Source organism: Deinococcus sp. (assembly GCF_025362455.1).
Taxonomy (GTDB): domain Bacteria; phylum Deinococcota; class Deinococci; order Deinococcales; family Deinococcaceae; genus Deinococcus.
Window position 1 is genome coordinate 1 of sequence record NZ_JANYGJ010000044.1, and the last position, 43,749, is coordinate 43,749.

At 65.3% G+C, this 43,749-nt stretch carries 41 protein-coding genes, 1 tRNA gene and 1 pseudogene; 30 read left to right on the forward strand and 13 right to left on the reverse strand.

Annotated elements, in window-relative coordinates; translation table 11 throughout:
• Positions 1-337 precede the first annotated feature (337 nt).
• A complete protein-coding gene (gene polA, locus Q0R23_RS03095) occupies positions 338-3,127 on the forward strand; it encodes a DNA polymerase I (protein WP_293910257.1) in 2,790 nt (929 codons plus the stop codon).
• A gap of 211 nt (positions 3,128-3,338) precedes the next feature.
• Here the strand turns inward: polA and Q0R23_RS03100 are convergent, their stop codons facing one another.
• Both Q0R23_RS03100 and nth read right to left on the reverse strand, forming a co-directional pair.
• Positions 3,339-4,082, reverse strand: a complete 744-nt coding sequence (locus Q0R23_RS03100) for a zinc ribbon domain-containing protein (RefSeq protein WP_293910259.1) — start codon at positions 4,080-4,082, stop codon at positions 3,339-3,341.
• Between the two features lie 130 nt (positions 4,083-4,212).
• The gene (gene nth / locus Q0R23_RS03105) at positions 4,213-4,887 is read right to left on the reverse strand and encodes an endonuclease III (protein WP_293910261.1); all 675 of its coding nucleotides are present in this window, start codon (positions 4,885-4,887) and stop codon (positions 4,213-4,215) included.
• Positions 4,888-4,984: 97 nt separating this feature from the next.
• Here nth and Q0R23_RS03110 point away from each other — a divergent pair, with 97 nt between their 5' ends.
• The 5 genes from Q0R23_RS03110 (at position 4,985) to tsaD (ending at position 8,297) form a co-directional block, all read left to right on the forward strand.
• The gene (locus tag Q0R23_RS03110; RefSeq protein ID WP_293910263.1) at positions 4,985-5,812 is read left to right on the forward strand and encodes an undecaprenyl-diphosphate phosphatase; all 828 of its coding nucleotides are present in this window, start codon (positions 4,985-4,987) and stop codon (positions 5,810-5,812) included.
• A 105-nt stretch (positions 5,813-5,917) separates the two neighbouring features.
• On the forward strand, positions 5,918-6,418 hold the full coding sequence (locus tag Q0R23_RS03115; protein WP_293910265.1) for a ribonuclease: 501 nt from the start codon (positions 5,918-5,920) through the stop codon (positions 6,416-6,418).
• Positions 6,415-6,783 (forward strand): barstar family protein, encoded by a 369-nt coding sequence (locus Q0R23_RS03120; protein WP_293910267.1) that lies wholly within the window; start codon positions 6,415-6,417, stop codon positions 6,781-6,783. The genes Q0R23_RS03115 and Q0R23_RS03120 overlap by 4 nt, the downstream gene beginning before the upstream one ends.
• Positions 6,784-6,900: 117 nt before the next feature.
• Positions 6,901-7,290 carry a VOC family protein gene (locus Q0R23_RS03125; protein ID WP_293910269.1) on the forward strand — a complete coding sequence of 130 codons (390 nt, stop codon included), beginning with the start codon at positions 6,901-6,903 and terminating at the stop codon, positions 7,288-7,290.
• On the forward strand, positions 7,287-8,297 hold the full coding sequence (gene tsaD / locus Q0R23_RS03130; RefSeq protein WP_293910271.1) for a tRNA (adenosine(37)-N6)-threonylcarbamoyltransferase complex transferase subunit TsaD: 1,011 nt from the start codon (positions 7,287-7,289) through the stop codon (positions 8,295-8,297). The genes Q0R23_RS03125 and tsaD overlap by 4 nt, the downstream gene beginning before the upstream one ends.
• A gap of 23 nt (positions 8,298-8,320) precedes the next feature.
• On the opposite strand, the gene Q0R23_RS03135 is transcribed toward tsaD, so the two are convergent.
• Both Q0R23_RS03135 and Q0R23_RS03140 read right to left on the reverse strand, forming a co-directional pair.
• Positions 8,321-8,806 (reverse strand): hypothetical protein, encoded by a 486-nt coding sequence (locus tag Q0R23_RS03135; protein ID WP_293910273.1) that lies wholly within the window; start codon positions 8,804-8,806, stop codon positions 8,321-8,323.
• Between the two features lie 7 nt (positions 8,807-8,813).
• Positions 8,814-9,050 (reverse strand): KTSC domain-containing protein, encoded by a 237-nt coding sequence (locus Q0R23_RS03140; protein WP_293910275.1) that lies wholly within the window; start codon positions 9,048-9,050, stop codon positions 8,814-8,816.
• Positions 9,051-9,157: 107 nt separating this feature from the next.
• Here Q0R23_RS03140 and secA point away from each other — a divergent pair, with 107 nt between their 5' ends.
• From secA to Q0R23_RS03165, 5 genes are all read left to right on the forward strand, one after another.
• Positions 9,158-11,761 carry a preprotein translocase subunit SecA gene (gene secA / locus Q0R23_RS03145; RefSeq protein WP_293910277.1) on the forward strand — a complete coding sequence of 868 codons (2,604 nt, stop codon included), beginning with the start codon at positions 9,158-9,160 and terminating at the stop codon, positions 11,759-11,761.
• A gap of 704 nt (positions 11,762-12,465) precedes the next feature.
• Positions 12,466-13,644 (forward strand): sn-glycerol-3-phosphate ABC transporter ATP-binding protein UgpC, encoded by a 1,179-nt coding sequence (gene ugpC, locus Q0R23_RS03150; protein ID WP_293910279.1) that lies wholly within the window; start codon positions 12,466-12,468, stop codon positions 13,642-13,644.
• A gap of 297 nt (positions 13,645-13,941) precedes the next feature.
• Positions 13,942-14,694: an ABC transporter substrate-binding protein gene (locus tag Q0R23_RS03155; RefSeq protein WP_293910337.1), complete on the forward strand. Its 753-nt coding sequence runs from the start codon at positions 13,942-13,944 to the stop codon at positions 14,692-14,694.
• Between the two features lie 52 nt (positions 14,695-14,746).
• Positions 14,747-15,571: an amino acid ABC transporter permease gene (locus Q0R23_RS03160; RefSeq protein WP_293910281.1), complete on the forward strand. Its 825-nt coding sequence runs from the start codon at positions 14,747-14,749 to the stop codon at positions 15,569-15,571.
• A gap of 292 nt (positions 15,572-15,863) precedes the next feature.
• Positions 15,864-15,938: transfer RNA gene (locus tag Q0R23_RS03165), tRNA-Gly, on the forward strand.
• Between the two features lie 89 nt (positions 15,939-16,027).
• Here the strand turns inward: Q0R23_RS03165 and Q0R23_RS03170 are convergent.
• Positions 16,028-16,564: a hypothetical protein gene (locus Q0R23_RS03170; protein ID WP_293910283.1), complete on the reverse strand. Its 537-nt coding sequence runs from the start codon at positions 16,562-16,564 to the stop codon at positions 16,028-16,030.
• Positions 16,565-16,600: 36 nt separating this feature from the next.
• Here Q0R23_RS03170 and Q0R23_RS03175 point away from each other — a divergent pair, with 36 nt between their 5' ends.
• From Q0R23_RS03175 to Q0R23_RS03205, 7 genes are all read left to right on the forward strand, one after another.
• Positions 16,601-17,353, forward strand: coding sequence for a TSUP family transporter (locus Q0R23_RS03175; protein WP_293910285.1), 753 nt, complete (start codon positions 16,601-16,603; stop codon positions 17,351-17,353).
• 123 nt (positions 17,354-17,476) lie between these two features.
• Positions 17,477-18,034, forward strand: coding sequence for a peptide-methionine (S)-S-oxide reductase MsrA (gene msrA / locus Q0R23_RS03180; RefSeq protein ID WP_293910287.1), 558 nt, complete (start codon positions 17,477-17,479; stop codon positions 18,032-18,034).
• 163 nt (positions 18,035-18,197) lie between these two features.
• Positions 18,198-18,998, forward strand: coding sequence for a hypothetical protein (locus Q0R23_RS03185; protein ID WP_293910289.1), 801 nt, complete (start codon positions 18,198-18,200; stop codon positions 18,996-18,998).
• Positions 18,995-19,156 (forward strand): hypothetical protein, encoded by a 162-nt coding sequence (locus Q0R23_RS03190; RefSeq protein WP_293910291.1) that lies wholly within the window; start codon positions 18,995-18,997, stop codon positions 19,154-19,156. The genes Q0R23_RS03185 and Q0R23_RS03190 overlap by 4 nt, the downstream gene beginning before the upstream one ends.
• Complete coding sequence (locus Q0R23_RS03195; protein ID WP_293910293.1) at positions 19,153-20,052, forward strand: TAXI family TRAP transporter solute-binding subunit; 900 nt, start codon at positions 19,153-19,155, stop codon at positions 20,050-20,052. The genes Q0R23_RS03190 and Q0R23_RS03195 overlap by 4 nt, the downstream gene beginning before the upstream one ends.
• Positions 20,053-20,084: 32 nt before the next feature.
• A complete protein-coding gene (locus Q0R23_RS03200) occupies positions 20,085-20,858 on the forward strand; it encodes a hypothetical protein (protein WP_293910295.1) in 774 nt (257 codons plus the stop codon).
• 52 nt (positions 20,859-20,910) lie between these two features.
• Complete coding sequence (locus Q0R23_RS03205) at positions 20,911-21,894, forward strand: 4Fe-4S binding protein (RefSeq protein ID WP_293910297.1); 984 nt, start codon at positions 20,911-20,913, stop codon at positions 21,892-21,894.
• Between the two features lie 692 nt (positions 21,895-22,586).
• Here Q0R23_RS03205 and Q0R23_RS03210 read toward each other — a convergent pair.
• The 5 genes from Q0R23_RS03210 to Q0R23_RS03230 form a co-directional block, all read right to left on the reverse strand.
• Positions 22,587-23,477 (reverse strand): carbohydrate ABC transporter permease, encoded by an 891-nt coding sequence (locus tag Q0R23_RS03210; RefSeq protein ID WP_293910299.1) that lies wholly within the window; start codon positions 23,475-23,477, stop codon positions 22,587-22,589.
• On the reverse strand, positions 23,467-24,399 hold the full coding sequence (locus tag Q0R23_RS03215) for a sugar ABC transporter permease (RefSeq protein ID WP_293910301.1): 933 nt from the start codon (positions 24,397-24,399) through the stop codon (positions 23,467-23,469). Before Q0R23_RS03215 ends, Q0R23_RS03210 begins: the two co-directional genes overlap by 11 nt.
• 596 nt (positions 24,400-24,995) lie before the next feature.
• Complete coding sequence (locus Q0R23_RS03220; RefSeq protein WP_293910303.1) at positions 24,996-26,285, reverse strand: ABC transporter substrate-binding protein; 1,290 nt, start codon at positions 26,283-26,285, stop codon at positions 24,996-24,998.
• A 164-nt stretch (positions 26,286-26,449) separates the two neighbouring features.
• Positions 26,450-27,142, reverse strand: a complete 693-nt coding sequence (locus Q0R23_RS03225; protein WP_293910305.1) for a glycerophosphodiester phosphodiesterase — start codon at positions 27,140-27,142, stop codon at positions 26,450-26,452.
• 30 nt (positions 27,143-27,172) lie between these two features.
• The gene (locus Q0R23_RS03230) at positions 27,173-27,364 is read right to left on the reverse strand and encodes a hypothetical protein (protein ID WP_293910307.1); all 192 of its coding nucleotides are present in this window, start codon (positions 27,362-27,364) and stop codon (positions 27,173-27,175) included.
• 40 nt (positions 27,365-27,404) lie between these two features.
• Between Q0R23_RS03230 and dxr the strand changes: the two genes are divergently transcribed.
• The 9 genes from dxr to Q0R23_RS03275 all read left to right on the forward strand — a co-directional run bounded on the left by dxr (position 27,405) and on the right by Q0R23_RS03275 (position 36,736).
• On the forward strand, positions 27,405-28,589 hold the full coding sequence (dxr, locus tag Q0R23_RS03235) for a 1-deoxy-D-xylulose-5-phosphate reductoisomerase (RefSeq protein WP_293910309.1): 1,185 nt from the start codon (positions 27,405-27,407) through the stop codon (positions 28,587-28,589).
• Positions 28,586-29,740 carry a M50 family metallopeptidase gene (locus Q0R23_RS03240; protein ID WP_293910311.1) on the forward strand — a complete coding sequence of 385 codons (1,155 nt, stop codon included), beginning with the start codon at positions 28,586-28,588 and terminating at the stop codon, positions 29,738-29,740. The genes dxr and Q0R23_RS03240 overlap by 4 nt, the downstream gene beginning before the upstream one ends.
• Positions 29,741-30,341: 601 nt before the next feature.
• Entirely contained in the window at positions 30,342-30,737 is a 396-nt protein-coding gene (locus Q0R23_RS03245) for a hypothetical protein (protein WP_293910313.1), read from the forward strand.
• A gap of 58 nt (positions 30,738-30,795) precedes the next feature.
• Positions 30,796-31,506 (forward strand): GntR family transcriptional regulator, encoded by a 711-nt coding sequence (locus Q0R23_RS03250; RefSeq protein ID WP_293910315.1) that lies wholly within the window; start codon positions 30,796-30,798, stop codon positions 31,504-31,506.
• On the forward strand, positions 31,503-32,435 hold the full coding sequence (locus Q0R23_RS03255) for a proline dehydrogenase family protein (protein ID WP_293910317.1): 933 nt from the start codon (positions 31,503-31,505) through the stop codon (positions 32,433-32,435). Before Q0R23_RS03250 ends, Q0R23_RS03255 begins: the two co-directional genes overlap by 4 nt.
• A gap of 10 nt (positions 32,436-32,445) precedes the next feature.
• Complete coding sequence (locus Q0R23_RS03260; RefSeq protein ID WP_293910319.1) at positions 32,446-32,865, forward strand: hypothetical protein; 420 nt, start codon at positions 32,446-32,448, stop codon at positions 32,863-32,865.
• 368 nt (positions 32,866-33,233) lie between these two features.
• Positions 33,234-34,805 (forward strand): L-glutamate gamma-semialdehyde dehydrogenase, encoded by a 1,572-nt coding sequence (pruA, locus tag Q0R23_RS03265; protein ID WP_293910321.1) that lies wholly within the window; start codon positions 33,234-33,236, stop codon positions 34,803-34,805.
• A gap of 37 nt (positions 34,806-34,842) precedes the next feature.
• Complete coding sequence (locus Q0R23_RS03270) at positions 34,843-35,442, forward strand: LURP-one-related family protein (protein ID WP_293910323.1); 600 nt, start codon at positions 34,843-34,845, stop codon at positions 35,440-35,442.
• A gap of 430 nt (positions 35,443-35,872) precedes the next feature.
• The gene (locus Q0R23_RS03275; RefSeq protein WP_293910325.1) at positions 35,873-36,736 is read left to right on the forward strand and encodes a methyltransferase domain-containing protein; all 864 of its coding nucleotides are present in this window, start codon (positions 35,873-35,875) and stop codon (positions 36,734-36,736) included.
• On the opposite strand, the gene Q0R23_RS03280 is transcribed toward Q0R23_RS03275, so the two are convergent.
• Together Q0R23_RS03280 and rpoD are read right to left on the reverse strand one after the other, a co-directional pair.
• On the reverse strand, positions 36,737-37,591 hold the full coding sequence (locus Q0R23_RS03280) for an MBL fold metallo-hydrolase (RefSeq protein WP_293910327.1): 855 nt from the start codon (positions 37,589-37,591) through the stop codon (positions 36,737-36,739). It abuts the gene before it with no gap.
• A gap of 82 nt (positions 37,592-37,673) precedes the next feature.
• Positions 37,674-39,581 (reverse strand): RNA polymerase sigma factor RpoD, encoded by a 1,908-nt coding sequence (gene rpoD, locus Q0R23_RS03285; RefSeq protein ID WP_293910329.1) that lies wholly within the window; start codon positions 39,579-39,581, stop codon positions 37,674-37,676.
• Between the two features lie 550 nt (positions 39,582-40,131).
• Here rpoD and miaA point away from each other — a divergent pair.
• The 3 genes from miaA (at position 40,132) to Q0R23_RS03300 (ending at position 43,287) form a co-directional block, all read left to right on the forward strand.
• Positions 40,132-41,043 carry a tRNA (adenosine(37)-N6)-dimethylallyltransferase MiaA gene (gene miaA, locus Q0R23_RS03290; protein ID WP_293910331.1) on the forward strand — a complete coding sequence of 304 codons (912 nt, stop codon included), beginning with the start codon at positions 40,132-40,134 and terminating at the stop codon, positions 41,041-41,043.
• 113 nt (positions 41,044-41,156) lie between these two features.
• Positions 41,157-42,464, forward strand: coding sequence for an MFS transporter (locus tag Q0R23_RS03295; protein ID WP_293910333.1), 1,308 nt, complete (start codon positions 41,157-41,159; stop codon positions 42,462-42,464).
• 55 nt (positions 42,465-42,519) lie between these two features.
• Positions 42,520-43,287 (forward strand): SDR family oxidoreductase, encoded by a 768-nt coding sequence (locus Q0R23_RS03300; RefSeq protein ID WP_293910335.1) that lies wholly within the window; start codon positions 42,520-42,522, stop codon positions 43,285-43,287.
• 3 nt (positions 43,288-43,290) lie between these two features.
• On the opposite strand, the pseudogene Q0R23_RS03305 reads toward Q0R23_RS03300, so the two are convergent.
• Positions 43,291-43,749, reverse strand: a pseudogene (locus Q0R23_RS03305) (hypothetical protein); the annotation flags it as partial.

Consider the following 43,749-nt stretch of genomic DNA (forward strand, 5'->3'; position numbering starts at 1 on the left):
CCCTCTACCTCTGGGAGAGGGAGGGAGCCGCGTAGCGGCGGAAGGGTGAGGGCAAGTGAGCGCCAGCTCATGCCTTTCCGCTTTCGACGAATTCAAGTTGCCGATGCACGTTTCTGAAGCGATGATTTGGCACCTAGAGCAGTACTCCGAATTACGCCACGGGGAAAACAGCCTCCCCGCGCCTCCATTCTGCGTCCTGCTCAGTCAAAACTACTCGCTCCGCTCGGTCATAAAAAGACCCTTTTTATGACATCTGCTCTAGAGGCAGCTCGCTCAAAGACGAATCATTTGACCCGGATACGCAAATACACGAGCGCATTCGCGGTAGAGTGAGCCTATGACGTCTGCTTCCGCCCCAGATTCCCAGAGTACAGAGGCACAGCTTCCAGGTACCCAGCCGGTAGCTCCCGTTGCGCCTGCTGTCAAAGCTCCAGACACCGCCGTGCTGATCGATGGGCACGCGCTGGCGTTTCGCTCGTACTTTGCGCTGCCGCCGCTGAGCAGCAAGTCCGGTGAGCCGACGCACGCCATTCTGGGGTTTCTGCGCCAGATCACGCGGCTGATGAAGCAGCGCAGCAACCAGGTGATCGTGGTGTTCGACCCGCCGGTCCGGACCTTTCGTAAGGAGCAGTACGACGATTACAAGGCGGGTCGCGCCCAGACGCCCGCCGATCTGCCTGCCCAGATCGACCGGATTCGGGCCGTGGTGGACGCCATGGGCCTGCCGCGCCTGGAAGTGCCCGGCTACGAGGCCGACGACGTGATCGGTACGCTGGCCAAAAAGGCCGAGGCGCACGGCATGAGCGCGGTGATCGTGACCTCGGACCGCGACAGCTACCAACTGCTGACCGAGCGGGTCAAGGTGCTGACCAGCGATTTCCGGCTGCTCGGCCCGGCGGACGTGCTGGAAAAGTACGGCGTGAGCGTCTCGCAGTGGGTCGATTACCGCTCGCTGACCGGCGACGCCTCCGACAATATTCCCGGCGCGCGCGGCATCGGCCCCAAGACCGCCTCGAAGCTGCTGCAAGACTACGGCAGCCTCGACGAGATTTTGCGGCGTGCCCAGGACGGCAGCCTGGAGCCGAAAAGCGCCCGCGAGAAGATCGTGGCCAGCTTAAGTGACGTCAACAAGAGCCGTGAGCTGTCGGTGATGGTCACCGATCTGCCGCTGGACATCGAGCTGGCGACCCACTGCGGCGCGGGCGATCCGCTGGCACTCGAAGCGCTGCTGGCTGAACTCGACCTGGGCAGCGTGCGGCGCGACATCGAGGCGCTGCGCGGCGGCCACCTGGGCGGCCAGGCAGTCAACGTCCCTGGGCGGGCAGCCCCGGAACCCCAACCACACAGCCAGGTGCGCGAGGTGGCCAGGGCGCCCTGGCAGACCCCCGGTGCGGGCGTGATGTGGGGCTACGTGCTCTCGCGGGAGGACGACCTGCAAGCCGAGCTGCGCCAGGCCGCCACCTATGACGGTGAGCTGACCCGCACGGCGCCGGTAGAGCTGCCGGAAGCCGCAGAGCCGCCGGAAGCCGCAGAGCCGCCAGCGCCGCCGCCCGAAGAAAACCTGTTCGGCGAAGCGCAATCCGTGTCGGGCAAACCGAAAAAAGTCAGGGCGACCAAGCCCGTGCCGGTGCATCCCGGCCTGGTCAGCGAGGCCGAATTCATAGGCCAGCGCGAGGTCAATGCCGCCGGGGCCAAGGCGCTGGCGACGCATCTCCAGGTGCGCGGCACCCAGGTCGAGCCCGGCGACGACCCGCTGCTGATCGCCTACCTGCTCGATCCGGCGAATATGGCCATGCCCGGCGTGTCTCAGCGCTACTTGCAGGCGCTGTGGCCGGACGACGCGGCGGGGCGGGCGGCGCTCAGCGGTCAACTGATGGAACTGCTGCGCCCGGAGCTGGGTGAGGGGCGCCTGAAGCTCTACGAGGACATCGAAAAGCCGCTCTCGAAGGTGCTGGCGCGGATGGAAGTGCGCGGCGTCAAAATCGACGCGGCCTACCTGCGCGGCCTGTCGGGCGCGATGGGGGCCCGCTTGCAGGTGCTGGAGGCCGAGATTCACGCCCACGCCGGGCGACCCTTCGCCGTCAGCAGCCGCGACCAGCTCGAAGCCGTGCTCTACGACGAACTCCGGCTCGAATCGGGGCGCAAAACTAAGCTGACCGGCAAACGCTCCACGGCGGTGGCGACGCTCGAACCGTTGCGTGACGAGCACCCGATCATCCCCGCGCTGCTGGAATACCGCGAGCTGAGCAAGCTGCGCGGCACCTACCTCGACCCGATGCCGGAGCTGATCGACCCGCGCACCGGGCGGCTGCACACCACCTTCGCCCAGACGGTGGCCGCCACCGGGCGCCTGAGCAGCCTGAATCCGAATCTCCAGAACATCCCCATTCGCTCCGAGACGGGCCGCGAGATTCGCAAGGGCTTTGTGGCCGAGGACGGTTACACCCTGATTTCCGCCGACTATTCACAGATCGAGTTGCGGCTGCTGGCCGATATTTCCGGCGACCTGTTGATGCAGGAGGCCTTTCAGACCGGGGCCGACATCCACCGCCGCACCGCCTCGCAGGTGCTGGGCGTCGAGGAGGGCGGGGTCAGTGCCGACCAGCGCCGGGCCGCCAAAACCGTCAACTTCGGCGTGCTCTACGGCATGAGCGCCCACCGCCTGAGCCGCGATCTGGGCATCCCGTATGCCGAGGCCAGCGGCTTTATCGAGCGCTACTTCGAGACCTATCCCGGCATTCGCGGCTACATCGACAAGACGCTCGCCGACGGGCGCGAGAAAGGCTACGTGGAAACCCTCTACGGGCGCCGCCGCTACGTGCCGGAGCTGACCAGCACCAACCGCAATGTCCGCGAGGCCGGTGAGAGATTGGCCTACAACATGCCGATTCAGGGCACCGCCGCCGACATCATCAAGATCGCCATGATCCGGCTCGACGGCCCGCTGATGGCGCTGGGCGCCCGGATGCTGCTGCAAGTCCACGACGAACTGCTCGTCGAAGCGCCGGTAGGCAAGGCCGACGAGGTGGAGGCGCTGATGCGCCGCACCATGATGGGCGCGGCCAAGCTGAGCGTGCCGCTGAACGTGGAAGTCGGGCGCGGGCCGAACTGGTACGACGCCAAATAAGCCAGCCCGGTATCAAAGTCAACATCCGCCCCTGACCGGAGAAGTGGTCGGGGGTTTTACGGTGTCGTGCTTGAGTTGTGCCGAGTCTAGAGCAGTACTCCGAAGTACGCCACGGGGAAAACAGCCTCCCCGCGCCTCCATTCTGCGCCTTGCTCAGTCAAAACTACTCGCTCCGCTCGGTCATAAAAAGACCCTTTTTATGACATCTGCTCTAGATCGCCAGTTTGATCAGGATGCGCCCGCACGAGGGGCACTTGACCGGCGGCAAACTCCCGCTGGCGGCCCGCTGCTGGATGTTGACCGGCAACATCACGCCGCAGCCCTGGCAACGGCCCGCCGTGTACGACACGATGCCGATGCCTTTTTTGCCCCTCCGGATCATCTCGTATTCCTTGACCAGTCGGGGCTCCAGGTTGCCGATCAGTCCGGCGCGTTCCTGGCGGGCACCCTCACCCTGGGCGCGCAACTCCAGCACGCGGGCCTCGTCGGCGCCCTCCAGGCTGCTCAGGGCGGGCCGCAGGGCCTTGTGCTCGCCGCGCAGCCCGCTGGCCCGCTCGCGCAGGGCGGTCTGCTGCACGTACAGCGGTGCCAGAGACTCCTCGTAGTCCGAGACGCGCTCGGAAAGCTGCAAGATGACGCTCTCGAACTGCGACTGCAATTTGGCGTTGGTGGCGTTGCGCTCCTGCTCGGCGCGGTTGCGGGCCACCTGCTCGTTGCTGCTGCTCAGATCGAGTTCGAGTCGACGAATCTGGCGGTCCACTTTTTCAAGCTCGATCTCGGTGTCTTCCAGCCGGTTGTTGATCTGGCCCTGCTCGGTGCGTGCGGCGCGAAGCTCATCGGAAATATGGCCTTCCTCGCCGTGCAGGCGGTCCAGTTCCTGGTCCAGTCCCTGCACGCGATACAGCCGTTCTAGTGGTCCACTCTCATGTGTTTCGGCATTCGTCTTGGCACTCATCACCTCTACTCTACCCCGGCGCGGCGGCGGTAAGGGCGCACACAAACTTAAGGCTTCTTGGTTCTGCCTCATCTGGGCTGGTTTTGGCGCCGGTTTTGTGGCCAGTTCTCGGTGCTGTTTCAGGGTCGGTTCAGGCGCTGTAATCGGTGCCGAGCTTTGGACAGAGGGCCGCCAGGGAGCAGGCCGGGCACAGCGGTTTTCTGGCCTCGCAGACGCGCCGCCCGTGCAAGATCAGGGCGTGGTGCAAGAAGATCCAGCGCCCCTGCGGGAAGAGGCGTTGCAGGTCCATTTCGACCTTATCGGGGTTGGTTTCAGTGCTCAGGCCCAGGCGGCGACTCAAACGGCCCACGTGGGTATCCACCGCGATGGCGGGCATACCGTAGGCGTTGCTGAGCACCACGTTGGCGGTCTTGCGCCCGGCGCCCGGCAGCGCCACCACCGCCGCGAAGTCGTTGGGCACCTTCCCGCCGTGGCGTTCTTGGAGCAGTCCGGCGAGAGAGACCAGGTTCCTCGCCTTGCTGCGAAACAGCCCGATGCGTTTGATGAGCGCCTCGACGTGCTCCAGCGGGGCGGCGGCGAGCGCGGCGGCGTCGGGGTAGGCGGCGAACAGCGCGGGCGTGGCGGCGTTGACGCTCTTGTCGGTGGCCTGCGCCGAGAGCACGGTGGCGACCAGCAGCTCGAAGGGGCTGGCGTACTCCAGTTCGGTGCGGGCGTCCGGGTAGAGTGCGGTGAGTTCAGCCAGAATATCGGCGGCGCGGCGCTTAAAGGCAGCGGGAACGCGCTTGGCGAGCAGGCGAGGCGGCATGGCGCTCAGCTTAGCGCCGCAGCGGCTGGCCTCCACCCCCGGCCTATACCTTCCGCTGACGTGACATCGCCCACGGATGCACTAAGCTGCCCCCGACATGGACTGGCTATACAGCATCATTCTCGGCATCGTGGAAGGGCTCACCGAATTCCTTCCCGTCTCTTCCACCGGCCACCTGATCGTCGCGGGCGATCTGCTGAAGGTGCCCTGGCCCAAGAGTACCCTCAGCACCTTCGAGGTGGTCATCCAGGGCGGCGCCATCCTGGCCGTCGTGGTGTACTACTGGCGTGATCTGGTGCGCCAGGCTCAGGACATCAGCTTCGACAAGGGCACCCAGCGGATGTGGCTGGGCATTCTGGTAGCCTGCATTCCGGCGGTGATTCTGGGCGCCCTGTTCGGCAGCAAGATCAAGGCGGCGCTGTTTAACCCCAGCGTGGTCGCCTGGGCGCTGATCGTCGGCGGCGTGCTGATGTACCTCATCGAGCTGCGCCCCAGGGCCGTGAGCACCCGCACGCTCGAAGAGATCAGCTTGCCCCAGGCCATCACCGTCGGCGTGGTGCAGTGCATCGCCCTGCTGTGGCCCGGCTTTTCGCGCTCGGCCAGCTCGATTCTGGGCGGGATGCTGACCGGCCTGGACCGGCCCACCGCCACCAGGTTCAGCTTTTACCTGGGCATTCCGGTGCTCGGCGGCGCCACCCTGCTCGATTTCGTCAAACACCGCAGCGAACTGGGCACGGCGGGGATCACCAACGTGGGCATCGGTTTTGTCACCAGTTTCATCGTGGCGTACTTCGTGATCGGCTGGCTGCTTCGCTTCGTCAGCACGCACGATTTCAAGGGCTTCGCCATCTACCGCGTCATTATCGGTATCGTAATTCTGGTGCTGATCTCAACCGGCGTGATTCAGAACTTCAACCGCGCCTGAGCTGGATAGGAGCTGAACCCCGTCCGGGTGGCGGGGTCTTTTGCTGCGCTGAACAGGAAATGACCATGTGAGTTTCAATCTCCGCCCGCGCCTTATGCTGGGACCATGCGCTTCTCAAGATTCAAACTCCCTGTCCGGGGCGCTCTGCTGCTGTGCGGCGCACTGGTGGCCTGTTCGTCGCCCGCCAGGTCCAGCCAGAGCCAGGCCAGTCAGACCCAGGCCAGTCAATCACAGTCCAGCCAGACTCGGACGGCGCCCGCCACCATGTCCAGCACGCGCCGTAGCCTACCAGCCGGTGCCCGTGACCCGGACAGTGGCCTGGCCTTCGTCGCCCGCGCCGCCCTGCCGCCCGAAGGCCAAAAAATATTGAGCCTGATCGAGCGCGGCGGCCCGTTCCCCTACGCCCGCGACGGCGTGAGCTTCGGCAACCGCGAGGGCGTGCTGCCCAAGCGGCCCAGGGGCGAGTACCGCGAGTACACCGTCCGCACGCCGGGGTCGTCTGACCGGGGGGCGCGGCGAATCGTGTGTGGGCCGCCTCTGAATTCGAGTGCCAACTGTTTTTACACGGGCGACCACTACGCCAGCTTCCGGAAGGTGGCGCCGTGAACCTGTTCGAGCGTGCACCGGACGGCATTCAGATCGCGCCCGCCGGGGTGCGTGAGCGGGCCGGGCACGCCGGAGTCGAGTTGCACGAAATCGAACTGACCAGTCTGCACAACAAACACGGCCTGATGAACGCCTTCGCCAGTAGTCTCGAACTCGGTGAAGACTTCGGCCATAACTGGGACGCGCTCTACGACGTGCTGGCCGACCCGGAAGTTGGACACTCGCGGCGGGCGCTGCTGCTGACCGGGCTGGAGAATTTTACTGAGCGCTGTCCCGAACTGGCCGAAGAATTGACCAGCGTGTTGCTCGATGCTCAGGTCGCACTTGCTGAGGTGCATCAGTCGCTGTGGCTGCTGCGTGACTGAGCCATGAGGCGGCGTACTTGGTGTCCCAGCCGATTTTGGCTAGACTGCGTTCACGCGTGTCGTGCCTGCTATCCGGCTGCTTGAGACAGCGGTGCCCGCACGCTGAGAGGGTTGTTTATGACCATCAAGTTCAATCACGCCATCATCGCTGCGCGGGATCGGCAGGGGTCCGCGTCGTTTTATGCTGAGCTGTTCGGGCGACCTGCACCAACGTCCTGGGGGCCGTTTACCTCGGTGAGTCTGGGCGACGACGTTCACCTTCAGTTCGCCGAACCGGGCGTGGCCGAGATCCAGATGCAGCATTACGCCTTTCTGGTGGATGATGGCTGCTTCGACGAAATATATGCCCGGCTGCTGAGCGGTGAAATCGAGCACTGGGCCGACCCGCAAGGCACCTTGTCAGGTCAGATCAACACCAACCACGGCGGGCGCGGCGTGTACTTCAGAGATCCGGCAGGGCACGGCCTGGAAGTCATCACGCGCCCCTACGGTTGGACCGGCCAGTGACCACCGCCGAGCCAATCCTGATTCTGGGTATCGACACCTCCTGCGACGATACCGGTGTGGGCCTGGTGGCGCTGCACTCTGGTGGGCGAATGGAGGTCCGCGCCAACCGCATCTGGAGCCAGACGGTCCACGCCAGCTACGGCGGCGTGATGCCCGAACTCGCCAGCCGCGAGCATGTGGAGCGCATCGACGCCGTGATGGACGACGCACTATTGGAGGCTGGAGTCAGCGTGGCCGACATCGGCGCGGTGGCGGCCACCTCCGGCCCCGGCCTGGTGGGTGCCCTGCTGGTGGGTCTGATGTACGGCAAGGGACTGGCTCAGGGGCTGGGTGTGCCGTTCTACGCCGCGCATCATCTCGAAGGCCACATCTACGCCGCCGCTAGCGAGGCCGAGTTGAGAGCGCCGTACCTGGCCCTGGTCGTCTCCGGCGGGCATACCCACCTGTTCGACGTGCTCTCGGAGGGCGAATACCGCCTGGTGGGCGCCACCCGTGACGACGCGGCGGGCGAGGCCTTCGACAAGGTGGCGAGGCTGGCCGGTCTGGGTTATCCGGGCGGCCCTGCGATCAGCGAGGCGGCCAAGCGCGGCGACCCCACAGGTGTGGCCTTCAGGGAGCCGATGCTGGGGCAAAGTGGCTACGATTTCTCGTTCAGCGGCCTGAAAACGGCGGCGCTGCTGGCGCACCGGGCCGGGGCGAGCGGGGCAGACCTGGCGGCCAGTTTTCAGGCGGTGGCCATCAAGCATCTGCTGCGCGTGACCCGCAAAGCGGCGGAGCACCTGGGCCGCGAAACGGTGGTCGTCTCCGGCGGCGTGGCGGCGAACACGGCGCTGCGGGAAGCGTTCGGGAAGTCGGAGTTGCGAGCCGTGTTTCCCGGCCAGGGCCTGAACACCGACAACGGCGCCATGATCGCCCTGGCCGGAGCGGCGGCCATCAGAAGTGGGCGGGCGGCGCATGGGCTGGGGGACGGTGCGGTGGCGTATGCGCCGCTGGCGAACGTGGAGTGAGTGAACGGTGAGGAGAGAGCTGACTACTTGCAGTCTTTTATAGTGAAAGCTTGACCAGACAACAGAGTGCTGTAACGGCGGTCATTCTTTTGCCTCTCAGCCGTGTTGAAAGTAAAGTCAATTAGCTTCATGGTCTGCGAACTCATTTTTTCTTCGGATGTAGCACTCATGAAACATCCAATTGCGTCTGACGCTTTATTTGCCAGTACCAACGCCTCTGGTCTCGTCATTTCGCCTGATTGAGCAGTGATTTGCAAAATTCTCGCCAAGTTTTGAGCAGCCTTTGTTTGAGCGGGCGTCGCTTGATACTCTTTAGCAATCAGAGCATCAACCTCATCTCGGATGCCATTCTGATCCTTGTCCACGCCAGCGGTGGTTTTGTTCTCTGGACTTTCGGCTAAAGCGCGAGCAGCATTTAAGCTCACCATCACCTTGTGAAAGGCAAATGCTCCAGCCCCAGCCAACGCAGCCAGAGCAAGTGTTCCTGCTGTCCAGCGAGAGCGTTTCAATTTTTTCTCACCGCCCCCCCCGCCTCACCTGCGACGCCGGGTAGCAGTCGATCACGTTCCCGTTCATGTACTGGCCTTTCGACCCGGAATCCATCAACCCCTGGTGAACGTCCGGCGGCACCTCGCGGTACTCGTACAGCTTGCCGCTGCCGAACTGCACGGTCATCACCTGCGCGGCGGCGTCGTAGCCCACCGCCTGAATCATGCTGGATTCGACCGGTACCAGCTCGCTCTCTGGAGTCATGCCGCTCAGTTTACCCCGGTCGGTGTTCACCCCTCGCCCCTCACTGAATCTGAGTCGAGGCCACTCAATTCCCTTGCTCAGCCTGGGCGGGCTATACTGCCCAAACTATGTTTCGTGTCCTCAACAAGATGTTCGACAACAACCAGCGCGACGTGCAACGCCTCATCAAAACCGTCGTGCAGCCCGTCAACGCGCTGGAAGAAGCCACCCAGCAGACCGAAGACCTCGCCGCCGCCTTCATGGCCCTGAGAATGCGGGTGACCGAGGGCGGCGAGAGCTTAGGCGACGTGATGGTGCCCGCCTTCGCCCTGATCCGCGAGGCCAGTCGCCGCAGCATCGGCAAGCGCCACTACGACGTGCAGCTTATCGGCGGCGCGGCGCTGCACGCGGGCCGCATCGCCGAGATGCGAACCGGCGAGGGTAAAACATTGGTGGCGACCCTGGCGCTGGCCTTCAACGCCCTGGACGGCAAAGGCGCCCACCTGGTGACCGTCAACGATTACCTGGTGCGCGTCGGCGCCGAGGAGATGAGCCTGCTCTACCGCACCCTGGGCCTGAGCGTCGGGGTGATCCAGCGCGACATGACGCCCCAGCAGCGCCAGGCCGCGTATGGCTGCGACATCACCTACATCACCAACTCGGAACTGGGCTTCGATTACCTGCGCGACAACATGTCCCAGGCCCGCGAGCAACTGGTGCTGCGCGCCGATTACCCGCTGCACTACGCCATCGTGGACGAGGTGGACAGCATTCTAGTGGACGAGGCCCGCACCCCGCTGATTATCTCCGGCGCCGCCGAGAAGGCCACCGATCAGTACTACGTGATGTCCAAACTGGTCAAGCGCCTGACCAGAGGCGAGGTCGCCGATCCGGTCAAGCGCACCGAGCCGACCGGCGACTACACCATCGACGAGAAGAGCAAGGCCGTCCACCTGACCGAAGGCGGCATCGCCAAGTTAGAGCGCCTGCTGAGCATCGACGACCTCTACAGCCCGGAGCAGATGGACAAGGCCCACATGATTACCCAGGCCCTGCGCGCCAAGGATCTGTACCACAAGGACACCGACTACATCGTCAACGCCGAGGGCGAGGTGGTCATCATCGACGAGTTCACCGGGCGCAGCATGACCGGGCGCCGTTACGGCGAGGGGCTGCACCAGGCGATTGAGGCCAAGGAAAATGTCAAGATCGAGAACGAGAATCAGACGCTGGCCACCATCACCTACCAGAACTTTTTCCGGCTCTACGACAAGTTCGCGGGCATGACCGGCACCGCCAAGACCGAGGAAAAGGAGTTTCTGGACATCTACGGCTCCGATGTGCTGGTGGTGCCGACCAACCGGCCCGTTATCCGCAGCGACGCCGAGGACCTGATCTACCGCACCCGCCACGGCAAGTTCGTGAATGTGGTCAGCGAGGTGGTGTCGCTCTACCAGACCGGGCGACCCATTCTGATCGGCACGGTCAGCATCGACACGTCCGAACTGCTCTCGACCATGCTGCATGAGGCCAACATCCCGCACAACGTCCTGAACGCCAAATACGAGGCGCAGGAGGCCAGCATCGTGGCGCAGGCCGGGCGCAGCCACCAGGTCACCATCGCCACCAACATGGCCGGGCGCGGCACCGATATCAAACTGGGCGGCAACGCCGAGTTCCTGCTGGGCGAGGCCATCGAGCAGAATTTCGGGGTCAGCCGCTTCGCGCCGGAGGCCGAGGCGTTTATCAACGCGGTGGGCCGCAAGGACCCGGCGGCGCTGGAGCTGGGCCGCGAGGTGGTGGGCATGACCGACGCCTTCGTGGCGCAGGCCCAGGCCATGCAGGAGGCCACCGAGGCCGATCATGAGAAGGTCAAGGCGGTGGGCGGACTGCACATCATCGGCACCGAACGCCACGAGTCGCGCCGCATCGACAACCAGCTCCGGGGCCGCGCCGGGCGTCAGGGCGACCCCGGTTCCAGCCGCTTTTTCGTGTCATTCGAAGACGAGCTGATGCGCCTGTTCGCCAACGACCGGGTGGTCGGCATGATGGACAAGCTCGGCATGGACGACACCCAACCCATCGAGGCCCGGATGGTCACCGGCGCCATCGAACGCGCCCAGGCCCGCGTGGAAGACCGCAACTTCAGCACCCGCAAGCAACTGCTGGAGTTCGACAACGTGATGAGCAAGCAGCGCGAAACCGTCTACAGCCAGCGCCGCGAGGTGCTGCTGGGGCCGGATACCGACGTGGAAGAAAGCGTCGAAGGCATGATCGCCGACTTCGTGGAGATGCAGCTCGCCGAGTTCGCCCCGCTCGACGCCGATCACGAGAACTGGGACACCGAGGGGCTCCAGGCTGCCATGCTCGACGCCATTCCGCAACTGGAGGGTTTCGACTTCGAGTCGCTGAAAACCCGCCCGCCGGAAGAAGCCCACCGGGCTATGCTCGAAGCCACCGCCGACGCCTTCGACGCCCGCAAGGCCGAGATGGGCGACGAGACGCTCAATCAGCTCTCTCGCTACGTGCTGCTGCAAGTCGTGGACCAGCACTGGAAGGAGCACCTGCACGGCATGGACGTGCTGCGCCAGGGTATCGGCCTGCGCGGCTACGGCCAGCGCGACCCGTTCACAGAGTACAAGTTCGAGGCCACCAACATGTTCAACGAGATGGTGGACACGCTCAAGGCCGACGTGAGCAAGTTCGTGTTCCGGATGCAACTCGGCGGCTGAGGGCTGCGCTGCGGACCGCCCATGTTGCAGGTGGGCGGTTTTGTTTTGCCTGGACGGTGATGCAGCATCTGGTTGGCGTGCGTGGCTGGATGGTGATGCGGCGTTGCATAGGCTTCAGCTTTTTGCCAATGCGTCGGCTCCCCCACCCCCCAGCGGGCAGGCCCCATACGGGTGCCGCTCTGCCCAAGACGCCCCCGCCCCGATGGGGCGAGGGAGTTGGTCGCTGCGCTGTGCATGGTACATCCCGTCCGTTTCAGACGCACTTTGTCTCACTGCGTTCTCCACATCGTGTAGGTCACGTAGGGCGCCCGTGCTCCACATAAGCCCATAACTGACTCCGCTGGAAGGTAGTGGTCTACTCTAGCGAAAAACAGCGTCTGAGTGCGCGTCGTTGACCCCTCTACCCCTGGGAGAGGGGCGCTGCGCAGCAGCGGGGTGAGGGGTAGTGAGCGCCAGCTCATGCCCTTCCTCTTTCACCGCGCACCGCCTTCCGCGCCCCATCTTTTCCCACACGCCATAAGCCACACGCCACAAGCCTCCCCACTCCCCATAAATGAAATCTGACACGCTTGTCACAGGCCCATTCCAGCGCTTACACTACCTTGTCAGCTCGGCCACAACGGACACCACCGCAGTCATTCATGCACCCCGATTCTCTGAGGACGCTCACAGGGAAGAGCAGGGGCTATAAAGGTAGGCGCAACATGGCAGACGTTATTCTGGAACATATCTACAAGCGCTACAGCAACAAGAACGTGGCGGTTTCCGACTTCAACCTGAACGTCGCCGACGGTGAGTTCATGGTCTTCGTCGGGCCGTCGGGCTGCGGCAAGTCCACCACCCTGCGCATGATCGCGGGCCTGGAAGACATCTCCGACGGCGTGCTGAAGATCGGCGACCGGGTGGTCAACGACGTGCCGCCCAAGGACCGCGACATCGCCATGGTGTTCCAGAACTACGCGCTCTACCCGCACATGAATGTCTACGAGAACATGGCCTTCGGCCTCAAGCTGCGCAAGACCCCCAAAGACGAGATCGAGAAGCGCGTGCGCGACGCCGCCAAGATCCTCCAGATCGAGCACCTGCTGGGCCGCAAGCCCAAGGAACTCTCCGGTGGTCAGCGTCAGCGCGTGGCGATGGGACGCGCCATCGTCCGCGAGCCGAAAGTCTTTTTGATGGACGAGCCGCTCTCCAACCTCGACGCCAAGTTGCGCGTGGAAGTGCGCTCTCAGATCTCGCAGATTCACCAGCGGCTCGGCACCACCATCATCTACGTGACCCACGATCAGGTCGAGGCCATGACGCTGGGCAACCGTATCGTGGTCATGAAAGACGGCGTGATGATGCAGGTCGACACGCCGCTGAACTTATATGACTACCCCAAGAACAAGTTCGTGGCGGGCTTTATCGGCAGCCCCAGCATGAACTTCCTGACCGCCCGCGTGAGCGGCGGCATGCTCCAGGTGGGCAACTCGCGCATCATGCCGCGCGGTGTGCTGGCGAACAGCCTCAAGGCCTACGAGGGCAAGGACGTCTTCATGGGCATCCGTCCGGAGCACATCGGCGTGCGCGGCGTGAGCAACATCCCCGAAGGCGACAACTTCCTTCAGGGCAAGGTGCTGGTCGTCGAGCCGCTGGGTGCCCAGACCGACTTCATGCTGGAGATCAACGGCCAGACCATGGTCGCCAAGGTCGAGGGCCACGCCCACATCAAGCCCGGCGACGTGGTGGACATCCTGGTCGACACCACCCGCCTGCACGCCTTCGACACCGGCACCGAAGACGTGATTGACCGGGGCCAGCCGCAGGGCACCCGTGGTCAGGCCGATGGGAGCGAGAGCACCAGCCGCTTTAGCAAGAGCGCCGTTTCGGCAGACGACTGAACCGATACCAGTCTGGGAACCGATACCAGTCTGGACTGAGACGAGACCGTGCCGACCATTCAGCAGGCAGCTTTCCCAGATCGGGGGAGCTGCCTTTTTGCTGTGGCGACCCGTCTGGCGACCCTGACTTTACATTTGCCAGGTCGCCGCAACGCTTGACCGGCTGACTTCAGCACAACGTCAGCTCGGCTGCGCTACATTACGCTCAAGTTTGAACCCGCTCGACCCCATCCTGGAGGCCCCATGAAGAATGCAACCACGGCGAATGTAACCACGGCGAATGGAACCACGACGAATATAAAACGTGCCCTGCTGACCCTCAGCGCTCTGAGCCTCCTCGTTTCGGTTGCCCAGGCCCGGACCTGGGAGCAGATCAAGGCGGCGGGCAGCATCAAAATCGCCACCGAGGGCGCCTTCCCGCCGTTCAACGTGCTGACCGGCAAGGTGCTCAGCGGCTTCGAGGTCGACCTGGCGCAGGAACTGGCCAGCAAGCTGGGCGTCAAGTACGAGTGGGTCACGGCGCCCTTCGACGGGCTGCTGATCGGCTTGCAGCAAGACCGCTACGATTTCGTGATCGCCTCGCACGGCATCACGCCGGAGCGCCTCAAGGCCGTGGACTTCAGTAGCCCGCACTACTGCACCGGCGGCGCCATCGTCAGCAAGGTGGGTGGTCCCAAAACGGCGGCGGACCTCAAGGGCAAGATCGTGGCCGTGCAGGTCGGCACCACCTACCTGGAGAACGTCCAGAAGCTGCCTGGGGTCAAAAGCCTGGTCTACCCCAAAGACACCGACGCCCAGATCGCCCTGACGACGGGCCGCGCCGCCGCCTGGGTGGGCGACAAGTTTACCGGCATCGATCTGGTCAAGGCCCAGAAAGGCAAGCTGGTGCAGGGTGAGCTGCTGTTTTCCGAGAAAGTCGCCATGGCGGTCAAAAAGGGCAACACCAGCCTGGTCACGCAGCTCAACGGCGCACTGGCCAAAGCCCTCGCGGACGGCAGCTACGCGGCGCTGAGCAAGAAGACCTTCGGGCAGGATATCCGCTGCAAGTGACACCGATTTATGTCGTGCGTCACCTGGAAGCAGTACCGTTCGGCATCAAGGCGTGACCGGAGCGCAGCGCCCGGCTGGCCTCTTCGGGGGTGGCAATCTGCTGCTGTGGAGCGCGGGGGCCATCGCCGCCTTTTTGCTGCTGTTCTGGCTGATTACGCTGGCGCTACACCTGCCGCTGTGGCCCGAAGCCATCGGCAAGAATGCGGATCTGTTCGTCTCCGGGGCGCGGACCACGCTGTACCTGACGCTGGTGAGCGGCGTGCTGGGCATGCTCGTGGGCGTGCTGCTGGGCCTGGGCAAGCTCTCGGCGCTCAAATTTATTGCGCTGCCGTGCAGCTTCGTGGTCTGGATCGTGCGGGGTACGCCGCTGTACGTGCAGCTTCTGTTCGCCAACTACGCGCTGCCCACGCTGGTGCCGCCGTTCGGCTCGCTGCTGGCCTGGGCCGATACCTGGCCTGCCTTCGAGGTCGGCTCGGTGTTCGTGGCGGCGGTGTTTGCGCTGTCCATGAACGTGGCCGCCTACAACGCCGAGGTCGTGCGCGGCGGCGTGCTGGGCGTGCCGCGTGGCCAGGCCGAGGCGGCGCGCTCGCTGGGCCTGAGCGGGCCGCAGACCATGACCCAGGTGGTGTTGCCCCAGGCGCTGCGTCTGAGCCTGCCCGCATTGGTCAACAACCTGGTGGCGCTGCTCAAAGATTCCTCGCTGGCCGCCACCATCGCCGTGACCGAGCTGACCCGCATCGCCGATCAGGTGCGCTCCAGCACCTTTGAGCCGATTCCGGCGCTGGCCGTCGCCGCCGCCGTGTACCTGGCCCTGACCACCGTGATGACGCTGTTTACCGATCAACTGGAGCGCCAGGTGAAGATGGCTGGGCGGTAGGGGAAGGCTTGCGGGAAGGGAAGAAGGGGGTGGGTTGCCGCTGCGGCTCGCCCTCGTTTGAGTTGCAGAGAAGCGCTGCGCTTTTTGGCCTGGCTTGGGCCTGAGCCATGCGGCGAATGTGGTTTGTGTCGCTGCGACGGTACACTTCGTTGCAGGTCAGGGCGAACGCCTCAACTCGGTTGGGCCGAAGACTGTGAGCTACTTCTGATCAAGATTTATCCATTCGCCGGGCCGTTATCCACAACGCTTCACCCTGGCGAGGCCGGTAGAGTTCCGGCTGGGGCCGCCACACGCAGATTTCGTCCAGTAGCCAGGATTTCCCGTTGCCAACGGGAGGACGATGGTGCAAGTCCATCAATCTGCTCCAGATGTTATGCAGCGGTCACTGTGGTGAAATGGAGGGCAGACCGCTCAGGGATGGACGGTCTGCCCTCCGTTTCACCATGGAATCTGGCTTCACGACGATTCGTCCGGCGCAATGTCTCCCAGCCCACTGACCTCCACGATCACCTCCACCACATCATCCAGACTCAGCGTCTCATCGAATATCCGCTCCTGCACGAACGGCAGCAAATCGGCGGGCCTGTACCACTCGCGCATGGCCTCCGGGGTGAATTCGCTCGCCTGGGGCCGGGTGGCGTGGCGGCGCACGGTTTCCTCGAAGGACAGTTGGAAGTGAAAGAAGTGAGTCTGACACACGCCGGATAGTCGCTCCAGCATCTCGCCGTAGCGCCCGGCGTCCAGAATGCCCTCCAGCACGACGATGTAGCCGTGTGCCAGCGCGTACCGGACCGTCTGTTCGATCAAGCCGATGTTGACGCCGCCCGGTGCGTCCAGCTCTTTGAGCACCACCCGGCGCAGGTAATCCTGCTCGACCCAGGCCAGCTTGCGTCCGTAACGTTCCCGCAGTGCCCGCGCCACCGAACTCTTGCCCGAACCGGAGTTGCCGCGCAGCACGATCAGTGGGCCAACTCGCGTCCCTGAGGCAGTCACGGCTCCCAGTCTAGCTCGCCGCCTATACTTCCCCGGATGCCTGACCCGACCGTGCTGCTCTACGGCTTGCCCCTCGCTTTCCTGGCCGGATTCATCGACGCAGTGGCGGGCGGCGGCGGCACCATCACATTGCCGACGCTGTTTTTCATGGGCCTGAATCCGGCGCAGGCGGTGGCGACCAACAAGCTGCTGGCCATCTTCGGCTCCGGCAGCGCCACACTCCAGTACGCCAGGGCCGGACATATCGAATGGACATTGCTGGTGCGCCTGATTCCGCTGGCCCTGCTCGGTAGCGGCCTGGGCGCCGCTTTGGTGCAGTTCGTGGACCCTGACGTGTTCAAGACGCTGGTGGCGGTGGTGATTCTCTGTGTGGGTGTGCTGGTGATCGCCAACAAGCGCTCCGGCACCGAGGACCGCTACCCCGGCCTGTTGCCCCGCGTGCTGGCCCTGACGCTGCCCGGCACCCTGCTCATCGGCGTCTACGACGGCTTCATCGGCCCCGGCACCGGCACGTTTCTGATGTTCCTGTTCACCCTGGCGGGCTTTAATCTGGTGCGGGCGTCGGGCAACGCCAAGGCCGTCAATTTCGCCACCAATGCCGGGGCGTTCGTGTTTTTCCTGTTCAGCGGCCAGATGGTCTTCTGGATCGGGCTGCCGATGGGCCTGGCCAACGCCGCCGGGGCGTATGTGGGCGCCCGGATGGCGATGCTGCGCGGCAGCGGCTTTATCAAGGTGATCTACGCGCTGATCGTGGTGCTGGTGGCGGCCCGGCTGCTGACCACCCGCTGAGGCCCCAACGCAAACCGGCTCACCCTGGATGTGATGTTGTTATACCCAGCCTCAATATAAGCCCAAGCTGCAATCGTGGGATTTCGCCGGATGACGCTGAACAAAGGGGCGCACAATGGGCGCATGACAGATACGGCGCTACAACCTCCCTTACAGACCGCCATTCTCGCCAGCGGTTGCTTCTGGTGTACCGAGGCGGTCTTTCAGAATGCGCGCGGCGTTCACAGTGTCCAGAGCGGCTACATTGGCGGCCAGGTTCCCAGTCCCACCTACGAGCAGGTCTGCACCGGAAAGACCGGCCACGCCGAGGGTGTGCGCGTCACCTTCGATCCCAGCGTGATTCCCTACGCCGACGTGCTGGGCATCTTCTTCGCCACCCACGACCCCACTCAGCTCAACCGCCAGGGCCACGACATCGGCACCCAGTACCGCTCGGCGGTGTTTTACCAGTCGGAGGCCGAGAAGGCGCAGGTGCAGGCGTTCATCGACGGTCTGCGGACCCAGGGCCTCTATGAGCGCGAGATCGTGACCACGCTGGAGGCGGCCAGCCACTTTTACGTGGCCGAGGCGTATCACCAGAACTACTTCGCCACCCACCCGACGCAGCCGTACTGCCTGGCCGTGATTACGCCCAAGGTGGTCAAGTTCCGCAAAAGCTACTCGCAGTATCTGGCCTCCTGATTGCCACTCCCAGGTTCAGCCCAGTGTTCATGTTCAGCCCAGTGTCAGCTTGCCCCCCACCAGTCATCGGTCGGGGGCGTTTTTTGGCCCCGAACGGCAACGGACCTGACCCTGGGCGCGTATTCTGAAAGCAGATACGCCCGCAGTTCAACGGAGGCACCCCATGATCGAAAAACCCGGCACCCAGACCGTTCAGACCGTCAGATCAGGCTCAGGCCGCTCGGTCATCGTGACCACCGTTCTCGGCGTGTTGGTGCTGGCCGCCATCGCAGGCGCCGCCGTGGCGGTGTTCCATGTCGCGACGACCATCGTGACGCTGGCGGCCTTCGTCATCGCCATCCTTGCCTTCATCGTGTTGTGGCCCGCCATCATGCTGGGGTTGCGGGCTGGACGGACCAAGGTGGAGGAGGTGGTCGCCCGCGCCCTGCCCATCGAAACGTTGATCGCCAAGCGGGGCGATATGGAGACGCTCATCAACAACAAGGGCCAGCAGCTCGCCAACGCACGCGGCTATCTGAGCGACTTCAAGCGCGTGATCGACGAGAGCCGGGGCCAGCTCCCCGCACCGGACATCACGACCTGGGAGCAGGAATTGGAGGCCAGCAACGCTGCCTTCGCCCAGGCCCAGACCTACTACCAGACCCTCCAGGGCGATCTGCGCGAGTTCGATCTGGTCATCAAGAAGGCCCGCATCGACATGCGGCTGGCCGAGGCGCGGGGCAACGTGGCCCAGGCCCTCCAGGTCGCCCGCCTGAGCCCTGGCGAGCAGCACACCACCGAGGCGGCCTTATCTGAAATCACCCGCCGGGCCGGGCGCACCGCCGAGCTGCTCGACGCCGCGCTCGTGACTCAACAAAATGTGACCCAGAGTAACCAGCCGCGCCGAACCGCGTCGGGCGCCCCGCTGCCGGATCTGTCGCAGGAACTCGGTGAGCGCGTCAGCGTGAAGAGGGACGCCAAATGAGGCGCCCCGGACTGCTGATCGGCGTGCTGGTGGTCATCTTGCTGCTGTGCGCTGGGCTGGTCGCGCTCGATCAGGGCGGGGCGTTTGGGGGCTCCGGCCAGACCCGCTCCAGCTCGAACGGCTCCAACACCACCGATCCGTATGGTGGGCTGAAATGAGGTGGGCTGAACTGAGGCGGGTTGAACTGAAAGGCGCCGCCCTGTTGGTGGCTCTGCTCGTGCCGGGCGCCGCTGCCCAGACCAGTTTCCTGAACGTCGCCACCGGCAGCAAGGGCGGCACCTACGCCACCATGTACAAGAATCTGGGCGACATGTGCGTCGGCGCGTCCTTCCTGCGCGAGCGCCAGACCACCGGCAGCGTCGAGAGCGTGGACCTGCTGCTGAGCAACGCGGTCTCGCTGGCCTTCGTGCAGCTCGATGTACTCAAGGCCCGCGACCAGATCGACGGCGACCCGCGTGCCAAGGAGATTCGCGCCCTGCTGCCGCTGCACCAGGAAGAGATTCACCTGCTGGCCAAGAAACCGACCAGGAATTTCTTCGGCAAGGTCCAGGGTGTCACCAAATTCAGCGAGCTGGGCGGCAAGAAGGTGGGCGCCTGGGGCGGCAGCGTGGTCACGGCCAACGTGCTGCGCGGCAAATCCGGCGTGAATCTGGAGGTGGACGCTTTTCCTGACCGGGGCGCGGCCCTGGCGGCACTCGGCAGCGGTCAGGTGGACGCCGTGCTGGCGGTGGTCGGTCAGCCTGCCGAGTGGATCAAGACCCTCGATCCGCAGACCTACAACCTGCTGCCGCTGGACATCGACGCGGCCAAGTTGCAGGGCTTTTACCAGAAAGCCAAGGTGATCTACCCGCAGTTCGGCGCCGGAGTCGAGACCTACAGCGTGCAGAGCCTGCTGGTGACGCGCAACTTCAAAACGCCCGACAAGAAAAAGCAGCTCCTGAAATACGCCGCCTGCGCCCGCTCCAAGCTGACCAGCTTGCAGGAAGACGAGGGCATGCATCCCAAGTGGAACGACGTGACCTTCAAGGCGACTGACTGGCCGGATTACAAGTGAGGGCGCGGGTCGGGATATTGCTGGCCCTGAGCATGTTCGGCCCAGTTCTGGCCGCCTCACCCTCCAATCAGCCGATCAGTGCCGCTGCGGCCCGCGAACTGCTCTCTGGCGTCTGTGATACGGGTGGCGAAAGTGGCACCTGTACACCCTGCCCGGACTTCACCACTGACGCGACGAACGGCCTGGGTGCTGGGCTCCGGCCTACATCGGTGATTTACGGCAAATTCACCGATCCCAAGCACACCGACGCCCTGGTGGATATGAGCGGCTGCGAACCGTATGAAAATAACTACGGCGTCAGCCTGCGCCTGAGATGGCAGGGCCGGACGGCCTGGGAGTTGGTGAACTATTTCCAGGGCTTTCGCAGCAGCCACTGCCTGAAGTACCCGGCTCAGGGTGGACGCGAGTTGCTGCTGTGCCAGGGTGATTACGTCGTCAGGTACACCTTGGTTCACAGCCTGGCCCTGTTTGACCTCAAACAGCCGAAAGTCCAGACCCAGTTGCTGCTGCGGGTGTTCGACTCTGCAAACAACTGCCTGCCGAGTGGGGGTCGCCAGAGCCTGCTGAGCTGGCGCTCACTGCCGGGTGGGCGCTATCCAGGGTTGCAAATCACGCTCATGTCGGCGGCCTACACCCGCGCCGGGCAGACGCAGGCCGACCCCTGCGGCGGAACCCTCACGACCACGCCCAGCCGCGCCTACACGCTCGACTACACCTACGACGGCGCGAAGTTCAGGCCGACGCCCGCCACCAGCCGCGCCCTGGCAGCTCTCCAACGTGACAACCCGGATCTGCTGGGCGAATGAGCTGAAGGCTGCACACCCCTTTGCTGCGCCCGGCGCGGTGCATAATCGCGCCATGTTAGAAGGTGTATTCAAGCTGCTTGGCGAGTACGGCAATCCGGTGCCCCGCTATACCGGCCAGCGCTGCCTGGTGGAGCGCATGGCGGTGGGCGGATGCGACCTCTGCGCTCAGGCTTGCCCGCACGAGGCCGTGACCATCGAGCGCGGCGTGAGTATCGATCCGGCGAAGTGTACGGGGTGCGGGCTGTGCGTCCAGGCGTGTCCGACGGGGGCACTCGAATACGACGTGAGCGCGACTCTGGGTGCCATCAAAGCGCATGGAGATGAAGGTGCCACGTTGACCTGCTCCCAGAGCGGCGCGGGCGGTCAAGCGTTGCCCTGTCTGGGCCGCGTGACCCAGAGCGCCGTGGTGGCGGCGGGCGGCTGGGACACCGAACTGACCCTGCTCCACGGCGATTGCCCCACTTGCTCGGTGGGCCGCGCCGACGTGCCACAGCGGTTGCAAGCGGTGGTGGAAGCGGCCCAGCTCCTACGCCGGGCGACGGGCCGACCCGCCCGCGTCAGCATCCGCAAGGCCAGCGGTGAGCAGCTTCTTAGCCCGCAGGTCTCGCGCCGGGGGATGTTCGGCGCCCTGGCCCGCAGTGCCCGCACGGTGGTCGCCCAGACCATTCCCGAAAGCCCGCTACCGTTCATCGACTGGAGCGTGCCTGAGGAGAGGCGCCCCGCCGAGTGGCTGTGGCGCCGCCGGGCGCTGAGGCCCACGCCCACCCCCGAAACCCTGGTGGCCTGGTCGGCGCCCCGCATCCTGGACGGCTGTATCGACTGCCCGGTCTGCACCAACGTCTGCCCCACGGAGGCGATTGCCCGCGAGGTCCACCCAGGTGGCGCCGTCACCCTGACCTTAGATTTGACCTCCTGCACCGGCTGCCGCGCCTGCGAGAAGTCCTGCCCCCCGCAGGTGATCGTCATGGAAGCTGACGTACCCGAAGCGGCGTTTGCCGTGCCCGCGCTGCTGCGGGTGGGCGGGGAGGCGATGTAGGCGTGCGTAGGAAGTAAAGGGTGGGGAGGGCATGAGCTGCGCTCACTCACCCTCACCCTGCTGCTGCGCAGCGCCCCTCTGCAAGCAGGTCTGCGACTCTCCCAGAGGCAGAGGGGTTAGAAACCAGCGCCCGGTCAGGCTTTTCGCTGGAGTAGACCACTACCTTCCAGCGAAGTCAGTTATGGGCGGATGCGGAGCACGGGCGCCCTACGTGACCTACACGATGTGGAGAACGCCGTGAAGAATTGTGCGTCTGGGACGAACGGGAAGTACCATGCCTAGCGCAGCGCCAACTCCCTCCAAGGTTCTGTTGACACGTCAGCTAATCAAGAGAGGTGAGGGGCGGGCAGGCGTCCTCATGGGGAGGAGTGGCGTGCCCAGGCGCGTCCGTTCACGACGACAGTCCGTTCTGCCTAAGACGCCGCCCCCGAACCTGTGGCCAGTTGCGCCCCACCGGGGCGGGGGCGTCTTGTTCAGAACGGCACCTATCGGGCCTGACCGCTGGGGGGTGGGGGAGCCGACGCATATGCCAAAAGCCGAAGCCCAAAAAAGCAACGTACCCGCCAACAGCAAGTCCAGCCCAGCAACGCCACAGACCCGCCCCAGCCTCATCCGGCCCAAGAGTGCCGCGTCCCCGCCCAACAAGAAAGGCGCTCCCGCACTGGCAGAAGCGCCCTCCAACGTCCAGCGCGTTACTTGTCCTGCGTCAGCGCAAAACCCTTGGTGAACTGGCGCTGGAGCAGCGTAAACACCAGCAGCGGCGGCACGATGGTCAGCAGCGCCCCGGCCATGACGGCGCCCCAGTTGGTCTGCCCGCCGACGTCGATCAGCTTACGCAAACCCACCTGCACGACCTGTTTCTGATCATTTTGCATAATCACCAGCGGCCACAGGTACTGGTCCCAGACGAACACGAATTGGATGACGGCCAGGGCGCCGATGGTATTCCAGCTCATCGGAATCAGGATGCTGGTCAGAAAGCGCAGCGGGCCGCAGCCGTCGATGCGGGCGGCGTCGGCCAGCGAGGCGGGAATGCTCAGGAAGTGCTGGCGAAACAGGAAGGTGCCGGTGGCGGAGGCCAGAAACGGCACCGTGATGGCGGCGTAACTGTCGGCCCAGTTCAGGTCGCGGCTGACCAGATCGAACAGGGCAATAATTAATACTTCGGTGGGCAGCATCAGCGAGAGCAGCACCAGCACGAAGGCCAGGCCGCGCAGCGGAAAGCGGAAGTACACGAAGGCCAGCGCCGAGAACAGCGACAGCACGGTTTTGCCCACCGTCACCAGGATGGTCACGAAAAAGCTGTTGAGCATGTAGCGGCCCAGGTGCGCCTCGTTCCAGACCGAGCTGAGGTTGGCAAAGAAGGCCCCGCCCGGCACCAGGCGAGCGCTGAGCACGTCGCTGGAGACCTGGGTAGATTTAATCAGCGCGAACAGCAGCGGCGCCATAATCAGGAAGGCGGCGATGCACAGCGTGACATGCAGCGCCCACTGGCTCTGGTGCCGGGTGCCGGAAACGGGCCGCGAGGGCGCCGGAGCGCCTAGGAGCCGCACGTCGTTACGCGCCACATCCTCAGGCGCCATAGTGAACCTGCTTTTCGCCGACCCGGAATTGCAAAAAGGTAATGGCCGCGATCAGCAGCAGCAAAAGTGCCGCCTGGGCCGCCGCCGCGCCGGTTTTGAAGTTGACGAAGCCGTCCTGGTAGAGCTGGTAGGTCAGGAAGGTGGTGATGCCCGCGTGATTGTAGAACGGCCCGCCCCTGGTGAGCACGTCGGTCAGCGCGAACGAGTCGAATAGAGCGCTGACCACGCTGGTGAACACCAGAAAAAAGGTCATGGGGGTCAGCAGCGGAAAGACCACCTTCCAGAACTTCTGGGCGCCGCTGGCCCCGTCGATCTCGGCGGCCTCCAGCACGTCGCCGGGCACGTTTTGTAGGGCCGCCAGATAAAACACGATGTTGTAGCCCAGTCCCTTCCAGATGGCCGCCACCGTGACCAGCCCGAAGGCCAGCAGCGGGTTGTCGAGCCAGCGCGGAGCAATGCCGAACGAGGAGCGCAGCAGTTGGTTGACCACGCCGATTTCAGGATTGAACAAAAATAGCCAGAGTGTGCCCGCGATGGCCGGACTCAGCGCATACGGATAGATCAGCAGCAGATGGTAGTAGCGCTGGCCGCGCCGCACCCGGCTCGCCATCCAGGCCAGAATCAGCGCCAGGGTCAGGCCGATACTGACGGTCAGCACCGCGAAGATCAGCGTTTGCAGCGCGACCTGCCGGTAAGCGGGGCTGCTCAGCAGATCGGCGAAGTTGCCCAGCCCGGTGAACTGCTCGGTGCCGAGAATGATATTCGCCCGGAACGCCGCCAGCCGCAGCGTCTGAACGGCGGGCAGATAGCTGAACACCGCCAGAATGAGCATCGTCGGCGCCAGAAACAGCCAGGGCAGCGACCTGCTTTTGAAAGTGGCCCGGTCATCTGGAGTTGCGCGGGCGGCGCGGGGTCGGATCATCGGTGGGCCTCCTGGGGGGTGGGGAAGTGGGAGGGTGGGAAGTGGGAAGTGGGAACAGTTGGGGAGCGGTGCGCGGTGCGCGGTGCGCGGGAAGGGATGGAGGGCATGAGCTGCGCTCACTACCCCTCACCCCGCTGCTGCGCAGCGCCCCTCTCCCTGAGGTAGAGGGGTCAACAGCACGCGCCCCGTGTGCTGTTCGACTGAAGTAGATCAACATATTCCAGCGAAGTCAGTTATGACCAACTGCGGCGCACGGGCGCCCTACGTTAGCGGCCACGATGTGGAGAACGCGGTGAAAGAAAGTGCGTGTGGGACGAGTCGGAAGTACCATCCACAGCGGAGCGCCAACCCCCTCGCCCCACCGGGGCGGGGGCTGGGGGGTGGGGGTGCATTCGCATTTGCCCAGTGCTCAAGCCTTAACAACGCAACGCAATCGCCAATAGATTGACCAGCCACTCGGACGCAAAATCAAAGCCATCAACGCGAAAGCCCAACAACGCCACATCACCGCCCACTGCCCATCCAGAATAAAGCTCACCCCCGAAACGCAACCGCCCACCCCCACGATCAGGAGCGGGCCAGTCACGCCACGCGGCTTACTTGAAGTTCTTGCCGTACTCGGTCAGCGCGGCGTCCACGCGGGTTTTGGTTTCGCTGAGGGCCGCGTCCACCGACGTGCCGCCCAGCACCTTCTGCAACCCTTCCTCGATGATTTTGCGGGTTTCGATGGCCGTGCCGTTGAGCGCTCCGGCGGTGGCGGGGCTGGGCACCGTGTTGGTGAGCTGGTTGAAGGCCACGATTTGCAGCGGTGATTCACTGAACCAGCCGGAGCCGCGCAGCGACTTGATCGAACTGGTGCGAACCGGGTAATAGCCGGTCAGCTTGTGCCAGGCGGCCATATTGGCCGTGTTGGTCATGTACAGCGCAAAGTCCAGCGCGGCCTCGGCCTGGGGTTTGGCGATGCTTTTGGGAATCCACAGCGAGGCGCCGCCGATGACCACGCCGTTGCGCTTGGTGCCGCTGGGGATCGGCAGCACGCCGACGCCCATGCTGAAACCCGACTTCTTGGCCGCCTCGTTGATGTTGCCGATGTCGGCGGTGGAGGTGATGTGGAAGACCGACTTCTGGTTGGTGAAAATCGCGTCGGAGCCGTCCCAGTCTTCGAGCTTGCCGGTGTAGGTGAAGTATTTGTTGTCCTGGAGGGTCTTGAAAAACGTGAAGATGTTCCTGGCCGCTGCGCTGTCCAGGTTGCTGGCGGTGGCCCGGCCCGACCTACCGTTGCCGTTGTTGAGCAGCACTGAGCCCTGCTGGGCCATCCACTGCTCGACGAACCAACCGTTGAGGCTCATGCCGAAGCAGGTCGTGTCGAGCTTGGCGGCCTGGATCTTTTTGCAGTCGTCCAGCAGGCCGCCGTAAGTCGTAGGCGGCGCGGCGATTCCGGCCTTTTTCATCAGGTCTTTGTTGTAGTACAGCACCGGGCTGGAGCTGTTGAACGGCAGGCTGTTGACCTTTCCGCCGATGGTGTAGTAGTTGATGACGGGTTTGAGGTAATCGCTGAAATCCACGTTTTTGACGCTGCTGACCGGCTGGAAGATGCCCGAATCGAGCGCCAGTTGGCTGCCCACTTCAAAAATCTGGACCAGCGCGGGCGCCTTGTTCTGACGGGCGGCCAGGATGGTGGCCTGGAGCGAATCGTTGTAGCTGCCCTTGTAGACGGGCACGACTTTGGTATCGGAGTGCGCCTTGTTGTACTCGTCGGCGCGGGCCTGAATCCAGCCGGTGCGCTTGGCGTCGCCGAAGGAGTGCCAGAATTCAATGGTGGTCTGGGCCGAGGCCATCTGCAACGCGCTGCCACCGAGAACGAGCATCAACATTAATCGCTTCATGTGTCTCCCTTGCCGAGTGCCGCGCCAGATGCTTGTTGACCTCTGGCGTGCGCGGCGAACGCCACAGAGGTTAGAAACGTTTGGTCAGTGCTCTGTCAATCACGGTTGTCTGACACTTTGAGGGTAAAGTAAAAAGCTTCGCCGCGCCAGAGGGTCACGGGGGCTCAGGCCGTCAGCAGCACGTCGGGCACGTCGCCGATCATTCCGTCCACGCCCAGGCCGACCAGTCGCCGCACTTCCGGCTCGTCGTTGACGGTCCAGGCGTTGACGCGCCAGCCTTCACGCCGGGCCAACTCCATGCTCTGCGGCGTAATCAGGCTGAAATGCGGGTGCAGCGCCGCCACGCCGAGCTTGCGGGCCACGGCAGGCACCAGGTCGCAGCCGGGCAGCGCGTAGGCGCGGTGATACAGGAAGCCTCGCTCGATAGCGGGCGCGTGCTGCTGGGCGGCCCTCAGTTGCAGCGGGCTGAACGAACTGAGGATCACCTGCGCGGCCAGGCCGTAACTCCGCACCAGATCGAGCGTTTCCTCGGTGCGCCCGTCGCCCCGACTGGCTTCGGGCTTGATCTCGATGTTGAGGTACGCCCCGGTGTCGGCGGCCCAGGCCAGCACCTGCGGCAGCAGCGGCACGTGGGTGGGCAACTCGGCGCGGCTCAGCCTGCTCAGCTCGCGGCTATCCGGCAGTTTGGCGTCGTGGCAGACGACCAGCGCTCCGTCGGCCAGGCGGCGGACATCCAGCTCGGCGCCGTGCAGACCGGCATCGAGTGCGGCCTGAAATCCGGCGAGCGAATTCTCCGGGTGCAGCCGAGGCGTTCCCCGGTGGCCGAGCAGCAGGGGTCTAGCTAGGGAAGAGGTCATGCTGCTCAGGGTACGACGGCGCGGCGGGCCTCAGCTCCGGTGGCGACGGCGATACCAGCGCAGGCTGGCGAAGGTGACGGAACCCAGCGCCACCAGAAGTCGGCCACAGTCGGCCAGATGTCTTTGATGCACTGCGCCGTACACGACGAAGCTGATGGTTGAGTCGGGGGCGGATCGGGTGAAGGTCGGCACTGCTCCGCCGCCGCCGCCTTCGTCACCCATCCGCCCATCCCGTTCACCGCGATGCGGCAAAATAGTTCCAATGCAACTCACCCTGCTCGGCTCCACCGGCTCCATCGGCACCCAGACGCTGGAGGTGGCCCGCGACCGCAGCGACACCCTCCTGGCGCTGGCGGCGGGCCGCAATCTGGACCTGCTCGAAGCCCAGGTCCGCGAGTTTCGCCCCGTGCTCGTCAGTGTCGAAGATGACGTGCTGGATGAGGCCCGTGACCGTTTCGGCAGCCTGACCCGCGTGATCGCCGACCCCTGTGAGGTCGCCGTCATGCAGACTGATGTCTGCGTCAACGCCATGAGCGGTCTCAAGGGGCTGGCCCCCACCCGCGCCGCGCTGGAAGCCGGGCGGGCCGTGGCGCTGGCGACCAAGGAGGCGATGGTCACCAGCGGCCTGCTGATCTGGGAGGCGGCCAGAGCGGGCGGTGGCCGCCTCGTGCCGGTGGACTCCGAGCACACCGCCGTGTTCCAGACCCTGACCGGCGAACACATGGGCGACGTGGCCGAGCTGATCCTCACGGCGTCGGGCGGCCCCTTCCGCGACGGCCCCTTTGATCTGAGCACGGTGACGGCGGCCCAGGCGCTGCGGCACCCCAACTACGCGATGGGACCCAAAGTCACCGTCGATTCGTCCACGCTGCTCAACAAGGGCCTGGAGGTGCTGGAGTGCGCCAGCCTGTACGGCCTGCCCCTGTCCAGGGTAGGCGTGCTGATTCATCCGCAGCAGATCGTCCACGCGCTGGCCCGCTTCCGTGACGGCAACCTCAAGGCCGGGCTCGGTCCCACCGATATGCGGCTGTCCATCGCCTACGCCATCGACGCGGCGCCCAGCGGCATGTGCGGCCCCGGCGACGTTCACGGAGCGAGGCGGCGCGGCGAGGTCAAGGATGTCAGCGGCGCCGGACACCTGGCCTTCCACCTCAGCGGCACCCTGGAATTCCGCGACCCCGATGTGCAGCGTTTTCCCTGTCTGGGCCTGGCCTACCGGGCGGGCGAGGCGGGCGGGCTCCTCCCCACGGCGCTGAACGCCGCCGACGAGATCGCGGTGGAGGCGTTTCTGACCGGGCGACTCAGTTATCTGGGCATTCCCAAACTCCTCGAAACCGTGCTGGACGAGGCGCCCGCAGGCACCCTGAGCTGGGACAGCCTGGCCCATACCGACGCCTGGGCGCGGCGCCGGGCGAGCGAACTGATCAAAGGTCCGGTGAAGGCATGAACCCCACGGCACAGTCGGCTGCCCCCAGCTTCTTCCAGGGCATCGCCGCCGCCCTGACGCCCACCGGCCTGCTGTGGACGCTGCTCATCATCACCGTGGCGACCTTCCTGCATGAGCTGGCGCACTACGCGCTGGCGAGGTGGCAGGGTGTCAGCGTCAGTTCGTTTTCCATCGGCATGGGGCCGGTGCTGCTCAGGCGCAAGTGGCGCGGCACCGAATGGCGCCTGAGCCTGCTGCCCATCGGCGGTTACGTCGAGATCGACGGCATGGCCCCCGACATGGAAGGCGGCACCCCGAAGGCGGCCACCAGGGGCTTCGCGGGCCTGGGCGCCCCCGGCAAGATCGCCGTGCTGCTGGCCGGGCCGGTCATGAACCTGGTGGTGGCGTTTTTCATCATCACCGCCACACTCAGCGCCAACGGGCTGCGCGAGCCGGTCAATACGCAGATCAGCATTTCTCAGGTACTGAACGGCTCCAAGGCTCAGGCGCTGGGCATTGAGGTGGGCGACACCATTACGGCCATCGACGCTCAGAAGCTTCCCGAAACGTTCCGCGAGGGCGGGCAGGACAAACCCGGCTGGCAGCGCCTGGCGGCTGTGCTGGCGGTCAGCGGGCCGCACACCCTGACCATCATAAGGGCGGGGCAGACGGTCCAGGTGCCGTTTACCTGGACCGCCCAGGTCGGCGGCGTGCAGCAGAAACTCGGCGTCGGTTACGGCCCGGCGCTGCGCGTCACCCCGCTGAGCGTGCCCCAGGCGCTTCGTGAGGCCGGGCGCACCATGCTCGGCGCCGTGCCGCAGGTGCTGAACTCGTTCAAAAACCTGTTCGTGCGTTTTTTTACCCTCAACCTGAAGTCCGATCAGGGCGTGGTCGGGCCGGTGGGCACCGTGCAGGTCGTCTCGCAGGCGGCGCAGTCGGGCGGCTGGTCGCTGCTGGGCATCGCGGCGGCCATCAACCTCAGCCTGGGTTTTTTCAACCTCCTGCCGATCCCCGGCCTCGACGGCGGGCGCATTCTGCTCGTGCTGGTGGGCGTCGTCCGTCGCCGCCCGCTCACCTTCCAGCAGGAACAGGCCGTCACGGTGGCGGGCTTCGGCCTGGTGATGCTGCTGACCATGTTCGTGCTGGTGCGGGATGTGGCGCGGTTTTTTTAAGGGGAGTGGGGAGTGGGGCAGGGCATGCGCTTCGCTTATTCCCCTCACCCCGCTACTGCGTAGCGCCCCACATGGGCAGAGGGGTCAAACACAAGCGCCCAGTCGCTGTTTTCCACTAGAGTAGACCACTACCTTCCAGGGCAGTCAGTTATGGGCAATCGCGGAGCACGGGCGCCCTACCTGAGCTACACGATGCGGAGAACGCGGCGAAAGGTTGAGCGTGTGGGACGGATGGGAAGTTCTCTCCATAGCGGAGCGAAATCCCCCCCCCCTCGCTCCACCGGGGCGGGGGCGTCTTCTTGTTCAGAACGGTACCCGTATGGGGCCTGACCGCTTGGCCAGAACGGACTGTCCTCGTGAACGGACTGTCCTCGTGAACGGACGCCCATGAGGACGCCACTCGTCCCCATGAGGGTGCCACTCCTCTCCTGCGGAGCTTTGCAAGTCCGCCTGGCCGCTGCCCGCTGGGGGAGCCGACGCATTGGCTAAAAGCTGAAGCCCAAAAAGCAACTCAACCGCCAACCCGCCCGTCCAGCCGCCCGCTTCCACAACTGAGCCTCACCCCCATTTCCCCAAACCGCACTTTTTTATACTGTTGCCCATGAGCGACCACTCCGAACGCGACCTGCTGCGCGAACTGTTTCCCGACACGGCGCGGGAACTGTTCGGCGACGGGCCTTCCAGTGCGCCCCGCCCGGCGCTGGGACTGTATCCGGTGGCGGATGGGAGACTCGCCCTGGTCAGCGGTGACCAGCTCGCCGAGTTCACGCCGCTGGACCCCAAATTCAAGGCGGCGCTGCACTGCGATCTTTGCCATTACACCCGCTCGCGCACCGAGGCGGCGTTCTACCGGGTGTATGTGGCCGCCCGCCGGACCCGTTACGTGACGCTGTGCCTGGGCACCGAAGCCTGCGTTCAACGCGCCGGGACCACCGGCCTGACCACGCTGGCCGGGCGCATTTTTCCCATCGAGCCGATCACCGCCGACGAGCGCTGAGCCGGACGGTGGGCCGCGCCACTTGTCCTCTACGATCTATATTGTATACAATATCCATATGACCGCCCCCCAGGCCCACATTGCCAGTCCGGCTGCGTCCTTCGCCCGGCCCGCCCTGGTGCGCGAGGAGGTCTACCTGCACCTGCGGGCCGCCATCCTCGGCGGTGAGTATCTGCCCGGCGAGCGGCTCAGCGAGGCCCTGCTGGGGGTGCGGCTGGGCGTGAGCCGCACCCCCATCCGCGAGGCCCTGATGCGGCTGACCCAGGACGGCCTGATCGACGCCGAGGCCAACAAGGGCGTGCGGGTGCGGCGCCTGGAGTTGCGCGAGGTGCGCGAAACCTACGTGGTCCGCGAGGAACTCGACGGTCTGGCCGCCGCCCTGGCCGCCGATGCCCACACCGACGCCGACGCCGCGCTGCTGAAGGCTGCTTTGGAGACGCTCGAACGCACGCCGCAGGGCGGTGCCCGGCAGACGCCGCTCGATCTGGCGTTTCACCGCTGCGTCGCCGCCGCCTCGCACAACGCCGTGCTGCTCTCACTCTGCGGCGATCTGGAGGTGCGGGTGGCGCTCATCAAGCACCTGAGCCCCTCGTCCAACACCTCTCCGCAGACCGCCGAGCAGCACCGGGCGATTCTGGAGGCCGTGCTGAGGCGCGACCCCGACGCGGCCCGCGCCGCCGCCCGGCAACACGTCCGCACCTTCGCCGCGCTGGTCATTCGCCAGATGCAGCCCGACCATCCTCGACTCGCACAGGGAGAACAACCGTGATCGACCAGATCTACCGCAAAGCCGTGCTGACCATCTCCGGACAGAAGGCCGTCGAAGCCGCCATGCGGGCGCGCGGCTGGAGCCTGGCCCAGCGTTTCGTGGCCGGTGAGGCCGCCGCCGACGTGATCCGCGCCGCCCAGGAACTCGAAGCCGACGGCGTCGGCGCCATCCTCGATCTGCTCGGCGAATTCGTGGACAGCCCGGAGAGCGCCAACGTGTTTGCCGCTCAGATTCTGGGCCTGATCGACGAGGCCACGAAGGCAGGCGTCACGCCCTACCTCTCGGTCAAGCTCTCCAGCGTGGGCCAGGGATTGACGGTGGACGGATCGGACCTCGGTCTGAGCAACGCCCGGCGCATTCTGGACCGGATGCGCGAGTGCGGCGGCTTCATGGTCCTCGACATGGAGGACCACGCCCGCGTCGACATCACCTTAGAGCAGTTTCGCGTCCTGCTGGCCGAGTACGGTGCCGGGGCGGTGGGCACGGTGCTCCAGAGCTACCTCTACCGCACCGAGGCCGATCTGAAGGCGCTGTCGGAACTCAGGCCCAACCTGCGCATCGTCAAGGGCGCCTACCTGGAGAGTGCCAGCGTCGCCATGCCCGACAAGGCCGACGTGGACGCCAGTTACCGCCGCCTGATCTACGCCAGCCTGAGAGCGGGCAACCACACCAACATCGCCACCCACGACGAACACATGATCGAAGATGTGAAGACTTTTGTGGCCGCGCACGGCATCCCGCGCAGCCAGTACGAATTCCAGATGCTCTACGGCGTCCGGCGCGACCTGCAACGTGCCCTGGCGCAAGGGGGCCAGCCGGTGCGGGCCTACATTCCGTATGGTCGCGACTGGTACGCCTATTTCTCGCGCCGCATCGCCGAGCGGCCCAGCAACGCGCTGTTCGTGCTGCGCGGCCTGCTGAGAGGGTGAGGGCCAGAGGGTGAGCGCCTACCCCGATCCCGGCCACGTCAACGGCTTTTACCTCGGCCAGTTCTTCGGGCTGCTCGGCTGGTCGGGTCGCCACGCCGACTACGCCACCATCCTGCACCCGCTCGAAGGCTTCGACCCGTACCAGAGCGCCGACATGGCCCACCTGGCCCGGCTGCTGACCCCCTGGCTCGACTCGCTGAGCGAGGCCCAGGACGCCGCCCTGGCCCGCACCTGGGCGTATGCCGTCTCCGAGTTCGACGACCGCGACCTGAGCTGGTTTCTGCTCGGCCACCTGCCCGCGCTGCCTGACCATCCCCGCGCCTTCCTGAGTGATTTGGCCGCCAACCTGTACCCGCAGGGCTTACCCGAGGTGGACGCCCAGATGCACCGCCGCGACAGGGAGACAGATTCGCTGTTCGACCTAGCGTAGGTGAGGTTGAGATTTCCCTTGCACAGCATCCTGACTAGATTCAAACTTTGTCGGCAAAAAAAGGAGTGCAGCGAATGTATGGGCCAATGCTGGAAGTTGAGATGAATTGTGTTTGGGAGCGTGGCGAATGGCGAGTTGTCGTGATCTCGGACGGCCCATATAGAGGTCGGTACGTCAACTGCTCTAAAAGTATTCGGGGCGATGGTGTAAAGCTTCGAGGTCTTGTTCTTGGTAATACGAAGGAGGACGCCAATGAGGATTTCTGCGTTTTGGTCAACTCAGGTGGCAACAGGGATTGGACAGCGTTCACAAAAATATTTGACCCTCGACCATAGCAGTTCAAAAGCAATCACCAAGGAATCTCACCCATGATCAAAGTCGAACCCTACCGCCCTCAACCCTTCATCGATTTCAGCCTCCAGGCCAACGTGGACGCTTACCAGGCCGCACTCGCCAGGGTCCGCGCCGAGTTGCTGGGCAAACATTATCCGCTGATCATCGACGGCGAACGCATCGACACCGCTGAAAAACTGCTCAGCACCAACCCCTGCGACACCTCCGAGATCGTCGGCAGCACGGCCAGAGCCACCACCGAGCACGCCCAACGCGCCCTCGACGGCGCCTGGACCGCCTGGGCCACCTGGAAGGCCTGGGACGTGGACGCCCGCGCCCGGATTCTGCTGGGGGCCGCCGCCATTCTCAAGCGTCGGCGCCTGGAAGCCTGCGCCCTGATGACCCTGGAAGTCGGCAAGAACTACGCCGAGGCAGACGTGGAGGTGGCCGAAGGCATCGATTTTCTCGAATACTACGCCCGTGAGGCCATGAAGTACGGCGGCTTCGGCGCGGCGGACACCACCTGGTACGAGGGCGAGGAAAACGGCCTGATGTACCTCTCCTTAGGCGTCGGCGTCAGCATTTCGCCCTGGAACTTTCCCTGCGCCATCTTCGCCGGAATGCTGGCGGCGCCCATCGTGGCCGGAAACTGCGTCATCGCCAAGCCCGCCGAGGACTCCGGCATGACCGCCGCCTTTGTGGTGGACATTCTGATCGAGGCCGGACTGCCTGCTGGCGTGCTCCAGTTTCTGCCCGGCGTCGGCGAGGAGGTCGGCGAGTACCTGGTCCAGAGCGCCCGGACGCGCTTCATCACCTTTACCGGCTCGCGCAGCGTGGGCCTGCACATCAACGAGGCGGCGGCCAAGGTTCACAAGGGTCAGAAGTGGCTCAAGCGCGTCATCTTAGAACTCGGCGGCAAGGACGCCCTGATCGTGGACGAAACCGCCGACATTCAGGGCGCCGTGACCGCTGCGCTCCAGGGCGCCTTCGGCTTCAACGGCCAGAAGTGCAGCGCCATGAGCCGCCTGGTGGTGGTGAACAGCGTGTACGACAGTGTGGTGGACGCCTTCGTCGAGCGGGCGGCGGCGCTCACCGTCGGCACGGGCGAGGCCAACGCCAACGTCACCGCCGTCGTCAACGCCGAATCCTTCGACAAGATCAGGGCGTATCAGGAGATCGGCAAGGGCGAAGGCAAGCTGCTGCTCGGCGGCCAGGCGCCTGGCAAGCACGGCGGCAAGACCGGCCACTACGTCCAGCCCACCATCTTCGGCGACGTGGACCGGCACGCCCGCATCGCCCAGGAGGAGATTTTCGGGCCGGTCATCACCGTGCTGCGTGCCCGCGACTGGCAGGACGCGCTCGACATCGCCAACTCCACCGAGTACGGCCTGACCGGCGGCGTGTGCAGCCGTGACCGCGCCCGGCTGGAGCAGGCTAGAAACGAGTTCGAGGTCGGCAACCTGTATTTCAACCGTAAGATCACCGGCGCCATCGTCGGCGTGCAGCCCTTCGGCGGCTACAACATGTCCGGCACCGACTCCAAGGCGGGCGGCCCGGAGTACCTGGGCAACTTCATGCAGATGAAGGCGGTGACCGAGCGCTTCTGAAGCACAGGCTGGGTGCATCCGCTATAATTTATGATACATGACACATAAGTATCCGCTCAAGGCCACCTTCCGGTTCATCACCCTCTCGCCGGAAGTGCAGGTCAAAGACGCCGACGAACGGCTGCTGATGCAGGTCAAGCAAAAACTGCTGACGCTGCGGGAAGACACCACCATCTACGGTGACGAGGCCAAGACGCAGCCGCTCTACCGCATGAAGGCCAATCAGATCATCGGCTTCCGGGCGGTGCATACCATCACCCGCATCAAGGACGAAACCGTGGTCGGTGGCCTGCGGGCTGCCGGGCTACGCAGCATCTGGCGGGCCAGCTACGACATCACCGACGCTTCCGGTAACACGCTGCTGCACATTCAGGAGGGCAATCCCTGGGTCAAGGTGCTCGACGGCCTGCTCGACGAGATTCCGCTCATCGGGCCGCTGATCGCCATGTTCATCAACCCGTATTACACCGTCCGCACGCCTGGGGGCGCCGACGTGTTCCGCATCCTGAAAAAGCGCTCCTTCGTGGCCCGGCACTTTCTGCTCGAACGCCTCGGCGACTCACCCGAAGGCGTCAGCGAAGACCTGGCCGCCATCACGCTCGTCGAGGTGGCGATGCTGGAGCGCAACCGCCAGTAGACCAGGCGAGCGCAGAGGGGGCCAGCCGCTGCTGATGTGGGCTGGCCCCCTCGTGTCTGGAATTTATAATATATACAGCCGTGGGGATACAGCCGTAGGGCCGGAGTGGTCGCTGTCGTGGCAGCCTCGTCACCGCTTCACTATTTTCGCTCGCGTTGCGCCCAGAGCAGTACTCCGAATTACGCCACGGGGAAAACAGCCTCCCCGCGCCTCCATTCTGCGTCCTGCTCAGTTAAAACTACTCGCTCCGCTCGGTCATAAAAAGACCCTTTTTATGACATCTGCTCTAGGCTGTTGCGTCCAGACTGCCGCCGTGACCATTTTGCGCCTGCTGTCGCTCACGTCCGTCGTGTTGATGCCGACGTTGACGCCTGCCGTGCCTGCCGAAGAAACCGATCACCGGACGCTGAGCCGGGCATAGACTCTTTGCATGACTGAGCGTGTAACAGCCCTCCGGAACGCCCTGATCGACGGTCTGGTCAGCCGCCAGGTCATCCGCTCGCCTGCGGTGGAAGCGGCCATGCGGGCCGTGCCGCGCCACCATTTCGCGCCCTGGCTCTCGCTCGAAGACGCTTATTTCGATGACTCGTTCCTGCTGCCGGAGGCCACCGCGCAGGCGCCCGCGACCATCTCCCAGCCGACGGCGGTGGCGGCCATGCTGGAGGCGTTTGACCTCCACCCCGGTCTGCGCGTGCTGGAAATCGGCGCCGGAAGCGGCTACAACGCGGCGCTGATGGCCGAGCTGGTCGGGCCAACTGGCAGCGTCGTGACCGTCGATCTGGAGGCGTCCATCGTGGAGGCGGCCCGGCCCCGGCTGGCGCACTATGCCAACGTGCAGGTCATTCACGGTGACGGCGCCGACGGCTGGGCGCCCGGTGCGCCTTACGACCGGATCGTCGCCACCGTCGGCGCCTGGGATGTGCCGCCCGCCTGGGCCGAACAGCTCGCGCCGGAGGGCAAACTGGTCTTCCCGCTGCACCTGGGCGGCGAATCCGAGGAGCACGTGCTGATCTCGCTGCGAAAGGATGGCCCGATCCTCGTCGGTGCTGGACTGCTCGCGCTGGGGATGGTGTTGATGCGCGGCGCGTCTTCGGCTGCGGGTCACGCGGGCGCCGCGCCCGCCCAGGACGGTGAACGCTGGTCGGGCGCCCCCGCTGACGAACTGATCGTCACAGTTTATCCACACGGCACGCCGCACGACCTGGCGCCGGACGAGAAGCTGATCGACAAGCCCTCGGCCCGGATCGTGCTGCGCCACCGCTACGCGACGTCGCGGTTCACGCTTGGGAAGTAGTCAAGCCTGCTCTCCCAGCCACTCTCGCGTCGCCTTAACCGCGCCTTGATGGAAGTCGCGGTAGAAACCTGGCACGGCGTCCGGTGTAGTGCCCAGCCAGGTCAACGCCGCCTCGTAGCTCAGTTCCGGCGCGTCGGCAAGGCCAGCACTGACCAGTTCCGCCAGCCGGTCCAGATACGCCAGATTCCGCGCCATCAGATCCGGCGACGATGTTCCGCCGTGACACGGCAGCACGAAGGCCGGGTCCAGCGCCGTCATCCGCTCCAGTGAGGCCCGCAGCGCGTCCAGATCCGAATACGTGCCGATGCACGGCCAGGGGTACTCCGCCGCGTCACCGGCCAGCAGCGTCCGTACTTCGGGTATCCACACCGAGACGTGACCCTGCCGGTGCCCCGGCGTGGGGAAGAGGTGCAGGCTCAGGTCGCCTCCGTCCAGCGTGAGCGTATCGGGGAAGGTCAGGTGCGGCGGTGTCAGCTTTACCGCCTCGAAGCGGGTGTCCTGCGCCTGTTGTGAAGCCAGCACGGCGCGGGCCTCCTCCGAGTGCAGCCGGGCGGCAGTGGCCTCGCTGGCGACGATCAAACCGCGCAGGTCGCCACGTTCAAACACCTGATTCCCGTACACATGGTCCCAGTCGGCGTGGGTGTTGATGACGACGACCTGCCGCGCTCCTGCGTCCACGCTCGTCAGCTCGATTACCTGCCGCATCAGCTCCGGCGTGGACATGCTGTCGAGGTAGATGAGCATTCGCTCGGTCACGACCACGAAGGTATCGACCTCCTCGCCCGCCCGGAAGCAGCGGATGCGGGGGTCGAGGCCAGGGTGGTAAAACTCCTGTACGGTCATCGGCGAGGACATGCGCCCAGTGTCCCACAACACAAGAAGGGAGAGCCGCATTTGGCCCTCCCCTCCGTCCTGGCTGACTTCGGTCCAGCTCTACTCAATCCAGGAAGTCGCGCAGCTTCCGCGTCCGGCTCTCGTGGTACTTGAGCTTGCGCAGCGCCTTGTTCTCGATCTGGCGGATGCGCTCGCGGGTCACGTTGAAGCGCTGGCCGACCTCTTCGAGCGTGTGCTCGCGCCCGTCCACTAAGCCTTTGCGGAACTTGAGGACCATCGCCTCACGCTCGGTCAGCTTGCCCAGGGCCTTTTCCAGCTCCTCGGACAGCAGGGTCTTGGCGGCGTTCTCGACGGGCGAATCCAGATTCTCGTCGGGAATGAAGTCGCCGTAGAAGCTGTCCTTCTCGTCACCGATAGGCGTTTCCAGCGACACCGGCTCCTGGCTGACCTTCTGGACCTCCTCGACCTTAGCGGCGTCCCAGCCCGGCCCCATCGCCTCGGCGATCTCCTCGTAGGTGGGTTCGCGCGACAGTTCCTGCTGAAGCTGCCGGGCCGTGCGGGTCAGCTTGTTGATGGTCTCGACCATGTGGACCGGAATGCGGATGGTGCGGGCCTGGTCGGCGATGGCCCTATTGATGGCCTGGCGAATCCACCAGGTCGCGTAGGTGGAAAACTTGTAGCGGCGGCGGTACTCGAACTTCTCGACGGCCCGGATCAGGCCCTGGTTGCCTTCCTGAATCAGATCGAGAAAGCCCAGGCCGCGCCCGGTGTACTTCTTGGCGATGCTGACCACCAGGCGCAAGTTGGCCTCGATGAGCCCCTGGCGGGCGGCGGCGCCGTCTTCCATCTGGCGCTTGAGGCGGCGCTGGGCGCGTTCCTCCAGGTCCGGCTCCTCGTCGTAGCCTTTGCGGGCTTCCTCGCCCTCCTCGATGCGGCGGGCCAGCGCGATCTCCTCTTCCAGCGTCAGCAGCGGCACCCGCCCGATCTCGTGGAGGTACTGGCGCACCGGGTCGTTGCTAACGGCGCGGGGCATGTCGTCGAAGTACTTCTCTTCCTCCTCGGCTTCCTCGGCTTCCTTCTCCTCGGCCTCGGCCTCGTCTTCCTCTTCCTCGTCCAGATCCTGAATCTCGATTTGCTGGCCCTGGATGTAGAGCTGCAAATCCTCGAAGGCCCCTTCTGTTTCGGGGTCCATTCCGGCGGCTTCCAGGGCGGTGGCCAGGGCGGCGGCGATGTCCTCGCTGCCCAGCGTCCCGGCGGCTTTACCAGCCTTGAGCAGCTCCTGAATGCTCGAATGCAGGTAGTAGGGCTTCTCCGGCATCACCAGGGCGCTCAACTTGCTGGTTTTGGACTTGCTGACCTTTTCCGCTTTGGGTGCGGCGACTTTCTCAGGAGGAGCCTTGCCGGTGCCGGTTTTTGCGGTGCCGACCTCGCCAGCACCGGTTGCAGCGCCGCCCCTATCAGCCCCACTCACCCCGGCAGGCTTGGCGGCGCCCGCTCCCCTGGGGCCAGCTTTGGCTTTAGTCGCCGCTTTGGGGGCCGCAGCCTGGGGGGCCGCCGCTTTGGGGGCCGCAGCCTGGGGGGCCGTGACGGCTGCTCCCTTGACTGTCACTTCCTTGACTGTCACTCCCTTAGCTGCCGCCGCTCCGGTTGCCGCCGAGGTGGTTTCGCTTCCGGCGACCCTGGCGGCCTTGGCGCCTTTGGCGGCGCGGGGTTTGGGCGGCGCGGCCTTGACGGTTTTGCTGACTCCTGGCTTGCTGGCTCCCGGCTGACCTGTACTCGCTTCGGGGCTGGGCGCCGCCTTGGCCTTGGCCGTCGGCGTTTTGGCCCCCGGAGCTTTGGCCGCAGGTGCCTTGGCCGCAGCAGGTTTGACCGTAGCAGGTTTGACCGCCGTGGGTTTCGCCGTGCTGGCGGCTACGGCGCTGGCCCGCGCAGGCCGGGGCGCTTTTTCGGCAGGGGCGCCTGGAACGGGGGGTTGAACTTTCTTGCGGGTACGGGGGGACTGCTCAGCCATGCTTGCTCCAGTGGGCCACCACAGACACAGGCCAGGGCGAGGCGTGCGGCGGCGGTATGAATGCGGCGGTATGAATGCGGCGGTGTGGATTCAGATGGATGTGAACTCAGAAGGAAAATCAGGAGGGGGAAAACTCAGCGGAGGAAAAAACGCTTGGCGCGTGGTTCACGTAACGGGTTAATCTAGCAGATGGGCGGCGCGGTGCGGCTCCGGGGCTCACGTTTTCACGTTTTGCAGGGCCAACTCACGTCGATTTATCTTCCCCTGGCAACATTGAAGAAAACGTCGTCCTGGCGCGGCTTGTACTCCCTCATTCTCGCGGCCCTGGCTACAGCACAAAACGGCATCCTCGTCATCTTCCAGCTCCCTGTGCGTGCCTAGAGCAGATGTCATAAAAAGACCCTTTTTATGACCGAGCGGAGCGAGTAGTGTTGACTGAGCAAGGCGCAGAATGGAGGCGCGGGGAGGCTGTTTTCCCCGTGGCGTAATTCGGAGTACTGCTCTAAGCCCTCCATCATCCCCGGCACTGCATCCTCTACACTGCGCTCCCATGCCCCGCCCCCTGCCGATCCTCACCGCGCCCACCGCTGCTGGCAAGACCGCCCTGGCGCTGGAACTGGCCGGGGCCTTCCCGCTGGAGATCGTCTGCGCCGACGCCTTCACGGTCTACCGGGGCCTGGACATCGGCACCGCCAAACCCACGCCCGCCGAACGCCAGCACACTCCCCATCACCTGCTCGACGTGGCCGACGTGCGCGAGAACTTTACGGTGGCCCGCTGGCTCCGGCTGGCCGAGGCCGCCATCGCCGGGGTTGTGGAGCGTGGCCGCCTGCCGCTGATCGTGGGCGGCACCGGCTTTTACCTCTCGGCCCTGGTGCGCGGCCTGCCGCTGACCCCGCCCGGCGACCCGGCTGTGCGCTCACAGACCGAAACCGAGCTGCATGAACGCGGTCTGGACGCCTTGCTGGCCGATATCGCCGCCCTCGACCCCGCCGAGGCGCGGCGCATGGAGCGCAATCCGCGCCGGGTCGTGCGGGCTCTGGAAATCTACCGCATCAGCGGGCGGTTTCCGGGGTCGTTCGGCTACAGCGCTCCGGCGCAGCGCTACCGGGTATTTGCCTTCAACTCGCCTGACCAGGACGCCCGCATTGCCCGGCGGGTAAAGACCATGCTGCGCACCGGCTGGCCGCAGGAGGCCGAGTGGCTGGCTGCTCAGGTGCCGCCCGGCGCCCAGCCGCGCCCGACGGTCTGGCAGGCGCTGGGCTACCCGCAGGCGCTGGCCCTCTGGCGCGGCGAGGTGAGTTTCGGGGACGCGCAGGAGCAGATTTTCCGCGCCACCCGCCAGTACGCCCGCCGTCAGCTCACCTGGGCCAGAACCCAACTGGGCGCCGAGATTCGTGACCGTGGCGAGGTCGAGAAGCTGCTGCGAGCCTTCCTGTCATCCGAAGATCAGTTGGAATGAACGGAAGGTCGCCCCAGCCCCACACCCGGATCAAGCGTTCCTCAAGCGCCTGAGCGCTCTCCCAGGCGGACCAGGCGCCATTTCCAGTCTGGGCAGCGCTTTACACTCGCGCCATGACCGCCGATCCTTCCGCGTCCACAGCCACGTCTACGGCCGCGTCCAGCCGGGCCGTGCTGCGATTGCCCGAATTCCGCGCCATGCTGCTGGCCGCCGTCACCAGCACCCTGGCGGGCCGCGCCGTGGGCCTGACGGTGGCGTATCAGCTTTACCAGCTCACCCACAACCCGCTGACGCTGGGCCTGCTGGGGCTGGTCGAGGCCATTCCGGCGCTGAGCCTGGCGCTGCTCGGTGGGGTGGTGGCCGACCGCAACGACCGCCGCCGCATCCTGCTCATGACCATCACGGCGGAGGTGGTCTGCGCCGCGCTGTTCACCCTCTACGCGCCGCACGCCGCCCAGGGCGGGTTGTGGCCGCTGCTGGGGCTGATCTTCGTGCTGGGCATGGCTCGCGGTTTTTCCGACCCGGCGCTGCCCGCCTTTCAGGCCCAGGTCGTGCCGCGCGAGCTGCTGCTGCGGGCCTCGGCCTGGCGCTCGTCTGCCGCTCAGGCCGCCGCGATTGCCGGTCCGGCGCTGGGCGGTGTGCTGTACGCCCTGGTCGGGGCCACTGGGGCTTACGCCTTCGCCTGCGTGCTGCTGGTCGTCTCGCTCGGCTGCGTGCTGTACGTCAAGGCCAAGCCCATTCCGGCCTTCACGCCCGGCGAGCGGCTGGGAAAGAGCATCAAACTGGGCGTCGCCTTCGTGATGCAGCGCCAGGTCCTGGTCGGCAGCATGGCGCTGGACCTGTTCAGCGTGCTGTTCGGCGGCGCGGTGGCGCTGCTGCCGGTCTTCGCCTCGCCGGACATCCTGAACGTCGGCCCGCGCGGTCTGGGCCTGATGGTCGCCGCCCCCAGCATCGGCTCGCTGGCGGTGACGCTCTACGCCGCCCGGCACCCGCCCGGCAGACACGCGGGCCGGATACTCCTGAGCGTGGTGGCCGGATTCGGCGTCTCGATGATCGTCTTCGGACTGTCGCGCAACCTGTACTTGAGCGTGGCCGCGCTGATCGCCGCTGGCCTGTTCGACGGCGTGAGCATGGTCATCCGCAACGCCACCCTCCAGCTCCGCGCCCCGGACCACATGCGCGGGCGGGTGAACGCGGTGAGCGGCATGTTCATCGGCGCCAGCAACGAACTCGGCGCCTTCGAGAGCGGGCTGGCGGCCAGCGCCCTCGGCACCGCCCGCAGCGTCTGGCTCGGCGGCATCGTGACCCTGCTGGTGGTGGCCGCCACCGCCGTGCTGGCCCCCGAACTCCGGGCCATGGACCTGGGCGAGAACGTCCCTACCGACGATGAGGACGCGCCCCAGCCGGTGGCGACCTCGTGAGCGTGCCCAGCTTCTGTTTCGCCCTGGCCCCCTTCTCACCGCCTATCCTGAAGCCGTGACCACCTCCACTCCCCGCGTGACCGTCATCACCGGCTCGGCCCAGGGCATCGGGCGCCGCACCGCCGAGCTGTGCGCCCTGCGCGGCGACGCCCTGGCGCTGCTCGATCTGCGATCCTCGCCCATTCCAAACGGGGCCGACGCCCTGATGTTGACCGGCGACCTCAGCGACGAGGGGGTGGTCCTGGCGCACAAGGCGGCCATTCTGGAGCGCTGGGGCCGGGTGGACGCGCTGGTCAACAACGCCGGGATCAGTTTTATTACGCCCGCCGAACTGACCACCGCCGCCGCGTTCCGGCGCGTGCTGGACGTGAATCTGACCGCGCCGTTCCTGCTGTGCCGCGAGCTGGGCCAGGTGATGCTCACTCAGCGCCGGGGCGCGGTCGTCAATATCTCCAGCGTGGCCGGGTTGCTGGCCGTCTCGGACCGGGCCGCCTACAACGCCAGCAAGCACGGCCTGATCGGCCTGACCCGCACCCTGGCCGCCGAGTGGGGCGCACGCGGCGTCCGCGTCAACGCCGTCTGCCCCGGCTGGGTCAAGACCGAGATGGACGCGGCGGACATGGGTTCGGGCGCCTACACCGACGCCGACATCGAGGGCCGCGTGCCGATGGGCCGCTTCGCCACCCCGGATGACATCGCCCGCGCCGTGCTGTACCTCACCGACGAGGCCGCCAGCCCCTTTGTCAACGGCGTCACCCTCAGCGTGGACGGCGGCTGGGCCTCTGACGCGAGCTGGGAGAGCCTGAGAGTGAGCAAGCGCTGAGCGTTACCTGACTGTCCTGCTCAGCGCCAGCCGGAAGCCCGCCAATCGTCCCAGCCCCAGCGCCGGATACCCGACTTCCCGCGCCGCCTCGTCGCCGTAGAGGGCCGCGAAGCAACTCGGCCAGTGTGCAGAGTCCAGAACCGGTGCCAGAATGCTCCGGGTGTAGTCCAGTTCGTCCGGGTCCAGCACCAGCGGCTCACCGCCGAACAGGCCGCCGCCCGCGCCCAGCGCCGCGCCTTCCTGCGCCAGCATTTGGTTCAGAGTTCGGGGCAATCCGAATTCGAGTTGCCAGGCGGCTCTTCTCACCGCGCTTTTAAGTTCGGAGCGGAGATAGTCCGGCGTCGGCTCGGTGTGCGTCCAGAGCTGCACCGTGACCCATTTGCCGCTGCTTATCTGCGGCACCTTCTCGCCCTCGAAACGCCAGCTCGCGTCGCTGAGCCAGCGCTGCGTCCAGCCGTTGCC

Coding starts and splice junctions, on each gene's coding strand:
- polA (WP_293910257.1), top strand. CDS start 338: ATGACGTCTGCTTCCGCCCCAGATTCCCAGAGTACAGAGGCACAGCTT.
- Q0R23_RS03100 (WP_293910259.1), bottom strand. CDS start 4,082: ATGAGTGCCAAGACGAATGCCGAAACACATGAGAGTGGACCACTAGAA.
- nth (WP_293910261.1), bottom strand. CDS start 4,887: ATGCCGCCTCGCCTGCTCGCCAAGCGCGTTCCCGCTGCCTTTAAGCGC.
- Q0R23_RS03110 (WP_293910263.1), top strand. CDS start 4,985: ATGGACTGGCTATACAGCATCATTCTCGGCATCGTGGAAGGGCTCACC.
- Q0R23_RS03115 (WP_293910265.1), top strand. CDS start 5,918: ATGCGCTTCTCAAGATTCAAACTCCCTGTCCGGGGCGCTCTGCTGCTG.
- Q0R23_RS03125 (WP_293910269.1), top strand. CDS start 6,901: ATGACCATCAAGTTCAATCACGCCATCATCGCTGCGCGGGATCGGCAG.
- Q0R23_RS03140 (WP_293910275.1), bottom strand. CDS start 9,050: ATGACTCCAGAGAGCGAGCTGGTACCGGTCGAATCCAGCATGATTCAG.
- secA (WP_293910277.1), top strand. CDS start 9,158: ATGTTTCGTGTCCTCAACAAGATGTTCGACAACAACCAGCGCGACGTG.
- ugpC (WP_293910279.1), top strand. CDS start 12,466: ATGGCAGACGTTATTCTGGAACATATCTACAAGCGCTACAGCAACAAG.
- Q0R23_RS03175 (WP_293910285.1), top strand. CDS start 16,601: ATGCCTGACCCGACCGTGCTGCTCTACGGCTTGCCCCTCGCTTTCCTG.
- msrA (WP_293910287.1), top strand. CDS start 17,477: ATGACAGATACGGCGCTACAACCTCCCTTACAGACCGCCATTCTCGCC.
- Q0R23_RS03185 (WP_293910289.1), top strand. CDS start 18,198: ATGATCGAAAAACCCGGCACCCAGACCGTTCAGACCGTCAGATCAGGC.
- Q0R23_RS03190 (WP_293910291.1), top strand. CDS start 18,995: ATGAGGCGCCCCGGACTGCTGATCGGCGTGCTGGTGGTCATCTTGCTG.
- Q0R23_RS03195 (WP_293910293.1), top strand. CDS start 19,153: ATGAGGTGGGCTGAACTGAGGCGGGTTGAACTGAAAGGCGCCGCCCTG.
- Q0R23_RS03200 (WP_293910295.1), top strand. CDS start 20,085: ATGTTCGGCCCAGTTCTGGCCGCCTCACCCTCCAATCAGCCGATCAGT.
- Q0R23_RS03205 (WP_293910297.1), top strand. CDS start 20,911: ATGTTAGAAGGTGTATTCAAGCTGCTTGGCGAGTACGGCAATCCGGTG.
- Q0R23_RS03210 (WP_293910299.1), bottom strand. CDS start 23,477: ATGGCGCCTGAGGATGTGGCGCGTAACGACGTGCGGCTCCTAGGCGCT.
- Q0R23_RS03215 (WP_293910301.1), bottom strand. CDS start 24,399: ATGATCCGACCCCGCGCCGCCCGCGCAACTCCAGATGACCGGGCCACT.
- Q0R23_RS03220 (WP_293910303.1), bottom strand. CDS start 26,285: ATGAAGCGATTAATGTTGATGCTCGTTCTCGGTGGCAGCGCGTTGCAG.
- Q0R23_RS03225 (WP_293910305.1), bottom strand. CDS start 27,142: ATGACCTCTTCCCTAGCTAGACCCCTGCTGCTCGGCCACCGGGGAACG.
- Q0R23_RS03230 (WP_293910307.1), bottom strand. CDS start 27,364: ATGGGTGACGAAGGCGGCGGCGGCGGAGCAGTGCCGACCTTCACCCGA.
- dxr (WP_293910309.1), top strand. CDS start 27,405: ATGCAACTCACCCTGCTCGGCTCCACCGGCTCCATCGGCACCCAGACG.
- Q0R23_RS03240 (WP_293910311.1), top strand. CDS start 28,586: ATGAACCCCACGGCACAGTCGGCTGCCCCCAGCTTCTTCCAGGGCATC.
- Q0R23_RS03245 (WP_293910313.1), top strand. CDS start 30,342: ATGAGCGACCACTCCGAACGCGACCTGCTGCGCGAACTGTTTCCCGAC.
- Q0R23_RS03250 (WP_293910315.1), top strand. CDS start 30,796: ATGACCGCCCCCCAGGCCCACATTGCCAGTCCGGCTGCGTCCTTCGCC.
- pruA (WP_293910321.1), top strand. CDS start 33,234: ATGATCAAAGTCGAACCCTACCGCCCTCAACCCTTCATCGATTTCAGC.
- Q0R23_RS03270 (WP_293910323.1), top strand. CDS start 34,843: ATGACACATAAGTATCCGCTCAAGGCCACCTTCCGGTTCATCACCCTC.
- Q0R23_RS03275 (WP_293910325.1), top strand. CDS start 35,873: ATGACTGAGCGTGTAACAGCCCTCCGGAACGCCCTGATCGACGGTCTG.
- Q0R23_RS03280 (WP_293910327.1), bottom strand. CDS start 37,591: ATGTCCTCGCCGATGACCGTACAGGAGTTTTACCACCCTGGCCTCGAC.
- rpoD (WP_293910329.1), bottom strand. CDS start 39,581: ATGGCTGAGCAGTCCCCCCGTACCCGCAAGAAAGTTCAACCCCCCGTT.
- miaA (WP_293910331.1), top strand. CDS start 40,132: ATGCCCCGCCCCCTGCCGATCCTCACCGCGCCCACCGCTGCTGGCAAG.
- Q0R23_RS03295 (WP_293910333.1), top strand. CDS start 41,157: ATGACCGCCGATCCTTCCGCGTCCACAGCCACGTCTACGGCCGCGTCC.